This is a genomic window from Pantoea sp. DY-17 (assembly GCF_019795975.1).
Taxonomy (GTDB): domain Bacteria; phylum Pseudomonadota; class Gammaproteobacteria; order Enterobacterales; family Enterobacteriaceae; genus Pantoea; species Pantoea leporis.
Genome location: NZ_JAIMIG010000003.1, coordinates 519,045 through 576,122 on the forward strand (window position 1 = coordinate 519,045; position 57,078 = coordinate 576,122).

Annotated in this window: 57 protein-coding genes (2 of these 57 running past the window's edge); 19 read left to right on the forward strand and 38 right to left on the reverse strand. The window is 55.6% G+C overall.

Annotated features, from left to right (window positions below; genetic code table 11):
• A protein-coding gene (gene uvrA, locus K5Y33_RS16530; protein WP_101763058.1) for an excinuclease ABC subunit UvrA crosses the window boundary here: on the forward strand, positions 1-1,473 show its 3' portion. 1,356 nt of this gene lie to the left of the window's left edge; the window shows 1,473 of its 2,829 coding nt (coding positions 1,357-2,829); its start codon lies beyond the left edge, outside the window; it ends in the stop codon at positions 1,471-1,473.
• A 219-nt stretch (positions 1,474-1,692) separates the two neighbouring features.
• Positions 1,693-2,757 carry an NAD(P)-dependent alcohol dehydrogenase gene (locus K5Y33_RS16535; protein WP_110868156.1) on the forward strand — a complete coding sequence of 355 codons (1,065 nt, stop codon included), beginning with the start codon at positions 1,693-1,695 and terminating at the stop codon, positions 2,755-2,757.
• A 6-nt stretch (positions 2,758-2,763) separates the two neighbouring features.
• Here K5Y33_RS16535 and K5Y33_RS16540 read toward each other — a convergent pair whose 3' ends face one another.
• The 7 genes from K5Y33_RS16540 to dnaB form a co-directional block, all read right to left on the reverse strand.
• On the reverse strand, positions 2,764-3,114 hold the full coding sequence (locus K5Y33_RS16540; protein WP_101763060.1) for an MmcQ/YjbR family DNA-binding protein: 351 nt from the start codon (positions 3,112-3,114) through the stop codon (positions 2,764-2,766).
• 3 nt (positions 3,115-3,117) lie between these two features.
• Positions 3,118-3,534: a secondary thiamine-phosphate synthase enzyme YjbQ gene (locus tag K5Y33_RS16545; protein WP_061718371.1), complete on the reverse strand. Its 417-nt coding sequence runs from the start codon at positions 3,532-3,534 to the stop codon at positions 3,118-3,120.
• Between the two features lie 108 nt (positions 3,535-3,642).
• Entirely contained in the window at positions 3,643-5,142 is a 1,500-nt protein-coding gene (locus tag K5Y33_RS16550; protein ID WP_222234619.1) for a catalase, read from the reverse strand.
• A gap of 219 nt (positions 5,143-5,361) precedes the next feature.
• Entirely contained in the window at positions 5,362-6,555 is a 1,194-nt protein-coding gene (locus tag K5Y33_RS16555; protein ID WP_101763128.1) for an amino acid aminotransferase, read from the reverse strand.
• A gap of 48 nt (positions 6,556-6,603) precedes the next feature.
• A complete protein-coding gene (locus tag K5Y33_RS16560; RefSeq protein WP_008109953.1) occupies positions 6,604-7,218 on the reverse strand; it encodes a YitT family protein in 615 nt (204 codons plus the stop codon).
• Positions 7,219-7,446: 228 nt separating this feature from the next.
• Positions 7,447-7,938, reverse strand: a complete 492-nt coding sequence (locus tag K5Y33_RS16565) for an Lrp/AsnC family transcriptional regulator (protein ID WP_097095220.1) — start codon at positions 7,936-7,938, stop codon at positions 7,447-7,449.
• Between the two features lie 128 nt (positions 7,939-8,066).
• On the reverse strand, positions 8,067-9,473 hold the full coding sequence (gene dnaB / locus K5Y33_RS16570) for a replicative DNA helicase (protein WP_101763062.1): 1,407 nt from the start codon (positions 9,471-9,473) through the stop codon (positions 8,067-8,069).
• Between the two features lie 73 nt (positions 9,474-9,546).
• On the opposite strand from dnaB, the gene K5Y33_RS16575 reads away from it, so the two are divergent.
• On the forward strand, positions 9,547-10,530 hold the full coding sequence (locus K5Y33_RS16575; RefSeq protein WP_101763063.1) for a quinone oxidoreductase: 984 nt from the start codon (positions 9,547-9,549) through the stop codon (positions 10,528-10,530).
• A 195-nt stretch (positions 10,531-10,725) separates the two neighbouring features.
• Here K5Y33_RS16575 and pspG read toward each other — a convergent pair whose 3' ends face one another.
• From pspG to traF, 3 genes are all read right to left on the reverse strand, one after another.
• Positions 10,726-10,992 carry an envelope stress response protein PspG gene (gene pspG / locus K5Y33_RS16580; RefSeq protein WP_222234567.1) on the reverse strand — a complete coding sequence of 89 codons (267 nt, stop codon included), beginning with the start codon at positions 10,990-10,992 and terminating at the stop codon, positions 10,726-10,728.
• A gap of 234 nt (positions 10,993-11,226) precedes the next feature.
• Positions 11,227-12,225: a tRNA dihydrouridine(20/20a) synthase DusA gene (gene dusA / locus K5Y33_RS16585; RefSeq protein ID WP_110868152.1), complete on the reverse strand. Its 999-nt coding sequence runs from the start codon at positions 12,223-12,225 to the stop codon at positions 11,227-11,229.
• A 96-nt stretch (positions 12,226-12,321) separates the two neighbouring features.
• Positions 12,322-13,572 (reverse strand): conjugal transfer protein TraF, encoded by a 1,251-nt coding sequence (traF, locus tag K5Y33_RS16590; RefSeq protein ID WP_137384961.1) that lies wholly within the window; start codon positions 13,570-13,572, stop codon positions 12,322-12,324.
• Positions 13,573-14,023: 451 nt separating this feature from the next.
• On the opposite strand from traF, the gene zur reads away from it, so the two are divergent.
• Positions 14,024-14,542 carry a zinc uptake transcriptional repressor Zur gene (zur, locus tag K5Y33_RS16595; protein WP_101763067.1) on the forward strand — a complete coding sequence of 173 codons (519 nt, stop codon included), beginning with the start codon at positions 14,024-14,026 and terminating at the stop codon, positions 14,540-14,542.
• Positions 14,543-14,617: 75 nt separating this feature from the next.
• On the opposite strand, the gene K5Y33_RS16600 is transcribed toward zur, so the two are convergent.
• From K5Y33_RS16600 to K5Y33_RS16615, 4 genes are all read right to left on the reverse strand, one after another.
• Positions 14,618-14,830, reverse strand: coding sequence for a CsbD family protein (locus K5Y33_RS16600; protein WP_110868149.1), 213 nt, complete (start codon positions 14,828-14,830; stop codon positions 14,618-14,620).
• A gap of 164 nt (positions 14,831-14,994) precedes the next feature.
• Positions 14,995-16,317, reverse strand: coding sequence for an MATE family efflux transporter DinF (gene dinF / locus K5Y33_RS16605; protein ID WP_110868148.1), 1,323 nt, complete (start codon positions 16,315-16,317; stop codon positions 14,995-14,997).
• 136 nt (positions 16,318-16,453) lie between these two features.
• Complete coding sequence (lexA, locus tag K5Y33_RS16610) at positions 16,454-17,068, reverse strand: transcriptional repressor LexA (RefSeq protein WP_008109941.1); 615 nt, start codon at positions 17,066-17,068, stop codon at positions 16,454-16,456.
• A gap of 105 nt (positions 17,069-17,173) precedes the next feature.
• The gene (locus tag K5Y33_RS16615; protein WP_101763070.1) at positions 17,174-17,542 is read right to left on the reverse strand and encodes a diacylglycerol kinase; all 369 of its coding nucleotides are present in this window, start codon (positions 17,540-17,542) and stop codon (positions 17,174-17,176) included.
• A 127-nt stretch (positions 17,543-17,669) separates the two neighbouring features.
• On the opposite strand from K5Y33_RS16615, the gene plsB reads away from it, so the two are divergent.
• Positions 17,670-20,093: a glycerol-3-phosphate 1-O-acyltransferase PlsB gene (gene plsB / locus K5Y33_RS16620; RefSeq protein ID WP_101763071.1), complete on the forward strand. Its 2,424-nt coding sequence runs from the start codon at positions 17,670-17,672 to the stop codon at positions 20,091-20,093.
• 48 nt (positions 20,094-20,141) lie between these two features.
• On the opposite strand, the gene ubiA is transcribed toward plsB, so the two are convergent.
• From ubiA to K5Y33_RS16640, 4 genes are all read right to left on the reverse strand, one after another.
• Entirely contained in the window at positions 20,142-21,026 is an 885-nt protein-coding gene (ubiA, locus tag K5Y33_RS16625; RefSeq protein ID WP_110868146.1) for a 4-hydroxybenzoate octaprenyltransferase, read from the reverse strand.
• Positions 21,027-21,033: 7 nt separating this feature from the next.
• Positions 21,034-21,552: a chorismate lyase gene (ubiC, locus tag K5Y33_RS16630; RefSeq protein WP_101763073.1), complete on the reverse strand. Its 519-nt coding sequence runs from the start codon at positions 21,550-21,552 to the stop codon at positions 21,034-21,036.
• Between the two features lie 82 nt (positions 21,553-21,634).
• Entirely contained in the window at positions 21,635-22,045 is a 411-nt protein-coding gene (psiE, locus tag K5Y33_RS16635) for a phosphate-starvation-inducible protein PsiE (protein WP_061718383.1), read from the reverse strand.
• A 68-nt stretch (positions 22,046-22,113) separates the two neighbouring features.
• Positions 22,114-22,812, reverse strand: a complete 699-nt coding sequence (locus K5Y33_RS16640; protein WP_222234568.1) for a UTRA domain-containing protein — start codon at positions 22,810-22,812, stop codon at positions 22,114-22,116.
• Between the two features lie 223 nt (positions 22,813-23,035).
• Here K5Y33_RS16640 and K5Y33_RS16645 point away from each other — a divergent pair, with 223 nt between their 5' ends.
• The 6 genes from K5Y33_RS16645 (at position 23,036) to K5Y33_RS16670 (ending at position 29,287) form a co-directional block, all read left to right on the forward strand.
• Positions 23,036-24,097 carry an ABC transporter substrate-binding protein gene (locus K5Y33_RS16645; RefSeq protein WP_222234569.1) on the forward strand — a complete coding sequence of 354 codons (1,062 nt, stop codon included), beginning with the start codon at positions 23,036-23,038 and terminating at the stop codon, positions 24,095-24,097.
• Positions 24,098-24,107: 10 nt separating this feature from the next.
• On the forward strand, positions 24,108-24,917 hold the full coding sequence (locus tag K5Y33_RS16650; protein WP_192412697.1) for an alkaline phosphatase family protein: 810 nt from the start codon (positions 24,108-24,110) through the stop codon (positions 24,915-24,917).
• Positions 24,917-25,762, forward strand: coding sequence for an ABC transporter permease subunit (locus K5Y33_RS16655; protein WP_101763077.1), 846 nt, complete (start codon positions 24,917-24,919; stop codon positions 25,760-25,762). Before K5Y33_RS16650 ends, K5Y33_RS16655 begins: the two co-directional genes overlap by 1 nt.
• Positions 25,763-25,772: 10 nt before the next feature.
• Positions 25,773-26,558 (forward strand): ABC transporter permease, encoded by a 786-nt coding sequence (locus K5Y33_RS16660; RefSeq protein ID WP_101763078.1) that lies wholly within the window; start codon positions 25,773-25,775, stop codon positions 26,556-26,558.
• Between the two features lie 2 nt (positions 26,559-26,560).
• Complete coding sequence (locus K5Y33_RS16665) at positions 26,561-27,553, forward strand: ABC transporter ATP-binding protein (protein WP_222234570.1); 993 nt, start codon at positions 26,561-26,563, stop codon at positions 27,551-27,553.
• Positions 27,554-27,661: 108 nt separating this feature from the next.
• A complete protein-coding gene (locus K5Y33_RS16670; protein WP_222211738.1) occupies positions 27,662-29,287 on the forward strand; it encodes a Na/Pi cotransporter family protein in 1,626 nt (541 codons plus the stop codon).
• A 73-nt stretch (positions 29,288-29,360) separates the two neighbouring features.
• Here the strand turns inward: K5Y33_RS16670 and gntU are convergent, their stop codons facing one another.
• The 4 genes from gntU to K5Y33_RS16690 form a co-directional block, all read right to left on the reverse strand.
• Complete coding sequence (gene gntU / locus K5Y33_RS16675; protein ID WP_222234572.1) at positions 29,361-30,701, reverse strand: gluconate transporter; 1,341 nt, start codon at positions 30,699-30,701, stop codon at positions 29,361-29,363.
• A 2-nt stretch (positions 30,702-30,703) separates the two neighbouring features.
• Entirely contained in the window at positions 30,704-31,240 is a 537-nt protein-coding gene (gene gntK / locus K5Y33_RS16680) for a gluconokinase (protein WP_036621490.1), read from the reverse strand.
• Between the two features lie 142 nt (positions 31,241-31,382).
• Positions 31,383-32,378 (reverse strand): gluconate operon transcriptional repressor GntR, encoded by a 996-nt coding sequence (gntR, locus tag K5Y33_RS16685; RefSeq protein WP_101763082.1) that lies wholly within the window; start codon positions 32,376-32,378, stop codon positions 31,383-31,385.
• 138 nt (positions 32,379-32,516) lie between these two features.
• A complete protein-coding gene (locus tag K5Y33_RS16690) occupies positions 32,517-33,212 on the reverse strand; it encodes a pirin family protein (protein ID WP_222234574.1) in 696 nt (231 codons plus the stop codon).
• 217 nt (positions 33,213-33,429) lie between these two features.
• Between K5Y33_RS16690 and K5Y33_RS16695 the strand changes: the two genes are divergently transcribed.
• Together K5Y33_RS16695 and K5Y33_RS16700 are read left to right on the forward strand one after the other, a co-directional pair.
• Positions 33,430-35,001 (forward strand): AbgT family transporter, encoded by a 1,572-nt coding sequence (locus tag K5Y33_RS16695; RefSeq protein WP_222234575.1) that lies wholly within the window; start codon positions 33,430-33,432, stop codon positions 34,999-35,001.
• Between the two features lie 227 nt (positions 35,002-35,228).
• Positions 35,229-35,720: a GNAT family N-acetyltransferase gene (locus K5Y33_RS16700; RefSeq protein WP_137384955.1), complete on the forward strand. Its 492-nt coding sequence runs from the start codon at positions 35,229-35,231 to the stop codon at positions 35,718-35,720.
• A gap of 68 nt (positions 35,721-35,788) precedes the next feature.
• On the opposite strand, the gene ggt is transcribed toward K5Y33_RS16700, so the two are convergent.
• Positions 35,789-37,540, reverse strand: coding sequence for a gamma-glutamyltransferase (gene ggt, locus K5Y33_RS16705; RefSeq protein ID WP_222234577.1), 1,752 nt, complete (start codon positions 37,538-37,540; stop codon positions 35,789-35,791).
• Positions 37,541-37,868: 328 nt separating this feature from the next.
• Here ggt and K5Y33_RS16710 point away from each other — a divergent pair, with 328 nt between their 5' ends.
• Positions 37,869-38,147, forward strand: coding sequence for a DUF2756 domain-containing protein (locus tag K5Y33_RS16710; RefSeq protein WP_101763088.1), 279 nt, complete (start codon positions 37,869-37,871; stop codon positions 38,145-38,147).
• Here the strand turns inward: K5Y33_RS16710 and ugpQ are convergent.
• The 10 genes from ugpQ to K5Y33_RS16760 form a co-directional block, all read right to left on the reverse strand.
• On the reverse strand, positions 38,144-38,887 hold the full coding sequence (ugpQ, locus tag K5Y33_RS16715; protein ID WP_222234579.1) for a glycerophosphodiester phosphodiesterase: 744 nt from the start codon (positions 38,885-38,887) through the stop codon (positions 38,144-38,146). The two genes, K5Y33_RS16710 and ugpQ, sit on opposite strands and share 4 nt — an antisense overlap.
• Entirely contained in the window at positions 38,884-39,957 is a 1,074-nt protein-coding gene (locus K5Y33_RS16720) for a sn-glycerol-3-phosphate import ATP-binding protein UgpC (RefSeq protein ID WP_222234581.1), read from the reverse strand. The genes ugpQ and K5Y33_RS16720 overlap by 4 nt, the downstream gene beginning before the upstream one ends.
• Positions 39,958-40,803 (reverse strand): sn-glycerol-3-phosphate ABC transporter permease UgpE, encoded by an 846-nt coding sequence (gene ugpE, locus K5Y33_RS16725; RefSeq protein WP_101763091.1) that lies wholly within the window; start codon positions 40,801-40,803, stop codon positions 39,958-39,960.
• A complete protein-coding gene (gene ugpA, locus K5Y33_RS16730; RefSeq protein WP_222234583.1) occupies positions 40,800-41,687 on the reverse strand; it encodes a sn-glycerol-3-phosphate ABC transporter permease UgpA in 888 nt (295 codons plus the stop codon). Before ugpA ends, ugpE begins: the two co-directional genes overlap by 4 nt.
• A 63-nt stretch (positions 41,688-41,750) precedes the next feature.
• Positions 41,751-43,067 (reverse strand): sn-glycerol-3-phosphate ABC transporter substrate-binding protein UgpB, encoded by a 1,317-nt coding sequence (ugpB, locus tag K5Y33_RS16735; RefSeq protein WP_222234585.1) that lies wholly within the window; start codon positions 43,065-43,067, stop codon positions 41,751-41,753.
• 282 nt (positions 43,068-43,349) lie between these two features.
• Positions 43,350-44,063 carry a high-affinity branched-chain amino acid ABC transporter ATP-binding protein LivF gene (gene livF / locus K5Y33_RS16740; protein ID WP_101763094.1) on the reverse strand — a complete coding sequence of 238 codons (714 nt, stop codon included), beginning with the start codon at positions 44,061-44,063 and terminating at the stop codon, positions 43,350-43,352.
• Position 44,064: 1 nt separating this feature from the next.
• The gene (gene livG, locus K5Y33_RS16745) at positions 44,065-44,832 is read right to left on the reverse strand and encodes a high-affinity branched-chain amino acid ABC transporter ATP-binding protein LivG (protein ID WP_192412710.1); all 768 of its coding nucleotides are present in this window, start codon (positions 44,830-44,832) and stop codon (positions 44,065-44,067) included.
• Entirely contained in the window at positions 44,829-46,100 is a 1,272-nt protein-coding gene (locus K5Y33_RS16750) for a high-affinity branched-chain amino acid ABC transporter permease LivM (protein WP_110868130.1), read from the reverse strand. The genes livG and K5Y33_RS16750 overlap by 4 nt, the downstream gene beginning before the upstream one ends.
• Positions 46,097-47,023 (reverse strand): high-affinity branched-chain amino acid ABC transporter permease LivH, encoded by a 927-nt coding sequence (gene livH, locus K5Y33_RS16755; protein WP_101763097.1) that lies wholly within the window; start codon positions 47,021-47,023, stop codon positions 46,097-46,099. The genes K5Y33_RS16750 and livH overlap by 4 nt, the downstream gene beginning before the upstream one ends.
• A gap of 66 nt (positions 47,024-47,089) precedes the next feature.
• On the reverse strand, positions 47,090-48,217 hold the full coding sequence (locus K5Y33_RS16760) for a branched-chain amino acid ABC transporter substrate-binding protein (RefSeq protein ID WP_222234587.1): 1,128 nt from the start codon (positions 48,215-48,217) through the stop codon (positions 47,090-47,092).
• Positions 48,218-48,619: 402 nt separating this feature from the next.
• Between K5Y33_RS16760 and panM the strand changes: the two genes are divergently transcribed.
• On the forward strand, positions 48,620-49,006 hold the full coding sequence (gene panM, locus K5Y33_RS16765; protein WP_222234589.1) for an aspartate 1-decarboxylase autocleavage activator PanM: 387 nt from the start codon (positions 48,620-48,622) through the stop codon (positions 49,004-49,006).
• Positions 49,007-49,101: 95 nt separating this feature from the next.
• Here the strand turns inward: panM and rpoH are convergent, their stop codons facing one another.
• The 4 genes from rpoH to ftsY all read right to left on the reverse strand — a co-directional run bounded on the left by rpoH (position 49,102) and on the right by ftsY (position 53,291).
• Positions 49,102-49,959 (reverse strand): RNA polymerase sigma factor RpoH, encoded by an 858-nt coding sequence (rpoH, locus tag K5Y33_RS16770; RefSeq protein WP_064737937.1) that lies wholly within the window; start codon positions 49,957-49,959, stop codon positions 49,102-49,104.
• Positions 49,960-50,198: 239 nt separating this feature from the next.
• A complete protein-coding gene (ftsX, locus tag K5Y33_RS16775; protein ID WP_101763100.1) occupies positions 50,199-51,182 on the reverse strand; it encodes a permease-like cell division protein FtsX in 984 nt (327 codons plus the stop codon).
• The gene (gene ftsE / locus K5Y33_RS16780) at positions 51,172-51,840 is read right to left on the reverse strand and encodes a cell division ATP-binding protein FtsE (protein WP_008109888.1); all 669 of its coding nucleotides are present in this window, start codon (positions 51,838-51,840) and stop codon (positions 51,172-51,174) included. Before ftsE ends, ftsX begins: the two co-directional genes overlap by 11 nt.
• Before the next feature lie 5 nt (positions 51,841-51,845).
• Positions 51,846-53,291 carry a signal recognition particle-docking protein FtsY gene (gene ftsY / locus K5Y33_RS16785; protein ID WP_222234591.1) on the reverse strand — a complete coding sequence of 482 codons (1,446 nt, stop codon included), beginning with the start codon at positions 53,289-53,291 and terminating at the stop codon, positions 51,846-51,848.
• A 232-nt stretch (positions 53,292-53,523) separates the two neighbouring features.
• Here ftsY and rsmD point away from each other — a divergent pair, with 232 nt between their 5' ends.
• Positions 53,524-54,123 (forward strand): 16S rRNA (guanine(966)-N(2))-methyltransferase, encoded by a 600-nt coding sequence (gene rsmD / locus K5Y33_RS16790; RefSeq protein ID WP_222234593.1) that lies wholly within the window; start codon positions 53,524-53,526, stop codon positions 54,121-54,123.
• Positions 54,113-54,382 (forward strand): DUF1145 family protein, encoded by a 270-nt coding sequence (locus K5Y33_RS16795; RefSeq protein WP_008109883.1) that lies wholly within the window; start codon positions 54,113-54,115, stop codon positions 54,380-54,382. Before rsmD ends, K5Y33_RS16795 begins: the two co-directional genes overlap by 11 nt.
• Positions 54,383-54,422: 40 nt before the next feature.
• Here the strand turns inward: K5Y33_RS16795 and K5Y33_RS16800 are convergent, their stop codons facing one another.
• Positions 54,423-54,779 carry a DUF2500 domain-containing protein gene (locus tag K5Y33_RS16800; RefSeq protein WP_222234595.1) on the reverse strand — a complete coding sequence of 119 codons (357 nt, stop codon included), beginning with the start codon at positions 54,777-54,779 and terminating at the stop codon, positions 54,423-54,425.
• Between the two features lie 164 nt (positions 54,780-54,943).
• Between K5Y33_RS16800 and K5Y33_RS16805 the strand changes: the two genes are divergently transcribed.
• Together K5Y33_RS16805 and K5Y33_RS16810 are read left to right on the forward strand one after the other, a co-directional pair.
• Entirely contained in the window at positions 54,944-55,573 is a 630-nt protein-coding gene (locus tag K5Y33_RS16805) for a lysoplasmalogenase (protein WP_101763104.1), read from the forward strand.
• 92 nt (positions 55,574-55,665) lie between these two features.
• Positions 55,666-57,078, forward strand: the 5' portion of a protein-coding gene (locus tag K5Y33_RS16810; protein WP_222234597.1) for a zinc/cadmium/mercury/lead-transporting ATPase. Its footprint extends 864 nt past the window's final position; only the first 1,413 of its 2,277 coding nucleotides appear in the window; it begins with the start codon at positions 55,666-55,668; the stop codon falls past the right edge of the window.

Below are 57,078 nucleotides of genomic sequence, written 5' to 3' on the forward strand. Positions count from 1 at the left end.
GCGCAGATTGCGGAAAAAATCCTGAAGGAGATTGGCGATCGCCTGAGCTTCCTGGTGAACGTCGGCCTGAATTACCTGTCGATGTCACGCTCGGCGGAAACGCTCTCCGGCGGTGAAGCGCAGCGTATCCGTCTGGCCAGCCAGATTGGTGCCGGTTTGGTCGGCGTGATGTACGTGCTGGATGAACCCTCAATCGGCCTTCACCAGCGCGACAACGAACGCCTGCTTGGCACGCTGATTCACCTGCGCGATCTCGGTAACACGGTGATTGTGGTGGAGCACGATGAGGATGCGATTCGTGCCGCTGACCATGTGATCGATATCGGCCCAGGCGCGGGCGTGCACGGTGGTCAGGTGGTTGCCGAAGGTGATGTGCACGCGATCATGGCGAATGAAAATTCCCTGACCGGCCAGTTCCTTAGCGGCAAACGCGAGATTGCGATTCCCCAAGAGCGCGTCAAAGGCGATCCAGCCAAAGTGCTGAAACTCACCGGTGCGCGCGGTAACAACCTCAAAGATGTCACGCTGACGATTCCGGTCGGCTTATTTACCTGCATCACCGGCGTGTCCGGATCGGGTAAATCGACGCTGATCAACGATACGCTGTTCCCGATTGCGCAGCGCCAGCTCAACGGCGCGACCACCATCGAAGCCGCGCCTTATCGTGAGATCGCCGGTCTGGAACATTTCGATAAAGTGATCGATATCGATCAGAGCCCGATCGGTCGCACACCGCGTTCGAATCCCGCGACCTACACCGGCATTTTCACTCCGGTGCGTGAACTGTTCGCCGGCGTGCCGGAAGCGCGTTCACGCGGCTACAATCCGGGGCGCTTCAGCTTCAACGTGCGCGGCGGACGCTGCGAAGCCTGTCAGGGTGACGGCGTGATCAAGGTAGAGATGCACTTTCTGCCCGACATCTACGTGCCGTGCGACCAGTGCAAAGGCAAGCGCTATAACCGCGAAACGCTGGAGATTAAATACAAAGGCAAGAGCATCCACGAAGTGCTGGATATGACCATCGAAGAAGCCCGCGAATTTTTTGATGCGGTGCCGGCGCTGGCGCGTAAGCTGCAAACGCTGGTCGATGTCGGCCTGTCGTATATCCGTCTGGGCCAGTCAGCTACCACGCTTTCTGGTGGTGAAGCGCAGCGCGTCAAGCTGGCGCGTGAGCTGTCAAAACGCGGCACAGGCCAGACGCTCTATATCCTCGATGAGCCGACCACCGGCCTGCACTTTGCGGATATTCAGCAGTTACTGGAAGTGCTGCATCAGCTGCGCGATCAGGGCAACACCATCGTGGTGATTGAGCACAACCTCGACGTGGTGAAAACCGCAGACTGGATTGTCGATCTCGGCCCGGAAGGCGGCAGCGGCGGCGGTGAAATTCTGGTGTCCGGCACGCCAGAAACGGTGGCGGAGTGTGAAAAATCACACACGGCGCGTTTCCTTAAGCCAATGTTGAAGAAGTAAATTTCTCTCAGGCCCGCCATTGCGGGCCTGTTTTTTTCTGTCGGATTCCGCAACGAAATGCAGGAACAGGCAAGAATCAGACAACTTCAGGCATATACGCATTCCCCCCTGCTGACTATCCTTACAACGTTCCTTTTGGCGTCCCTTACGCCCTTTATCCCTTCAGTGTGCTGAACGGGATCCCGCATAGAAATCACGACACATCCTACTGGAGACACCATGAATATTACGCATGCCTATGCCGCACAGGACGCGAAAGCAAAACTCGCCCCGTTCGATTTTAAGCCACGCGAACTGCGCGCTCATGATGTGCAGATTGAAGTGTTGTACTGCGGCGTCTGCCACTCGGACCTGCATACCGCACGCAACGAATGGCGCAACACCATTTTTCCTGTGGTGCCTGGCCATGAGATTGTCGGTCGCGTGACGGCCGTTGGCGCTCACACCCACAACTACAAAGTGGGCGATTTGGTCGGTGTTGGTTGTATGGTTGATTCCTGCCGCAGCTGTCCAAGCTGTCAGGAAGGGCTGGAGCAGTATTGCGAAAATGGCTTCGTTGGCACCTATAACGGCGAAGACCGTGAAACCGGCGCAATCACTTACGGCGGTTACTCCACCAGCATGGTAGTAGATGAAAGCTTCGTGCTGCGCGTACCAGAAAATCTCGATCTGGCGGGCGTTGCGCCACTGCTGTGTGCCGGTATCACCACTTACTCACCGCTGCGCCACTGGAATGTCGGTCCGGGTAAAAAAGTCGGTATCGTCGGTTTGGGCGGCCTTGGTCACATGGGCGTGAAGCTAGCTCATGCGATGGGCGCACATGTGGTGCTGTTCACCACGTCACCGTCAAAAATTGAAGATGGTAAACGTCTGGGCGCTGATGAAGTGGTGATCTCGAAAGATGCCGACCAAATGGCCGCACACACCAACAGCTTCGACTTCATCCTGAACACCGTTGCAGCGCAGCACGATCTCAACCCGTTCATTGCCCTGCTGAAGCGTGATGGCAACATGACGCTGGTCGGCGCGCCGGAGCACGATCACCCGGCACCGCAGGTCTTTAACCTGATCTTGAAACGTCGCAGCATCGCCGGTTCACTGATTGGCGGCATCGCGGAAACCCAGGAAATGCTGGATTTCTGCGGCAAGCACGGTATCACTTCAGATATCGAACTGATCGCGATGAATCAAATCAACGAAGCCTACGAACGTATGCTGAAAAGCGACGTGAAATACCGCTTCGTGATTGATATCAATACTCTGCGCGAGGAATCTGCGGCTTAATTTGCCTCAGTGTTCATCATGGTTGACGCCCGCCGCGCGCGTGGCGTCAGCCTGTTGCCAGGAAGCATCCACCAGATAATAAATCTGCGAATCTTTTAGCGAACCATCCAGCCACAGCGTGCTCCAGTGCGACTTATTTAAATGTTCGCTGGGAAACACATCGTTGTGCTCCTCACGTAACAATTCCGCTAGCGCAGGCGTAGCTTTCAGCGACAAGGCCGGACGCCCTTTTACCTCATAAAGCATGGCAAACAGCACACCTTCACTTTTAATCTGCGTCGCCTGCCAGCACTCTTTAAAGCTTTGCTCCGCGCCCGGCTTGCTCATGCAGTACGTCAGTAAATCCGAAGTATTCATCTTTTATTCCCCTTGTAAGGTCGCCACGATACGCCGCGCACCGCCCTGCACCCGATGTTCACCCAACCAGATTCCCTGCCACGTACCTAACATCAGGCGACCGCGGTTGACCGGAATCAGCAGCGAAACGCCGAGTAGTGACGATTTGATGTGTGCCGGCATGTCGTCAGCCCCTTCGTAATCGTGCTGATAAGGCGCACTTTCTGGAACATGGCGTAAGAAATGCTGCTCCATATCGCTGCGCACGGTGGGATCGCAATTCTCATTGAGCGTTAACGACGCCGATGTATGTTGCAGCAGCAGATGCAGTTGGCCGACGCGCACATCGGATAAGCCATGAAGCTGGCCGACAATCTCGTCGGTGATCAGATGAAAGCCGCGCGCTTTGGCGCCAAGCGTAAGCGTTTGTTGATGCCACATGCCAGAATCCTAAAAGTAATTACACCGTTTAAGTGTGCAGCATGTCGGCGAAAGGTAAACCCTGAAGAGAGGAAAAAGCGGCAGAGCGTGAACTCTGCCGACTGAAGGTTAGTCGCTCAGCTTAGCGGCCATGGTTTTGATGCTGCCCACATCGTCTTTAGTAATTGCAGCCAGACGCTCGCCGTACTCTTTATCAGCCTTGTAGAAGTACGACAACATAATGGCGCGGCTCTGCACATCCACACCTTTCAGCGCGCCGCCCAGAGAATTGATCAGATCGGTTTTCTCTTTGTCATTGAAGGAACGATACAGATCGCCCGCCTGCTTAAAGTTCTGCGTTTTAGCAATCATCGCCTGCTGCGTGGTGCCGCTCAGCGGGCTGTGGCTGTATCGGGCGCTCTGCAGCTCTTCGCGTGGATAGACACGGCTTGGCTGATAGTTGACGCCATGATCGTCAGCCTTGCCGCTGTTCATTGCGCCGTCCTGATTACCGTTGCTCACCGGCACGCGCGGCGCGTTGACCGGCAACGTCAGGCCATTGGCGCCCAAACGGTGCATCTGGGTATCGGCGTAAGAGAACAAACGACCTTGCAGCAAGCGATCTTCCGATGGCTCAATGCCCGGAACCAGATTCGATGGCGCCATCGCCACCTGCTCGGTTTCCTGGAAGAAGTTATCCACGTTGCGGTTCAATTCCATCTGGCCGACTTTCACTTCTGCGATACCCGGCCAGATTTTGGTGGCGTCCAGCGGGTTGAAGTCGAATTTATCCAGATCGCTGGCTTTAATGGTTTGAATATAGAGATCCCATTTCGGGAAGTCTTTGTTGTTGATCGATGCCACTAAATCTTCGGTCATGTGGCTGAAGGTGCCGCTCTGAATAGCCGCCACTTCGCCCGGATCGAGATTTTTCTCGCCCTGCAGGGTTTTCCAGTGGAATTTCACGTAGTGCACTTCGCCTTTGGCGTTAACGAACTTATAGGCGTGCACGCTGTTGCCATCCATCTGGCGATAGTTTGCTGGCGTCCCCATGTTGGAGAACAGCATGGTCAGGCCGTGCGTGGCTTCCGGTACGTGAGAGAAGAAATCAAAGGTGCGCGCGTCGTTGCCAAGATTGGTGCGTGGATCAGGCTTAAAGGCATGCACCATGTCCGGGAATTTAATCGCGTCGCGGATGAAGAATACCGGCAGGTTGTTACCCACTAAATCCCAGTTGCCTTGGCTGGTGTAAAACTTGGTGGCAAAACCGCGCGGATCGCGCAGCGTTTCCGGTGAATGTTTGCTGTGCACCACGGATGAGAAGCGCACAAATACCGGCGTCACGCTGCCTGGTTTAAAGACTTCGGCAATGGTTAAGTCGCTGATATCTTTGCTGGCGCGGAACTCGCCGTGCGCGCCGGTACCGCGTGCATGTACCACGCGCTCTGGAATGCGTTCTCGGTCAAAGCGTTGCAGCTTTTGGATCAGCTGCACATCTTGCAGTAACACTGCGCCATTTTCGCCTGCGGTTTGTGAGTTCTGGTTATCGCCGACGGGTGCGCCGTTATCACGCGTCAGTTCGGTACTGTAAGCTGGAACGGTGAAGGCTAACGCAAGCGCAATAGCCATAGGTTTGAGTAAATAAGAACGGGTTGTCAGGGTCATGGGCATGCTTCCTTATACATAAAGATTCGCGATTAAGTTGTCGCGCTCGGCCATTTTTTGGCTGGAGAATCTTTACATTCAAGGAGTTAAGCCCTAACAAGACCAGTCTCGTTTATCCTTAACAAATAAGTTAAAAAAAACCGCCAGCCTGCGCCGACGGTTTTTTAATCATCGAATCCTGGCTTACATCACCGCAGCAAACGCCTCAGCAACCTGGTTGACGTTACGGCTGTTCAGGCCGGCAACGCACATGCGGCCGCTGGCGATCAGATACACGCCGAACTCATCACGCAGACGGTCAACCTGCTGCGCGCTCAAGCCGGTATAGCTGAACATGCCACGCTGTTTCAGCAGGTAATCAAAGTTTTGTCCCGGCAGTTTGGTACTCAATACTTCAACCAATGCCTGACGCATGTCGATGATGCGCAGACGCATCGCTTCGACTTCTGCCAGCCAATTGTTGAGCAGCGCTTCGTCGTTCAGTACGCAGGAAACCACCTGCGCACCGAAGTTTGGCGGGCTGGAGTAATTGCGGCGCACGGTGGCTTTCAGCTGGCCCAGCACACGAGCAGACTCTTCCGCGCTATCGCAGACAATAGACAGGCCGCCAACGCGCTCGCCGTATAGCGAGAAAATCTTGGAGAACGAGTTGCTAACCAGCGCAGGCAGACCCGCGGCCGCAATCGCGCGAATCGCATAAGCATCCGCTTCCATGCCCGCGCCAAAGCCCTGATAAGCGATATCGAGGAACGGAATCAGCTCCTGCGCTTTCAGTACTTCGGTGGTTTCATCCCACTGTGCGTTGGTGAGATCGGCGCCGGTTGGGTTATGGCAGCACGGGTGCAGCAGCACGATGGATTGCTTCGGCAAGGTTTTCAGTTTGGCGATGAACGCATCAAACTTCACGCCGTTGGTTTCCGCGTCATACCACGGATAGGTATTCACCTCGAAACCGGCACCGTTGAAGATCGCGACGTGGTTTTCCCACGTCGGATCACTCACCCACACGTTGGACGCCGGGAAGTAACGCTTAAGGAAATCAGCACCGACTTTCAGCGCGCCTGAGCCGCCCAACGTCTGGATGGACGCAATGCGGCCCGCTTGCAGCATCGGATGTTGTTTACCGAACAGCAGCGGTGCAATGGCGTTACGGTAAGCGTTCAGACCTTCCATCGGCAGATACAGCGACGCCTGATGCGGCTGCGCCTGCAGGCGCTCTTCTGCTGCGGCGACCGCCTGCAGCTGAGGAATGATGCCCGCTTCGTTGTAATAGAGACCAATGCTCAGGTTTACTTTGTTATCGCGCGGATCTTGTTTGAAGGTTTCCATCAACGACAGAATCGGATCGCCGGCATAGGCATCAACGTTTTGAAACACGGTGCAGATCTCCATGATTGGTCATAAATAAGAGGTAAAGATGCGTCATCAAACCATGTAACGGCCGGGACGATGATTCATTGCGATGATGAGATTGAGGATCACCGCGCCCGCGATTGAAGCAAACAGCATCGGTAACGACACCACAAACAGCGACGCTAATACCACGCAAGTGTCGACCGCCATTTGCAGTTTTCCGGCACGCAGACCGATGCGGTCCTGCAGCCAGAGCGCCAAAATATTAATACCGCCGAGGCTGGCTTTGTGGCGGAACAACACTATAAACCCAATGCCCATCACCACGTTACCGAACAGTGTCGCATAAAACGGATTTAGCGCAGAAAAATGCACAAACAGTGGATGCAGATGGGTGAACAGCGACACCAGGCCAACCGCGCAGAAGGTTTTCAGGGTAAATTCCCAGCCCATGCGCCGCACGGCCAGCCAGTAAAATGGCAGGTTGATCAGGAAGAAGGCGCTACCGAAGGAGAGCGGTGACAAATAGCTGATTAAGAAGGCAATACCGGCAGAACTGCCGGTGAGTGCACCCGCCTGTTTCAGCATAATGACGCCGAAAGAGACCATTAGCGTGCCGAGGACTATCGCCAGCGCATCTTCAATCAGCGAATGGGGAACTTTAGTGGGTTGAACAACGTTATCCATGGGTTAATCTCATTGCAAATGATGCGGTTCAAATGCAAAAAACGCACCACATCGGCGGCGTATGCTCGCCGCCGATGGGTGCCAGTGATTATCCAATTGATAACTAAGGCGCTTTATTGCAGGTTTTTGTGCATCAGTTGCGACTTAAACCATCAACCCATGCACAAATCTGTTTTCTGGTGCGCGTTTTTTGCATTATTAAGGCAATAATTGCACCAGATTAGCACGTCACGCACTTTTTTGGCGCGTTTTGTGCTGCGGGATGATCATCAAACCGTTCTCTTTCAAACGGCTCAATACCACGGAAGTTTTCACGTGCGCCACGCTTTGATGGCCAGCCACTAACTGGCTGATCAGCGCGCTCAGTGAAGCCAGATCGGCTACCGCCACTTTCAGCAGATAATCGGCATCGCCGGTGGTTTTGAACGCATCAACAATCGCGGCTTCTTCTTCCACCATGCGATGGAAACTCTCTTCATAATCCGGCGTATGGTTTTTCAATCGCACTTCAATCAATCCCACCATGCCAAGGCCCACCGCGTCGGGCGAGAGGCGTGCGTGATAGCCGAGAATGAGATTGGCCTGCTCAAGATTGATGCGGCGGCGTGAACATTGCGACGCCGAAAGTCCGACTAAATCACTGAGTTCCTGGTTGGTGAGGCGTCCGTTAGATTGTAATAATGTCAATATCTTAAGGTCGTGATCGTCTACCTGAGTCATTCTGTTTCCACAGCGTAATAAGGGGCGCTTTGCTACAGATAACCTGATTAAAGCCGGGGTTGTCCAACACTATTTTCTGATGACGTGAAATGCATGCACAAAACGTGCATGCATCCGGTTTGGAAGGGTTATTCGTCGTCGTATTGCGGGCCAGCATAGTTATCAAAGCGCGACCACTGGCCATTAAAGGTCAAGCGTACCGTACCGATCGGGCCGTTACGCTGCTTACCCAGGATGATCTCGGCGATGCCTTTGAGATCGCTGTTTTCGTGATACACCTCGTCACGGTAGATAAACATGATCAAGTCGGCATCCTGCTCGATCGAGCCTGATTCACGCAGATCCGAGTTCACCGGACGCTTATCCGCACGTTGTTCCAGTGAGCGGTTCAGCTGCGACAGCGCCACCACCGGCACATTCAGCTCTTTCGCCAGCGCTTTGAGCGAGCGCGAGATCTCGGCGATCTCCAGCGTACGGTTGTCCGACAGCGCAGGCACGCGCATCAGCTGCAGGTAGTCGATCATGATCAGGCTCAACCCGCCGTTTTCACGGAAGATGCGGCGCGCGCGTGAGCGCACTTCGGTGGGCGTCAGGCCAGAAGAGTCATCGATAAACATGTTCTTCTTCTCAAGCAAAATCCCCATAGTGGCGGAAATGCGCGCCCAATCTTCATCTTCCAGCTGACCGGTACGAATGCGCGTCTGATCCACGCGCGACAGCGACGCCAGCATACGCATCATCAGCTGCTCGCTGGGCATCTCCAGGCTGAAAATCAACACCGGCTTGTCCTGCAACATCGCGGCGTTTTCGCACAAATTCATGGCGAAGGTGGTTTTACCCATCGAAGGACGCGCCGCGACGATGATCAGATCCGAGCCCTGTAAACCGGCGGTTTTTTTGTTCAAATCCTGATAGCCGGTATCGACGCCGGTGACGCCGTCGTGCGGCGTTGAGACCAGCGACTCAATGCGCGATACCGTGGCTTCCAGAATCTGCTCGATATTCTGCGGGCCCTGATCTTTATTAGCGCGCTGTTCAGCAATTTTGAAAACATTCGATTCAGCAAAGTCGAGCAGATCTTCACTGCTCCGTCCTTGCGGATCGTAACCGGCATCGGCGATTTGGTTCGCCACAGAAATCATTTCGCGCACTACCGCACGTTCACGCACGATATCGGCATAAGCACCAATGTTCGCGGCACTTGGCGTATTTTTTGCCAGTTCGGCCAGATAGGCGAAGCCGCCGGCCATCTCTAATTCACCCAGCGTTTCCAGCGATTCAGAGAGCGTAATCAGGTCGATCGGTTGGCCAGCTTCCAGCAAACGCTGCATTTCCGTGAAAATCAGACGGTGCGAGCGGTTGAAGAAATCACTGGCGACGACGCGTTCAGAAACGTTGTCCCAGCGCTGGTTATCCAGCATCAACCCACCGAGCACCGACTGCTCCGCTTCTATGGAATGCGGCGGCATTTTCACGCCTTCCAGCTGCCGATCGCGGGGTTCGTTCGATTTGTTGGTGGGTTTATTTCCTGCCATAGTGAATGCATTACCGATCGTGAAAGGGACGCGCAAGTATACCGTCCCAGGATGAACAATCACAGGAGTCAGAATGGCAAAGCGTATTCAGTTCAACCAACACGGCGGCCCAGATGTACTGCAATGGGTCGATTTCGAACTGGCCGATCCCGCCGAACATGAAGTGCAGGTGGAAAACAAGGCGATTGGCATTAACTACATTGATACCTACGTGCGCAGCGGCTTGTATCCGCAAAGCAGCTTCCCTTCCGGCCTGGGTACCGAAGCCGCCGGCGTGGTGAAGCGCGTCGGATCGGCGGTGACGCGGTTTAAGGCGGGCGATCGCGTGGTCTATTGCCAGGCCGCGCTGGGCGCCTACAGCGAAGTGCACAATGTGGCGGAAGATCGTCTGGTGATCCTGCCGGACAGCATCTCCTTTGAGCAAGGTGCGGCCTCTTTCCTCAAAGGTTTAACCGTGCAGTATCTGCTGCGCCAAACCTATAAAGTGAAAGCTGATGAAATCTTCCTGTTCCACGCCGCTGCGGGTGGCGTGGGATTGATCGCCTGCCAATGGGCCAAAGCGCTCGGCGCACATCTGATTGGCACGGTGGGTTCGGCTGAGAAAGCGAAGATAGCTAAAGATGCCGGTGCCTGGGCGACAATTAACTATCGTGAAGAGAATATCGCGAAGCGCGTCAGCGAGTTGACCCATGGCGAGAAAGTGGCCGTGGTGTATGACTCGGTGGGAAAAGATACCTGGGAACCATCGCTGGATAGCCTGCGTCGCCACGGATTAATGGTCAGCTTTGGTAATGCGTCGGGTCCGGTTACCGGCATTGATCTCGGCATTCTCAACAAGAAAGGCTCACTGTTCGTCACCCGACCTTCGCTGTTCGGTTACATCACCAACCGTGAAGAACTGGATGCCGCCAGCAATGAGTTGTTCTCATTGATCGCCAGCCGCGCGATTCAGCTTAACGTGCCCGAGCAGCAGAAATTTGCCTTGAGTGACGCGGTGCGCGCGCATCAGGTGCTGGAGAGTCGCGCGACTCAGGGTTCCAGCCTGCTGATTCCCTGATCGCTAAATGCAAACGGGGCTTCCCGTAGGAAGCCCCTTTTTTTCTTTCTTTTTATAGTTCGCGCTGGTGTAGGGACAGCGGCGATGAATTCGTTTGAAACAACGCCAATCATCCTGACAGAAAACATAAGTAAAAAATATGTTTAAATGCGGAATAATGCTAAGCAATATCCGAGTCTGTGATCGTCACCGCAATTAGCGCCAGTCCCTTCTATCTAAGTCGCTGATTTTTCTTTTCAGCCTGCGCAATTTTGCCTCACCTGAAGGCGTGGTAAATGCCCGATAAAGCCAGACAACGACAACCGCCAATACCAGCCATGGCAACACTTTAATAACAATTGCCAGCAATCCGCCAAAGAACATCAAAGCGGTCGCCACCACCAATGCTGCAATAACGCCCAGCAACGAAACGCCGGTGAACAGCAGCATCAGAAAAAAGCCGATAACAAATAGAATTTCCACTAAGGCTCTCCTGTGTAAGTAACATCAGGAACATTACAAGATACGTGCCAGGTTATAAAAATAGCTAACTGCTTGAAAGCAATGGACAAGAGTTGAATGAAGAAATAATGAGGTGATGAAAAAAACTAATTCTCGGCGTAGAAATAACCATCTATAAAATTATGGTACTGGCTTTACGGTGCGCATGAAGGCGCACCGTATCAAACCGGAAGGTTCCGGCATGCTAAACAGTGATTACATCACTTCCTGTGGGATCTTATCCGCTACCAGCGCTAACGCCGCTTCCAGCACGCGCACATCGGCGCCGGGTTTGTGGGCGTTTTCACTTAAATAGCGACGCCACTGGCGCGCACCCGGAATGCCCTGGAACAGGCCAAGCATATGGCGCGTCACATGGCCGAGGTACATGCCTTTGGATAGTTCAGCTTCAATGTAAGGATACATCGAGCGCACCACCGCTACCGGATCGACGCGCGGCGTATCGCGACCAAACAGCTCGCGGTCAACCTGCGCCAGAATCCCCGGATTCTGATAGGCTTCGCGCCCCATCATCACGCCATCCATATGCTGCAGATGCAGTTTGGCCTCTTCCAGCGTTTTGATGCCGCCATTAATCGCCATGGTCAGCGCCGGGAAATCGCGCTTCAGCTGGTAAACGCGGGGATAATCGAGCGGCGGAATCTCGCGATTCTCTTTCGGACTTAAACCCGATAGCCACGCTTTGCGCGCGTGGATAATAAAAGTATCGCAGCCGCCCTGTTGCGCCACGGTGCCAATAAAATCACACAGGAATTCGTAGCTGTCCTGCTCATCAATACCGATGCGGGTTTTAACCGTCACCGGAATGCTCACCACATCACGCATCGCTTTAATGCAGTCGGCAACCAGCGCCGCATCGCCCATCAGGCAGGCGCCAAAACGGCCGTTCTGGACGCGATCGGATGGACAACCCACGTTGAGGTTGATCTCATCGTAGCCACGCTCTTCTGCCAGCTTAGCGCACTGCGCCAGCGCGGCGGGATCGCTGCCACCCAGCTGCAGCGCCAGCGGATGCTCTTCCTCGCTGTAGGCCAGATAGTCGCCTTTACCGTGAATGATCGCGCCGGTCGTAACCATTTCGGTGTACAGCAGCGTATCACCGCTCAGCTTACGGTGAAAATAACGACAGTGACGATCGGTCCAGTCGAGCATTGGGGCGATGGAAAAACGTTGCGAGGAGAAAGTATCGGTCATGAAACGCAGTAAATCCGCAGTAAGTAAGTGATGAGAAACTGCGCAATCATATCACAGCAAAACGAGCGGCACAGCCGCCCGTTATCAGACGGGTAATTAGAAGTTGAATCCGAGCTGCAGCATGGCACCTACGGTGTTGTCTTTACCTACAGAACCGGCCAGGTCCAGATGGACAGCATTGTTGAACGGTGACACCCCCAAACCGGCGGTGAACACGTCAGTATCGGTCGACTTCAGATCGGCGCGATAGCCGGCACGCAGCGCCAGCCAATCCAGCACACGATATTCCGCACCTACGCCAGCATATTGGCTGGTGTCTTCCGACTTGAAGCGCTTGGTTTCAGTCAGATCAACATCCCCCGCCAGCGTGAATGGCCCGTTATTCCAGGAAAGCCCTGTAGTGACCAGCGGACGAATTTGATAAGTATCGCGGTAACCGTTCACCTCTTTGGTATCGAGATCGCGCGAGATCAGGTTTTGTCCGGTCACGCCAAAGGTCCAGTTCTCACCGAAATCTGTTGCGACACCTGCATCCATGTTGAAACCGGTATCGCTGCTGCGGTAGCGGCTGCTGTTGATGTCGCTCTTGTCGTAGTTGTAGATACTCGCGGTGTAGTTATACAGCCAGGTTTTCTGCAGCTTTGGCGTCACGCCGACAGAAACCGGATGGCCGGCAATCGAGAACTCATGCGCGACTGACACACCATAATCGGTGACTAATGCCGCCAGGCCATTGGCACTGGAGCGTAAGTTATTTTCATCACCCGGCACAGGCACTCTCGTGCCATTGGCAACCGCGCGCAGGTAGGCAATATCGCTATCTGCCACGTTGGCGCGCACAATCGCAGTGCCGTAAGCCTTGGTGATAAAGGCAAAAGGTAAGGTTTCATTCGGAACGGTGACGGCCACGGCCACGCCGGCTGTTGCGTGAGCTTTATTACCACGCAGGTCGCTGAGCTGGTTAGCCATATCGCCCGCGGCGGCCTTCAGCTGCGGGTAACCATTGAGGTAATCCTGAAAGGTCAGGTTATCGATCACGTCCTGATAACGATCAACGGTATCGGTAATGTCGTCAACGCGATCGATCAATTTGTCTTTATCGGTAACCTGTGCGCCGGCTGATGGAAGAATGATGCTGACGTTATCTTCAGGCTGCGCCTTGGTCATCAATGCTGGGTTAGCCAGCACCGCTGAACTCCAGGTGGAAGAGGCTACGCCGGTACCGCCCATTGCGTCGTTACGCGCGTCGTACCATGTACCTGCTGCCAGAGCTGAGGAAGAGAGAAATACTGCATTCAAACCAACAAGATAAGCTACTTTTTTGTGCCTGAATAATGTCTTCGCCATGAGCCTGCCATCACCTTTGAAATGTCGCTGAATCACTCACCGACTGAAAGTTTAGTTAGCCGCTATTCTGAACCCTGGCTAACGCTTCATTGCTGTGAATTAAAAGGAAATAGCACTGCTATTCGCAGAATTGGACGCTTCCACGCCATTCCGCTGTGTTTTTATGCAGAAAAATTAACAGTGAGTAAATTGAGACCAGAAATTACTTAAGACCTTTTGAACCATAGCCGCTAACCCGGTGAGTTGCAAAGCAAAATCCGTGCAGACGTTGCGCTGCCTGGCCGGACGCATTTTACAGACATAAGGGTTGCAGCAATATTGACGGAAAAATGGCGAAGTTAATCTATTGATTGGGGAGAATTTTCTTAGGGATTTTAAGGACAATAAGCAATCACAGCAGCGTAAAAATTTGTGTGATAAAATAACATCACCTGCAACCCGGAGAATGCTTATGTCAAACCTCACGCCAGAACAACTTCTTACCCAGGCTGAATCACTTTGCCTTGATCGCGGCGTGCGCCTGACCACTCAACGCGCCGAAGTGTTGCGCTTAATGGCAGAGCAGAACGGTTCGATAAGCGCTTACGATTTGCTGGATCAACTGCGTGTCAGTGAACCGCAAGCAAAACCGCCCACCATCTATCGCGCGCTGGATTTCCTGCTGGAACAGGGATTTATTCATCGCGTAGAGTCAAATAACAGTTACGTGGTTTGCCATCATTTTGATGAGCCAGCACATACTTCTGTGATGTTGGTGTGTGACGGTTGTGCGGCAGTTAGCGAAAAACATGCTCATGGCGTGGAAAAAACCATCGCTGCATTAGCGGATCAGGCGGGATTTTCTCTGCGACATACCGTGATTGAGGCACATGGCCTGTGTGAAAATTGCGCAGAAGTGGCGGCTTGTACGCACCATGAAAGCTGCGAGCATGACCATCAGGTCGAGGGTAAAAAGCGGGTAAGAAAATAGGGAGGCACATCCCTGTGCCGGGCCAATCACTACGCTAAATGATTGGCGGGTAGGAGCATCATCCGTGAAGTGAGATTACCAGCGGTAATCTTTGTTGGTTGTTTCCCAGTCTTTCACTTCTTTCTCGGCCTGGTCTTTACCATAACCGTAGCGTTCCTGGATTTTACCAACCAGCTGATCGCGTTTACCTTCGATCACAGTGAAGTCGTCATCGGTCAGCTTGCCCCACTTCTCTTTAAACTTGCCTTTGAACTGCTTCCAGTTTCCGCTCGCTTCGTCTTTGTTCATAATATTCCTCCACTACATCCTGAGTGAGATAGATATATTGCCTGCTTAGCTGGCGATATACCCAGACAACGCGCTACTCATATGCGCCGTATGAGGTAATTGTAGTAGCCGCTTCGCAGTTTGCAGGGAAATACAGATTAATCTGTAGGTTACGCTTCGCTTATTCAGGCGTTAAACCAGCTATCGCGCCGCCAGTGACCACGCCAAATGAGCCACAGCGTGAGTCCGCGTAACGCGAGGAATACCGTCACCGCCAGCCATAAACCGTGATTACCGAGCCACGGCAGCGTGAGCAGCGAGACACCGTAGCCGATCGCCGCCATCACCATGCTGTTGCGCATCTCACGCCCGCGCGTCGCGCCGATAAACATGCCGTCCAGCAGATAGCACCAGACGCCAACCAGCGGCAGAATCACTTGCCAAATCAGATAGCGGTCGGCCATCTCTCGTAGCGCTTCCAGTGACGTCAGCATCGCCACAATCTCCGGACCGGTGAATGCATAAATCAGCGCAAAGATCGCGGCGACGAAGCATGCCTGGCGACAAGCCGCATGCCAAATCAGCAATAGTCGGCTGCGATCTTTGGCCCCAACCGCTTCACCCGAACAGGCTTCAACCGCGTAGGCAAATCCATCAAGCGCGTATGCGGTGAAAGTGAGGAACATCAGAAGCACCGCATTGACTGCCACTACATCCGGCCCAATGCGTGCGCCAAGGATGGTGAGCGACGCGAAGCAGATTTGCAGCATCAAAGACCGCAGCATAATGTCGCGATTGAGGCGGAATAGCCGCGCCGCATCGCCGCGCCAGCTGCTTTTGAGTAAAGCAAAATGGATACCGCGCATCTTTAGCACCCGCGCCACCATCCACAAACCCACGCCCAGCGTGACATATTCTGCCAGCGCGGTAGCCGCCGCCGCTCCGGCGACACCCCAATGCAGTTTGAGCACGAACAGCAGATCCAGCAGGATATTCACCAGGTTGCCGATGATTAGCAGCACCATCGGTGCCCGCGCATACTGCACGCCCAGCAGCCAGCCAAGAATCACCAAATTGGCCAAGGTTGCGGGCGCACTTAGCCAGCGAATCTCAATAAATATTTTCGCCTGTTGCTGCACTTCCGGGCTGCCACCCATTAACGCTGCCGCCAGGCTGCTGACCGGCGTTCGCAGCACCATAAACAGCGCACCAAAAACCAGCGCAATCAGTAGCGGCTGTGTTAAGGCGCGCGCCAGCGCCGTTTTGTCATTGGCGCCAAATGCCTGAGCGGTGAGTCCGGTGGTGCTCATGCGCAGGAACAGCAGGAGCATAAAGATGAAGCTGGTGGCGGTTGTGCCCACGGCGACGCCACCGAGGTAGATCGGGCTATCGAGATGACCAATAACGGCGGTATCCACTACACCCAGTAATGGGACGGTGATATTTGACAGGATCATCGGCAGCGCTAGCCGCCAGAGCGTTTTATCTGAAGAGGAAAACAGCTGCATTAGCCCATTCCGTTGTGTGCGGTAATCAGCGTAATGGCGCCAGAATGAGCCGCAGAAAGAGTCACAGAGAAGTAAAACAGCAGACTGCGGTCAGCGCAAACACGCACCGCCGCAGTTAAAGTGGATCAGAAACTGATCAGAGCCACTCGCCGTTGCGCACAATCCCGACAGCTAAACCTTCAACGGTTAGCGACTGCTCACGGGTATCCACGACAATCGGCTGAAAATCGGTGTTTTCCGGCAGCAGATGGACAATCGCACCCTGCTTTTTCCAGCGTTTCACTGTGACTTCATCATCAATGCGCGCCACGACAACCTGGCCGTTACGCACTTCCTGCGTTTTGTGTACCGCTAACAGATCGCCATCCATAATGCCGATATCTTTCATCGACATACCGCTCACGCGCAGCAGGAAATCGGCGCTCGGTTTAAAGAGGTTAGCATCCACCTGATAGTGGGCTTCGATGTGTTCTTGTGCCAGCAAAGGTTCACCGGCAGCGACGCGGCCAATCAGCGGCAGCCCTTCGCTCGGTTCTTCTTCCATCAGCAAACGAATTCCGCGCGATGCGCCGGAAACAATTTCAATTACGCCTTTACGCGCCAGCGCTTTCAGATGCTCTTCGGCAGCATTGGGCGAGCGGAAACCCAGTTGCGCAGCAATTTCCGCACGCGTTGGCGGCATGCCCGTCTGGTTAATATGGTCGCGAATCAGGTCATAGACCTGTTGCTGCCGTGCAGTTAACGCTTTCATCCCGCCCCCTGGTTGTTTATACAGTCGCTGTGAGTATATACAGGTATTCGCGAAATGAAAACCGTAACAGAGGGAAAAATCAGCGGTTTGATGAATCTGGAATCCCTATCTCAAATGCGTCCAGAGCAGCGCGATCCAGACGAACAGAGCCAGTAAGATAGTCAGCAATACGGCAGCCGATCCCATATCTTTAGCGCGGCCCGCGAGCGGATGTTGCTCCTGCCCGATGCGGTCGACCACCGCTTCGATAGCGCTATTAAGGATCTCAACGATGATAACCAGCACTACCGAGCCAATCATCAGGATGCGGGAAAGGGTATCTACATCCAGCCAGCAAGCCACGAGAATGGCCACCAGCGCGGCAATGGCTTCCTGCCGAAAAGCGGCTTCGTGCTGCCATGCGGCACGCAGGCCCTGCCAGGAATAACCGGCGGCTTTCACTATTCTTACTAAACCGGTGACGTTATTTGCCATGTCTATGGAACCCTTGAACTATTTTGACGTCAATGTGTGGGCAGTATGAGGCGGCAGAGCCACAGACCTTCGCTGCGCTTTCTGGTATGCTTGCCGCGCTTTGCTAACAAGAGGCTTAAAGTTGTCTATGTCAGGTTGGCGTAAACTCTATTACAAATTATTGAATTTACCACTCTCTATTTTGGTAAAAAGTAAGGTCATTCCGACCGATCCTATCTCTGAACATGGGATCGATCCGACACGTCCGGTGATGTATGTTTTGCCTTATGATTCAAAGGCTGACCTGCTCACACTGCGTGCTCAATGCCTGAAACATGATCTGCCCGATCCGCTGGCTCCGCTGGAGATCGATGGCACCCTGCTGCCGCGCCACGTGTTTATTCACGATGGCCCACGCGTAATTCCCTATTTCGTGGCCAATCCCGAATCGGTAAAGCTGTTCCACGATTATCTGGATTTGCACCGCAGCAACCCGCAACTCGATGTGCAAATGCTGCCGGTCGCGGTGATGTTTGGTCGTGCGCCGGGACGTGAAACCTCCGGTGAATCCACGCCACATCTGCGCGTGCTCAATGGCGTGCAGAAGTTCTTCGCCATTTTGTGGCACGGCCGCGACAGCTTTGTTCGCTTCTCGCAAACCGTTTCGTTGCGCCAGATGGCGACCGAGCACGGCACCGATAAGTCGATTGCCCAAAAGCTGGCTCGCGTGGCGCGCATTCATTTTGCCCGCCAACGTCTGGCCGCGGTCGGCCCGCGTCTGCCTGCACGTCAGGATCTCTTCAACAAGCTGTTACAATCCAAAGCGATCGAAAAAGCAGTAGAAGATGAAGCGCGCAGCAAAAAGATTTCGCATGAGAAAGCCCAGCAGAACGCCATCGAAATGATGGAAGAAGTGGCGGCGGACTTCTCTTATGAAGCGATTAAAGTCACTGACCGCGTGATGGGCTGGCTGTGGAGCCGCCTGTATCAGGGCATCAACGTGCATGGCGGTGAGCGCGTGCGTCAGCTGGCGCAGGATGGTCATGAGATTGTGTATGTGCCCTGCCACCGCAGCCACATGGATTACCTGCTGCTCTCCTACGTGCTTTATCATCAAGGCCTGGTGCCGCCGCACATTGCTGCCGGTATTAACCTGAACTTCTGGCCAGCCGGCCCGATTTTCCGTCGTCTGGGCGCCTTCTTTATTCGTCGTACCTTTAAGGGCAACAAACTCTATTCCACCGTGTTCCGTGAATATCTTGGCGAGCTGTTTAGCCGGGGTTACTCCGTGGAATACTTTGTGGAAGGCGGACGTTCGCGTACCGGTCGTTTGCTGGATCCAAAAACCGGCACCCTATCAATGACGCTGCAGGCGATGCTGCGCGGCGGCAGTCGTCCAATCACCTTCGTGCCGATTTACATTGGCTACGAGCATGTGATGGAAGTGGGCACCTACGCCAAAGAGCTGCGGGGTGCGGCCAAAGAGAAAGAGAGTTTCCTGCAGATGGTGCGCGGTTTACGTAAGCTGCGCAATCTCGGCCAGGGCTACGTTAACTTCGGTGAACCCCTGCCGTTGATGAACTATCTGAACAAAAACGTGCCCGAATGGCGTGATGCGATTGATCCTATCGAACCGCAACGCCCTGCCTGGATGACGCCCGCCGTGAATGACATTGCGGCGAAGCTGATGGTGCGCATCAACGAAGCCGGTGCAGCCAACGCCATGAACCTGTGCGTCACTGCACTGCTGGCGTCACGTCAGCGTTCACTGACCCGCGAACAGCTGATTGAGCAGTTAGAGTGCTACACCCAGCTGCTGCGCAATGTTCCCTATTCGCCAGAAGCCACGGTGCCTGACATGAGCGCCGAAGCGCTGCTTGATCACGCCATGGGCATGAACAAGTTCGAGACCGAGCAAGACAGCATTGGCGACATCATCATTCTGCCGCGCGAGCAGGCGGTGCTGATGACCTACTATCGCAACAACATTCATCACATGTTGGTGATGCCATCGTTGATTGCCGCCATCGTGCAACAACATCGGGAAATCAGCGAAGCAGAGCTGCTGCGTCAGGTTAGCCTGGTATATCCGATGCTAAAGAGCGAGTTGTTCTTGCGCTGGGACAAGACAGAGCTGCCTGCGCTACTTAACGCACTCTGTGCAGAGATGGCGCGTCAGGGCCTGATCACCTTGCAGGATGGTCAACTAAGAATGACGCCGGCACGTCACCGTTCGCTGCAACTGCTGGCGGCGGGTATTCGTGAGACGCTGCAGCGCTTCGCGATTACCTTCGCTATCCTCAGCGCGAAACCGGCCATCAACCGTGGCACGCTGGAGAAAGAGAGCCGCACGCTGGCTCAACGCCTGTCTGTGCTGCACGGTATCAACGCACCAGAGTTCTTTGATAAAGCAGTGTTTACTGCGCTGGTCCTCACGCTGCGTGATGAAGGATATATCAGTGACAAAGGCGATGCCGATGCCGAACGCAGTCATATGATGTGGCAGATGCTGGCGGAACTGGTGACCAGCGACGTGCGTCTGACGATTGAAAGCGCGGTCACCCACGATTAACGCGGCGACAAGCTAATAAAAAGGCGCACTTCAGTGCGCCTTTTTTGTTTATAACAGATCCGCGAACGGCACGGTGCTGAGCAGAATGCCGAGAAACAGCACCATGCCCACATAGTTGTTATTCAGAAACGCCTGGAAGCAGGGATCGCGCTCGCGCTGGGCAATTAGCTTCTGCTGATGCACAAACAAGCCTGCTGCCAGCAGCAGCGACCAGTAAAACGCCCCATTCAGATGAAGCATCATGCCCACCAGCGCCATCAAACCGAGCGTTGCCAGCTGCAGTAAACCGATAATCAGTTTGTCGTAACGGCCAAACAGAATCGCCGTCGATTTTACGCCAATCTTCAAATCGTCATCGCGATCGACCATCGCATACTGCGTGTCATAGGCCACCGTCCAGCAGATGTTCGCCAGGAAAACCAGCCAGCAGACTAAAGGTAAGGACTCACTAACTGCTGCCCATCCCATCGGAATCGCCCAACCAAACGCTGCGCCGAGCACCACCTGCGGCAGATGCGTGTAGCGCTTCATAAACGGATAAACCCACGCCAGCGCCAGGCCGCCAAACGACAGCAAAATGGTCATGGTGTTCATGGTCAACACCAGCATAAACGCCAGCAAACCGAGACCGGCAAACAGCAACTTCGCCTCTTTCCCGGATACCGCGCCGCTGGCCAGCGGACGTGACGCCGTGCGCTTGACGTGACCATCGATTTTGCGGTCTGCGTAATCATTGATGACGCAGCCGGCAGCACGCATCACGATAACGCCGAGCACAAACACCAGCAGCACCGGCAGCGGTGGAATCGCCATGCCGGAGAGCCACAGTGCCCACAGAGTTGGCCACAGCAGTAACACAGTGCCGATGGGTTTATCGATACGCATCAGGCGGCAGTAAGCCTGCCATTTGGTCATGGGTAAGGTGTTTTGCACAGTGGTTTTATCCTTGATCCAGCGCGCGATAGAGCGGCGACGCCGGTAAAAATAGTTCAGTTAACAGCAGCGGCTTGCCCGACAAACGCAGGCGGGAACGGCGTCCCCATAAATCGCCAACCTGACCGGGATTGATAAAATCGCGGCTCAGGGTAGATGAAGAGAACAGATAGCGGCCAAGCGGGCGCGTACCGAGCTGTTGCAGCATCTGCTCGGGGCCGTTCAGCGTGCTTTCTGGCACCACGGTGCGGCCAATCAGCCAGGGTTCGCCATCACCGCACAGCACAATTTCACGTAACCAGAAGCGCGGGTCGGCGGGCAAAAATTCCGCTTCTTCCGAGATCTCTTCAGCGCCAATAAACGCTTCGCGGATCAGTTTTACGGTCACTTGCTGGCAATGCTGCTCGAAGCGACGCGTCATGGAGTCTTCTTCCATTAACCAGTCAAGTAGCGGGGCAGAAAGCTGCGGTGAAGAGGCTGGCAGCCAGTGCAGTGCGCGTAACTGGCGCAGCGCGTCATGCGACATCAGGACATCTCCGGGAAAAAAGTTGCCCTAGTTTAGCGCAGAGGAGAATGCGTGGCACGGCTCGTTGTGCCACGCGATATTATTACTCGCGTTTCAGGCGGTTACTGTTCGCTAGCCACAGCGTCACCACCAGAATCAAAATCGCCGCCGAGTAGTAGAGCGTATCGAACGGATTTTTATGGTCGACGATGATCAGGCGGATAATCGCCGTGATGCCGATGTAGATGAAGTAGCGCAGCGGGAAGTGATAGCCCGACTGAAAGTACTTCACAATCAAGGCGATAAATTCGAAGTAGAGGAAATAGATAACGATGCCTTCAATCAGCAGATAGGAAGACGTCTGCTCACCGGTGCTCAACAGCACGTTGGCCAGATGAATGGTTTCTTTACCGAGGAACACCACCAGAATAATGGCCAGAATGATCAGACCAATATTCAGCACCCACTGCAATGCTAAAGAGATGTACTGCCCCACCCCTGTTTTTATTGTCATTTTTGCGCCTCACGCTCTCAATTACTCACTGGCGCTATCATGCTGTAGTGTGATCAAAATCACAATATTTATACTTCGACATCCACGCACAGCGCGTCATAGCGCCAGAACTCGCAGTCGCAATCAATCACGCGATTGTGCTGATCGCGATTGATGCGGGTAATCAACAATCCGGGCGTGCCGCTCGCCACGTTGAGCGCGGGCGCAGCGCGCACCGGCAGCGGTCCCGGCAAAATGGTAAAACGCGCGCCGCCGTAGCGAATGCCATAGCGCTGGTCATACAGATCGGTGAGTGAACGCGTCAGGTCTTCATCCAGCAATCCCGGAAAGAAGGCGGGATTGAGGTAATGCTCGACATACAACACGGCGCGGCCATCAATACGGCGCAAACGGCGAATGCGGTAAACCCGATCGCCCTCCAGCAGTTGCAGATGACGCGCGATGGCTAATTGCGCTGGCACTTCGCGCGCCTCCAGCACTTCAGTGCTGGCAATACGGCCTTGCTCAGCGGCCATGGCGTGAAAATGGCTATGATGAGAGGGGTTGTAGACCAACCGAGGCGGTGCGAGAAACCAGCCACGACGCAATTCACGATAGATAATGCCCTGCGCTTCCAGCAAGCCCAGCGCCTCACGCAGCGTAATGCGCGTGGTGGAATAGTGTTCGCTTAAGCTGCGTTCGGCGGGCAAACGACCGCCGGCAAATTCACCGCTTTCAATGCGTTCCCGCAGCCCTGCTGCAATCACATCCGCCGTTTTCGACATCATTTTCAGCCTCATTTTGGGGCAAATCTGCACTATGACAGTTCGATGACTACAATGTGACAGAGAACAACCCACGCTTTAGCGCGCTGTAACCGCATGTGGATCGTCGCGCCACACCCCGTTTCACCACCATGGTCATAAAACCTTCATCTATTCGGGCTACATTGGCTCGGTTCTTGCTGGACTAGTCCAAGAAGTCCCACAACATATACCGGGAGCAATCGAGATGAAAGCGTTTATCGCCTCTGTAGTAGCCAGTGCCGTACTGCTTGCGCTGCCCGCCGCGCAAGCCGCAGATAATGACCTCGCCGCGTTAGAAAAAGCCGCGCGCGCCGAAGGCCAGGTCAACAGCGTCGGCATGCCAGATAGCTGGGCCAACTGGAAAGATACCTGGAGTGACCTCAACAGCAAATATGGCCTGAAGCACAGCGACACCGACATGTCCTCGGCGCAGGAACTGGCAAAATTTGCTGCAGAGAAAAAGAACGCCAGCGCCGATATCGGTGATGTGGGCGCGGCTTTCGGTCCGATTGCCGTCGCTAAAGGCGTGGCGCAACCGTATAAGCCAACGCATTGGGAGCAAATCCCGAGCTGGGCAAAAGATCAGGATGGCAACTGGATGCTGGCGTATACCGGCACCATCGCGTTCCTGGTGGATAAGCAGCAGGTCAAAGATGTGCCGCACAGCTGGGCCGATCTGAAGAAAGGTAAGTATGTGGTCACTATCGGTGACGTTGGTACTGCGGCTCAGGCAGCGAACGGCGTGTTAGCGGCCAGTTATGCATTAGGCGGTGACGAGAAGAATGTGAAACCGGCGTTGAGCTTCTTCGGCGATCTGGCGAAAGAAGGCCGTCTTGGCGTGACCGATCCGGTGATTGCCAACATTGAAAAAGGCGAAATTCAGGTGGCGGTGGTGTGGGACTTTAACGGTCTGAACTACCGCGATCAGATCGACAAAAACCGCTACGAAGTGGTGATCCCTTCCGACGGTTCCGTCACTTCTGGCTACAGCACCATCATCAATAAATACGCCAAACATCCGAACGCCGCCAAGCTGGCGCGTGAATACATCTTGTCTGATGAAGGCCAGATCAACCTGGCGAAAGGCTATGCGCGCCCGATTCGTGCCGAGCATTTAACTCTGCCCGCCGACGTGCAGGCCAAGCTGCTGCCGCAGTCTGAGTATAAGAATGCCCGTCCAATCAAAGACCAGGCCGCGTGGGATAAAACCTCGAAAATGCTGCCGCGTCTGTGGCAAGAGAACGTCATCATTAATATGAAGCAGTAAGGAGCGAGGGATGAAAACGATCCTGGTGGTGTTGGATGGGCTGAGTAATCAGGTAGCGCAGCACGCAATGGGCTATCTGTTTGCTGAATGCGCGCAGGGCAACGGCCAATATTATACGCTGACTTGCGAACTGCCTTCGCTGTCGCGCCCGCTGTACGAATGCATTCTCACCGGCATTCCACCCGTGCGCAGCGGCATTATTCATAACGGCGTCAGCCGCTTAAGTAATCAGCGCAGCATCTTCCATTACGCGCGTGCCGCCGGTCTCACCACTGCAGCGGCCGCCTACCACTGGGTGAGTGAGCTCTACAATCAATCCCCGTTCAACGCGGCGCGCGACCGCCACACGGTCGCGCCCGATCTGCCGATTCAGTATGGGCATTTTTACTGGGACGACGGTTATCCGGATTCCCACCTGTTTGAAGACGCAGAAAGCCTGCGTTTGCGGCACGATCCCGACTTCCTGCTGATCCACCCGATGAACATTGACGATGCCGGACACAAGCACAGCCTGTCATCGCCGCAGTATCGCAACCGCGCGCGCATGGCCGATGGTTATCTGTCGCAGTGGATGCCGGACTGGCTGGCGGCTGGTTATCAGGTGATTGTCACCGCCGATCACGGCATGAACGATGACCGCTCGCACGGCGGCATTTTGCCAGAGGAGACGCAGGTGCCGCTGTTCGTGTTTGGCAAAGGTTTCTCGCTGCAGCCGGATCTCCAGCCGCAGCAGACCGAACTGTGCGGCATCGTGTGCACCTTGCTCGGCGTCGAACATGACAAACCGCTATGTCGCGCGTTACTGGCGGAGCCGCAGTAATGAAAGGCAAAACGCTCGCCGCGCTATTGCTGCTGCCGTTTGCGCTGTTCTGGGTGGCATTCCAGCTCGCGCCGCTGCTGTGGATTGCCATCAACAGCTTCTGGAGCGACATCAATGAGCGTTGGGGCTTCGACAACTACAGCGATATCCTCACCTCGCCGTTCTATTTGCAGGCGTTTCGCCTGTCGCTCGACATCTCCATCTGGTCGAGCATTTACGGCCTGCTGATCTCACTGGTTGCCGGATATTCGCTGCATCAGCTCGGCAGCGGCCGCTTTCAGCGCTTTTTGATGTCATTTACCAACATGACCAGCAACTTCGCCGGTGTACCGCTGGCGTTTGCCTTTGTCATTCTGCTCGGTCTGAACGGTTGTCTGACGCTGCTGCTGCGCCATTACGGCGTGCTGGAAGGCTTCAAACTGTTCTCGCGTGACGGCATGGTGCTGGTGTACACCTGGTTCCAAATCCCGCTCGGCATTTTGCTGCTCTATCCGGCGTTTGATGGCTTGCGACAGGATTGGCAAGAGTCCGCCGCGCTGCTGGGTGCAGGCCGCTGGCGCTATTGGTGGCACATCGGTTTGCCGATTCTGTTCCCGGCGCTGCTCGGTACTTTCGTGATTTTGCTGGCGAACGCGCTCGGCGCTTACGCCACCATTTACGCGCTCACTACCGGCAACTTTAACGTGGTGCCGGTACGCATTGCCGCGCTGGTCTCTGGCGATATCTCGCTTGATCCCAACACCGGCGGCGCGCTGGCGATGTTGCTGGTGCTGATTATGGCGCTGATTACCGTGGTGCAGCAGTATCTGGTGCGCCGCAGCTATCTCAACGCCAAACCTTCCTGAGGAGCTACACGTGTCGCGCGCGGAAAAATTTTATCATCGCCTGATTGTCTGGCTGCTGCTGGCCATTTTAGCCGCGCCGCTGCTGGCGACGTTACTGTACGGCATTTCCACCAGCTGGAGCGACACCATCCTGCCGCAGGGCTTTACGCTGAAGTGGCTCAGCGCGCTGTGGAGCGATGCGCGTTTCCTGACCGCGCTCGGTCATTCGCTACTGGTTTGCTGCGGTGCGCTGCTGTTTTCACTGGTGCTGGTACTGCCTGCCATGTTTGTGATCGCTTACTACTATCCGAAACTGGATGCGGTGATGAACGTGCTGATCCTGATGCCCTTCGCCGTACCGCCGGTGGTGTCGTCGGTCGGGCTGCTGCAACTCTATTCGTCGTCGCCGCTGATGCTGACCGGCACGCCGTGGATTTTGATCGGCTGCTACTTCACCATCGCCTTGCCGTTTATCTATCGCGCCATCTCCAACAATATGCAGGCCATCAACCTGAAAGAGCTGATTGATGCCGCGCAGCTGCTCGGTGCCAGCACCTGGCAGGCGGCGCTGTTTGTGGTGTTGCCGAACCTGCGCAAAGGGGTATTTATCGCGGTGCTGCTCTCCTTCTCCTTCCTGATTGGTGAGTTTGTCTTCGCCAATATGCTGGTCGGCACCCGTTATGAAACCTTGCAGGTTTATCTGTTTAACATGCGCAACGGCAGCGGCCATTTCACCAGCGCGCTGGTGATCTCCTATTTTGCCGTCGTCCTGCTGGTTACCTGGCTGGCGAATGCCCTCAATCCTGAACGAGGCTGACCATGAGTTATCTGAGCGTCACCCAGCTGAACAAAAGCTACGGTCCGACCACCATTTTTGAAAACATCGATTTCAGTGCCGAAGAAGGCGAGTTTGTTACGCTGCTCGGCCCCAGCGGCTGCGGCAAATCGACGCTGCTGCGCTGTATCGCCGGGTTAACCGAAGTGGATAGCGGCAACGTGTTGCTGCAAGGACAGGATATCGTGCCGCTGCCGCCGCAAAAGCGCACCATCGGCATGGTGTTTCAGAGCTACGCGCTGTTCCCCAATATGACGGTTGAGAAGAACGTGGCGTTTGGCCTGAAGATGCAGAAACTGGCGAGCAGCGAGATTCAGAAACGCGTGATGGAAGTGCTGGCGCTGGTGGAACTCACCGACTTCGCGCGGCGTTATCCGCATCAGCTCTCTGGCGGACAGTGTCAGCGCGTGGCGCTGGCGCGTTCGCTGGTGACGCGTCCACGCTTGCTGTTGCTGGATGAACCGCTGTCGGCGCTGGATGCGCGCATTCGTCGCCATCTGCGTGAACAGATCCGCAATATTCAGCGCGAGCTGAAACTCACTACCTTGTTTGTTACCCACGATCAGGAAGAGGCGCTGACCATGTCCGATCGCATCGTGCTGATGAATCGGGGAAAGATCGTGCAGAACGGCAACGCGGAAATGCTCTATACCCAACCGGCCGATCTGTTTGCCGCCGGGTTTATCGGCAACTACAACCTGCTGAGCGCCGAGCAGGCAACGCAGCTGACCGGACAGGCGTTTAGCGGCCAGGTAGCGATTCGCCCGGAGTCGATCCAGCTGTGCGCGCCGCAGGCGGGCATTCCCGCCACCATCCTCAGCCACAGCTTGCTTGGCAACGTGATTCGCTATCGGGTGCGTGCGCAAAACGTGGAACTCTCGATAGATGTACTCAACCGCAGCGTGGCAGATTTGCATCCCGCTGGTATGCAGATTGGGCTACAGTTAGAGATGTCGACGTTGCGCCAGGTTGCTTAATTTAAACGAAAAAAGGCGACACAACGCGGCGAAGGTTTTACCGGTTGTGCTCACCGTCAGGCTGGCAATCGGTGTGGTTTGAGCCTGACGGATGAGGAGCCTCTATACGTGTTAACTCTGCTTAATTTACTTTCTGCCGTTGCGCTGCTGGTGTGGGGCACACACATTGTGCGCACCGGCATCATGCGCGTTTACGGTGCCGATCTGCGTCGCGTACTCAGCCGCAGCGTCGAAAAAAAACCGATGGCGTTTCTTGCCGGTATTGGCGTCACGGCGCTGGTGCAGAGCAGTAACGCCACCACGCTGCTGGTTACCTCCTTTGTTGCACAGAATCTGGTCAGCCTGACGCCTGCGCTGGTGGTGGTGCTGGGCGCGGATGTCGGGACCGCGATCATGGCGCGCATCCTGACTTTTGATTTGTCGTGGCTGTCGCCGCTGTTTATCTTCTTTGGCGTGGTGTTCTTTCTCAGCCGCAAGCAAACGCGCATTGGGCAGTTAGGCCGCGCCAGTATTGGGCTTGGCCTGATTCTGCTGGCGCTGCAGCTGATTGTCGCGGCCGCCAAACCGATCACCCAGGCGGCGGGCGTTCAGGTACTGTTCTCAACACTGACCGGCGATGTGATGCTTGATGCACTGATTGGCGCGGTGTTCGCCATCATCAGTTACTCCAGCCTCGCGGCGGTCCTGATTACCGCCACGCTGACCGCCACCGGTGTCATCTCCTTCAAGGTCGCACTATGTCTGGTGATTGGTGCCAACCTCGGCAGCGGCTTGCTGGCAATGATCAACGCCAGCGGCTCCAATGCAGCGGGCAAACGCGTCGCGCTCGGCAGCCTGCTGTTTAAGCTGATTGGCAGCATCGCCATTTTGCCGTTCGTCAATGTTGTCGCCGATGTGCTGGATAAGCTGCCGGTCAATGACGAAGAGCTGGTGATCTTCTTCCACGTCTTCTACAACCTGATTCGCTGCTTAGTCATGGTGCCGTTTGCCGATCCAATGGCGCGCCTTTGCCGCCGTATGATTGCCGATGATCCCGAAAACGAAGCCCATCTCAAACCCAAACACCTCGACAGCAGCGCGCTGGATACGCCAGCGTTAGCGCTGGCTAACGCCTCACGCGAAACACTGCGCATCGGTGATGTGGTCGAGCAGATGATTGAGTCATTCAATAAGGTGGTGCATGGCGACCTGCGCGAAGAGCGCGCGGTGCGGCGGCTGGATGATGATGTTGATGTGCTTTACACCGCGATCAAACTCTATCTGGCGCGTATGCCAAAAGAGGATTTGCCGGAGGATGATTCGCGCCGCTGGGCGGAGATCATTGAGATGGCGCTCAACCTGGAGCAGGCGGGCGACATTATCGAACGCATGTGCGCCGACGTAGCGGATAAGTCACTGACCGCGCGCCGCGCCTTCTCTGCCGAAGGGCTGGAGGAGCTGCAAACCTTGCAGGAACAGGTGCTGTATAACCTGCGTCTGAGTTTGTCGGTGTTTTTGTCGCACGATGTCACCAGCGCCAAACGCCTGCGCCGATCCAAGCACCGCTTCCGCATCCTGATTCGCCGTTTCTCCCACGCGCACGTCGAGCGCTTGCATCTGCAGAACGTACAAAGCATTGAAACCAGCTCGTTGCACCTTGGCTTGCTGGGCGATTTGAAGCGTTTAAATTCGCTGTTCTGCGCCGTGGCGTACACGGTTTTAGATCAGCCGGATGATGAGCGGGAAGAGGATTAACAAGGTCAGAATCGCGCCGCTACAAATCCGCGTAATGGTCCGTAGCGGCGCAATGTATTGCGCTGGTTTTACATCACGACAGCAAACTGAACGCAATCATGCCAACAATCGCGCCGGTGGTGCCCAAAATGGTTTCCATCAGCGTCCATGTCTTCAGCGTTTCGGCTTCGGTGGCGCCGGTGAAGCGGCCAAACAGCCAGAAACCCGCATCATTCACATGACTGATAATGATCGAGCCGCCGCCGATACAGATCGACAGCGCGGCCAGCTGCGCGCCGCTGTAGTGCAGCGGTTCAATCACCGGCATCACTAAACCGACGGTGGTTAAACACGCCACGGTGGCCGAACCCTGAATAACGCGAATCGCGCCAGAAAGGATGAAGCACGCCAGCGCAATCGGCATGCCTGCGCCGGTCAACGCATGCCCTAAAACCGGGCCAACGCCCGAATCCACCAGCACCTGCTTAAACACGCCGCCCGCACCAATCACCAGCAGAATAATGCCCGCCGGTTGCAGCGCGCTGCCGCACACCTGCATCACCTTCTCTTTATCCATGCCCTGACGATAAGCCAGGCCATAAATCGCCACCAGACAGGCCAGCAAAATCGCGGTGAACGGATGGCCGATAAACTCCAGCCACTCATACAGTTGGGAACCCGGCGTAGTGAAGCGTGCGCCGATGGTTTTCAGGCCAACCAGCAGCAGCGGGAACAGAATCAGCGCCAGACTAAAGCCAAACGACGGCAGTTTGCCCTCTTCCACTTCCGGCTGATGATCTTCCGGCGGTGCACTAAAGCTGACATGTCGGGCAATAAAGCTGCCAAACAGCGGGCCCGCAATCAGCATGCCCGGAATCGCGGCGCACAGGCCCAGCAGAATCATCCAGCCAAAATCAGCGTGCATCTGCGCGGCCAGCAGCATCGGCGCGGGACCCGGCAGCAGAAACGCGGCGGACGCCGCAACACCGGCAAACAGCGGGATCACCAGCTTAACTAAATTGCCTTGGGTGCGACGCGCCACGGCGAACGCAATGCTGATCAGCAACACCACCGCCACTTCAAAGAACAGCGGCAACGCACAGATCAAGCCAGCGACGCCCATCGCATAGTGCGCGCGGCTTTCCCCAAAGGTTTTCAACATGCGAATGGCGATCTGATCGACGGCGCCGGTTTCATGCAGGATCTTGCCGAACATCGCGCCTAACGCCACCACAATGGCGAGAAAGCCGAGCGTTCCGCCCATGCCCTTTTCCATAGTTTCAGCGATTTTATCGAGCGGCATGCCGGAGAACAGACCGGCACCAATGGAGACTAACATCAGGGCAACAAAGGCGTGCATACGCGCTTTCATCACCAAAAACAGCAGCAGCAGGACAGAGCCTGCTGCGGTTAACACTAGCGTTGCGGTACTCATGACTAACCCTTGTTGATTGCACCCTCAATGGTCGCAACCGTGGCCGCAACTACCTCATCCAGTGAATGATTGATATCAACCACTAGTACATCGGGCTCATCCGCGCCGGGTTCCTGCAGCGTGGCGAACTGCGTCACCAGCATCTGCGGTTTGAAGAAGTGACCTTTACGCGCTTTCAGGCGGGATTCAATGGTTTCGAAGTCGCCCTGCAGATAGATGAATTTCAGGTTCTCGTTGCCCTGACGCAGGATATCGCGATAGGACTTTTTCAGCGCCGAACAGACGATGATGGAGATCTCCTGCGTGCGCTGCATGGCAAATGCCGCATCATTCAGCGCCTGCAGCCACGGCTGGCGATCGTTGTCGTCCAGCGGATGGCCATCCGCCATTTTCATGATGTTGCTGCGCGGATGGAGGAAATCCCCATCGAGGAACGCAGTGTTTAACTGATGAGAAACCTGATTGGCGACGGCAGATTTTCCGCTGCCGGAAACGCCCATCAGGATAAAGACGTGGTGCGATGGAGATGGCGTTGTCATTGTTTTGCGCTCCGGCAGTGAATTCTGCCCAATGTTACCGATAACAAATTGAGCTGCCATTGTCAGAGCCCACTGAAAGGCTGGCAACCCTTCTCAGGTGGAAAAGCACGAAAATGTGAACTGACTCAAATAATCGCCAAAATCAGATGCTGTCACCTTCGGAGATTTCAAAGCCAACATCCAGCGGTTGCGTTAGCGTGCGATCGCCGCCAATTCGCGCCAGCAGCATCGCTGCCGATTCCCGTCCCATACGCTCGCGCGGCGTTAACACCGTGGCGAGGCGCGGATTCACCACTTGCGTAATGTCGTGGCCGTGGAAACCGGCAATCGCCATCTGCTGCGGCACGCGTAATCCCTGACGCTGGCACTCAAACATCGCGCCTACCGCGAGGTCATCGTTGGTACAAAACAGGCTGTCAGTTTCCGGATAACGCTTTTGCGCTTCGCACAGCAGTTGCGCGCCGGCGCTGAAAGAGGAGGCATCCTCCATCATCACGCTGTGTGGCGTGAGCCCCGCTTCGCGCATCGCTTTTTCGTAGCCCTGTTGCTTCTGCAAGGTACGTTCATCAAGGCGCGCGCCGAGGTAAACCGTATGGCGATGGCCTTTTTTCAGAATAGCATGCGTCATCTGCCGTGCTGCTTCGACGTTATCAAAGCCCACCGCCATATCGAGGCACGGCGTGACCGAATCCATCATCTCAATCACTGGAATGCCCGCTACTTCCAGCATGCGCAGCGTGCCCGGCGTATGGGTACGCTCGGTGAGGATCACGCCGTCGATGTTCCAGCCGAGCAGCGATCGCAGCTGTAACTCCTCTTTCTGCGCGTTGTAGCCAAAATGCGCCACCAGCGTTTGGTAACCCGCTTCGTCGGTGACGGCCTCAATGCCGCGCAATACGTCGGCGAAAACCTGGTTGGTTAAGGAAGGCAGCAGCACGCCGATAGCGCGGCTGGTGGCGTTGGAGAGCATATCGGGGGCGCGATTGGGGATGTAACCGAGTTCGTCCAGCGCCACGGCGATCTTATCGCGCAGCGCCGCAGAAACCTGATCGGGATTGCGCAGGTAGCGACTGACGGTCATTTTTGTGATGCCGACACGATCGGCAACGTCCTGTAATACCGGTCTTTTCTTCTTCATCGTATGCGCCTGAAATCAGAGATACGACGAGTTTATCATTTTTTTGTCATGCACTGCCTTTGAGGAAAACCTGCGCGATCAATCGCGCCGCTACCAATACGTGCAGATATTGCAGCGGCGCCGTTCATTGCGCGACCTTTAAACCGGTGGCAAATCAAACAGCAGAATCTCTGCACCGCTGTCAGCTTTGATGCTCAGCGCGCTTTCATCCCAAATCGCCAGCGCATCGCTGCTGCCAACCTGTTCGCCATTCACGCTCACCAGCCCTTTCACCACCTGAATCCACACGCGACGACCGGCTTCAACTGTCACTTTATCGCTTTCGCCCTCAGCAAAGACCCAGCGCGACAACGTCATGTCCTGAAACACCTTGAGCGATCCGTCACGTTCATCCGGCGTCAGCACAAACTGGCGGCCTTTAACATCATCGAAACGGCGTTGCGCGTAACGCGGCTCAATGCCTTTGCGCTCTGGAATGACCCAGATCTGATACAGGTGCAGCGGATCGGTGGCGCTGGCGTTGTACTCCGAATGTCGCACGCCGGTACCGGCGCTCATGATTTGGAACTCACCGCTCGGAATCTGCTCTTTATTGCCCATGCTGTCTTGATGTTCAACGGTGCCAGACAGCACATAGGTCAGGATTTCCATGTCTTTATGCGGATGGGTGCCGAAGCCCTGACCACCATCGATAACATCTTCGTTAATCACGCGCAGTGCCGAGAAGCCCATAAAGTTGGCATCGTGATAATCGGCGAAAGAAAAGGTGTGCCAGCTATCCAGCCAACCGTGATTAGCGTGACCGCGTTCTTCAGCTTTACGTACATAAATCATGTTCAATTCTCCTCAATGTTTTTTACAGTTTGGTACTGCGAAGGATTGATTGATAGCTGAAAAACTTCATCCCTCTGTTCAAAAAAAGTGAATGAAAACGAAAAAACGACCCAGGTTTTACTGATGAGGAAGTGCGAACGAGATTGGTCTTGTAGATAACCCACTACATAACAATGAGCATCACGGACCCTGCAAGCAGGAATAACAAGGAAAAATTATGTCAGAACACATCACTCCACCCGCTAAGCGCCCGATTGAGCGCTTTTTGAATACCGTTGAATGGCTGGGTAATTTATTACCGCATCCGATTACTCTATTTGCCCTGTTTTCACTGTTTATCATTGTTGCGTCTGCCGTTGCCGCAGCGTTTGGCGTCAACGTGATCGATCCCCGCCCAGTTGGCGCGGCAGGACGCGCACCAGACGGTGTGATTCACGTGGTTAGCCTGATGAGTGCCGAAGGTTTGCAACGCATCGTCAGCCATCTGGTCACCAACTTTACCGGCTTTGCGCCGCTCGGCACCGTGTTGGTTGCGCTGCTCGGTGTGGGGATTGCCGAACATTCAGGGCTGCTCTCGGCGGCGATGCGCGCGCTGGTGTTTAACGCACCGAAAAAGCTCATCACCTTCACCATCGTCTTCGCTGGCATTATCTCCAACACCGCTTCTGAGCTGGGCTATGTGGTGCTGATTCCGCTGGCCGCGATGATTTTCCACTCATTGGGCCGTCATCCCCTGGCGGGCCTGGCCGCGGCGTTTGCCGGGGTTTCTGGCGGCTACAGCGCCAACTTACTGCTTGGCACCATCGATCCGCTGCTCTCGGGCATTACCCAAAGCGCCGCGCAGATTATCGATCCTGACTACCATGTTGGCCCGGAAGTGAACTGGTACTTTATGTTTGTCAGTACCTTCGTGATTGCCATTCTTGGCACCTGGATCACCAACAGCATCGTCGAACCTAAACTGGGCAAATATCACGACAGCGAAGGTGATGCGGTGCGAGGCGATATGGGCGCGCTGACGACGCAAGAACGTCGGGCGTTGAAAGGCGCGGGCTGGGCGGTTCTTGGCGTTACGCTGCTGCTGATCCTGACCGTGATTCCGGGCTACGGCGTGTTACTCAACCCGAAAACCGGCACGCTGGCGGGTTCACCGTTCCTGAAGGGCATCGTGGTGTTTATCTTTGTCTTCTTCGCTATTCCCGGCATGGTATATGGCCGCCTGATCGGCAATATGCGCAACGATCGCGACGTCATTAACGCCATGTCCGCCAGTATGAGCAGCATGGGCATGTATATCGTGCTGGTGTTCTTTGCTGCGCAGTTCGTGGCGTTTTTTAACTGGAGCAATTTCGGCACCGTGGTGGCAGTGAAAGGCGCTAATCTGCTGGCATCAATCGATATGGGCGCGCCGCTGCTGTTTGTCTGCTTCATCATGATCTGCGGCTTTATCAACCTGATGATTGGCTCCGCCTCGGCGCAATGGGCGGTGACCGCACCGATCTTTGTCCCGATGCTGATGCTGGTCGGCTTTGCGCCCGAAGTGATTCAGGCGGCATATCGCATCGGCGATTCGGTGACCAACGTGATTACACCCATGATGAGTTACTTTGGCCTGATTATGGCGGTGGCGGCGCGTTATCGACGCGATATGGGTATCGGTACGCTGGTGGCGATGATGTTGCCGTATTCGGTGGTGTTTATGATTGGCTGGACGCTGCTGTTTGTGCTTTGGGTGTTTGTCTTCAATCTGCCGGTCGGGCCCGGTGCGGCAACCTGGTACACGCTGTAAAGGCAAAAAAAAAGCCAGCACCCGAGCTGGCTAAATAATACCTGGAAGCAATGTGAGCAATGTCGTGCTTACCCGGTTGTCAGGAGACGTTTCCGAGCTCGCATGGCAATAATAATCATTATCATTCGCGTCTGTAAAGCCCTTTTGCGAATTATTTTGCATTGACGAAGAGCGAGAATTCCTTGATGTTAAAGGGGATTTTATCCATTTTGCACAAGGAGTCGCTCATGAGTCAGATCGTTGTTCGTCACGCTATTCCCGAAGATGCTGCTGCTTTAACGCGCATGTACAGTCAGCCTGAACCGCAGGCCAACACGCTGCATCTGCCGTATCAATCGCCGACGCTGTGGCAGGACCGCCTCAGTAATCTGCGTCCGGGTGTGCATATGCTAGTGGCGTGCATTGACGATCAGATTGCCGGGCAACTCACGGTGGAAGTGCTATCGGTGGCGCGCCGTCGCCATACCGCGACCTTTGGCATGGGCGTCGATTCTGCTTTTCATCGGCGCGGCGTCGGTAAAGCGCTGATGTCAGCGATGATTGATTTGTGCGACAACTGGCTGCAGGTGACGCGCATTGAGCTGACGGTGTTCGCCGATAATCATAAAGCGCTTGGCTTGTATCAGCAGTTTGGCTTTGAGATCGAAGGCACCGCACGTCGTCACGCCATGCGCGACGGCGAAATGGTGGATACGCACTATATGGCGCGCTTGAAATAACCTGTTAAATCGCGCCGCTACAAATGCGTGCACATACCGTAGCGGCGCAATTTATTGCGCATTAGCGATCAATAACCTGCGCTTAAATCATCCACTGAACGCGGATCCGATGCGCCATAACGCGTGCCGTCCGGCCCAATCATAATGCTCTGCGTGCTGCCCATCGCGGGCATCACTTTCACATGCTGGCCTTTGGCTTCCAGCAGGCGCAACGTATCCGGGCTGAAGCCTTTTTCCACGCGCAGCTGATCGGGCAACCATTGATGATGGAAGCGCGGTGCGTTGGTCGCTTCCGCTACGTTCATGCCGAAATCGATGCTGTTCACCACCATTTGCAGCACGGTGGTGATAATACGGCTGCCGCCTGGGCTACCGGTAACCAGCCAGGTTTTACCGTCTTTTGCCACAATAGTAGGCGACATTGATGACAGCGGACGTTTAGCCGGTTGCACCGCATTCGCCTCGCCACCGACTAAGCCGTAGACGTTTGGCGTACCCGGTTTGGCCGAGAAATCATCCATTTCATTGTTCATCAAGATGCCGCTTTGTCCGGCGACAATGCCGCTGCCGAAGTAAGTATTCAGCGTGTAAGTCACCGCGACCGCGTTGCCATCTTTATCCACCACCGAGAAATGCGTGGTTTGATTGCTTTCATACGGCGCCAGTTTACCGGGTTTGATCTCGCTGGATGGACGCGCTTTATTGACGTCAATCTGCTGCGCCAGGGTTTTGGCGTAGGCTTTGCTGGTTAGCGCCTGCTGCGGCACTTTGACGAAATCAGGATCGCCAAGGTATTCGGAACGGTCGGCGTAAGCGTATTTTTCCGCTTCCGCCATCACCTGCATCGCATCCGCGCTACCAAAGCCGAATTTTGCCAAGTCGAAGTTTTCCAGGATATTGAGGATCTGCACGATGTGAATCCCGCCGGACGATGGCGGCGGCATGGAGAACACTTCATAGCCGCGATAGGTGCCGCTCACCGGTTTACGTTCCACCGCGCGATAGGCCGCCAGATCCTGCTTGCCGATCAGGCCGCCGTGCTGCGCCATTTCACCGGCAATTTCCTCAGCGATTTTGCCTTTATAGAACGCATCCGGCCCTTGCTGGGCGATCAGCTGCAGGCTACGCGCGAGGTTTTTCTGCACCAGACGTTCGCCCTTCTGATACGGCTTACCGTCGGCTTTGTAGAAAATCGCGCGGCTGTTGTCGTGGTTGATCAGCGTCTCTTTGCCGTAGGTGGCGAGATCGTCGGCCAGCGCATCGTTCACTACGATACCGTCACGCGCCAGTTTGATAGCAGGCGCCAGTAATGTGCTCAGCGGCAAGGTGCCGTATTTCTGCGCCGCGAGCGCAAAACCAGCCACGGTGCCCGGCGTACCTGAGGCTAAATGAGAAGTGAGTGACAACTTACTATCAGCGTTGCCCTGCTTATCAAGGAACATATCGCGTGACGCGCGCGCCGGTGCCATTTCGCGGAAGTCGATGGCGGTGGTGCGGCCCGATGCGGTGCGTAGCAGCATAAAGCCCCCGCCGCCGAGATTACCGGCCTGCGGATGCGTCACCGCCAGCGCGAAACCCACCGCAACCGCCGCATCCACCGCGTTACCGCCCTGCTTAAGAATATCGACGCCGACTTCTGTCGCCATCGCATCCACCGATGCCACCATGCCATGTTTGGCTTTTACCGGGTGAAAGGTATCACTATCAACGCCATACGAAACCGGCGGCGCGTTGGCGGGCGCAGCGTGTGCGCCTTGCACCACGGTAAAACTCATCAATAATGCCCAGCCGAACTGACGCACGTTGCCCTGTATCCTCATCTGCCACCATCCTTTTAAAGTTATTTATACCCTTCATACTTCAAGGTGCAGATGCGTTGGCTGCTCTCGTTCACCCGAATCACTTACTTATGTAAGCTCATCGGGACTCTCTCGTTTGCCGCCTTCCTGCGCCTCGAATTATTTTGGGTATCCATTTGTTATTTATTTATGCAAGTGTTTGCAAACACGGTAAAAAGCGTAGCAGTAAGCTAAATTCGGCGCACTCCTGGATCATAGGTTTGTGATATCGCATAAACTTATGACTGCAGCGCGTGTTGCCACCTTGGCAGCATCAGCACACAGCAGGCTGCATGAATGGAGGAAGACCATGAACAAATGGCTAATTGTGATCGCAGCATTGCTGCCGTTAAGCAGCATGGCAAATACGTTGAACAGCACCAACGATCCGAACAAACCCGGCTTCAACCCGAGCCAGCAGCGGATGCAGTCGCAGATGCAGAATCAGCAGCAACAGCAGAAGCTCAGGTTGCAGCAGAATCAGCAGCAGCAAAGTCAGGATGTCCAGCGCAAGGTGCAGGAACAGCGGGATAGCGCCCAGCAGCGGGTGATTCAGTCGCAGCCGGGCCAGAAACAGCAGCAGAACTAGCGGAAGTCGGGACCGATAATATCGATGCGGTCGGTGCAGATAGCATCGACGCCCCAACTCAACAGCTCGCGCGCCCGCGCGGGCTGATTCACGGTATACACCAGAATATGCAGACCGGCCGCTTTCAGCTGCGCGGTGCGTTTGGCGTCGAGTAATTTGTGGTTGAGATGGATCGACACGCAATCCAGACGCGCCGTCAGCGCCTGCCAATCGTCGTGCCACTCATCCAGCAGCAACCCGCGCGGCAGTTCAGGTGCTGCCTCCATCGCCGCCTCCAGCGCTGCGTAAGAGAAGGAGGAGAGCAGCGGCGCGGTTTGTCCTTGCCACAGTTCGCGTGCGGCCAGCGCCACATTGCGGCCAGTTTCCACCTCCTGCCCGGTGGTGGGTTTGATCTCGATGTTCGCCATCATCTGATGCTGGCGACAACGCTCGGCCACTTCGCTCACCAGCGCCAGCGGTTCGCCTTCGTAATCGCGGCTAAACCAGCCGCCGGCATCCAGCTGTGACAGCTTATGCCACGACAGCGCGCCCGCCACGCCCCAACCGTTGCTGGTGCGATCCAGCGTATCGTCGTGCAGCAGGAAAATTTGCTTATCTTGCGACAGCTTGGCATCAAACTCGATCATGGTGTGACCGTGCTGCGCGCCGACATCAATCGCCGCGAGGGTATTTTCCGGGGCCAGTTTGCCGCCGCCGCGATGCGCGACAATGTGCGGATAAGGCCAGTTGTGTTGACTCATTCCAGACGCTTTCCATAGGTTGAATCGAAGAAGTGTAACGCATCTGACGGCAGATGCAGCCACAAGGTGCTGCCCGCCAGCGGGCGCTCGCTGTGTGGCAAACGGACCACCATGCGTGCGTTACCGATGCGGCCGTGCGCCAGATTGTCCGCGCCGAGCATCTCCAGCGTTTCAACCACCAGCGGAATGCCGCCCGCATCGCGGCTGCTGAGTTTGATGTGTTCGGGACGAATGCCGAGCGTCAGCAGGCGATTGGCCCATTTGGCTCTGCTCTCGCCCAGCAGCAAGCTGTTAAGCGCATCCAGCGTGAAACGCGTGCCGTCGCTGCTGATTTGCCCTGGCAGCAAATTCATGGCGGGCGCGCCGATAAACGAGGCAACAAACTGGCTGGCCGGACGCTCGTACACTTCCACCGGCGTGCCCACCTGCTCCACCACGCCTTTGTTCATGACCATCACGCGTTGCGCCAGCGTCATCGCTTCTACCTGGTCGTGCGTCACGTAGATGCTGGTGGTTTTCAGGCGGCGATGCAGCTGTTGCAGCTCAAGACGCATCTGCACGCGCAGGCGCGCATCCAGATTCGACAGCGGCTCATCAAACAGGAAAACCGCCGGTTCACGCACGATAGCGCGCCCCATCGCCACGCGCTGACGCTGTCCGCCCGACAGCTCACGCGGGCGGCGATGCAGCAGATGATCCAGCTCGAGGCTGCGCGCGGCTTCCATCACGCGCTGATCAATCTGCACTTTGCCCATGCCGCGAATTTTCAGGCCATACGCCATGTTTTCGCCCACCGTCATGTGCGGATAGAGCGCGTAGTTCTGGAACACCATGGCGATGCCGCGGTCTTTCGGCTCCATGTGGGTGACGCGTTTGTCGTCGATGTAGATGTCGCCCGACGATACGCGCTCAAGGCCCGCCACCATGCGCAGCAGCGTCGATTTACCGCAGCCGGAAGGGCCGACCATCACCATAAATTCGCCATCGTTAATGGTGATGTTCAATGGTTGAATGATTTGATTTTTGCCGTCGTACGATTTGGTAACGGTCTGAAGGGTTACGCCTGCCATTTATTTATCACTCTCTACCAGGCCACGCACAAACGCACGTTGCATCACGAGTACCACCACCACCGGTGGAATCAGGGTTAATAACATTGCCGCCATCACTTCATTCCACTGCGTAGGCCCGCCGCTGCTGTTGATCATACTTTTCACTCCGGCGACGGCGGTGCTGAGGCTGGCATCGTTGATGATCAGCAGCGGCCACAGATATTGGTTCCATCCGTAGATAAAGGTGATCACGAAGAGCGCGGCGAGATTGGTTTTGGACAGCGGTAACACAATGTCCCAGAAGAAGCGCATCGGGCTGGCACCGTCGATACGCGCCGCCTCAATCAGCTCGTCCGGCAGTGACATAAAGAACTGACGGAACAGGAAAGTGGCCGTCGCCGATGCCATCAGCGGCAGCGTTAGGCCGCTGTAGCTGTCGAGCATATTCAGCGTCGAAATCACTTCCACCGTCGGAAAAATACGCACTTCCACCGGCAGCATCAGGGTGATGAAAATCAGCCAGAAAAACAGCGAACGCAGCGGGAAGCGGAACCACACCAGCGCGAAGGCGGAGAGCATCGAGACGCTGATTTTGCCAATAGTGATACCGAGCGCCATCAGCAGGCTGTTGAGCATCATCATGCCAAACGCCGGACCGTTGCCATTCACGCCATGCGTCCAGATGCGTGCGATGTTCTCCCACAAATGCGTGCCCGGCAGCAGCGTCATCGGCACCTGATACACCGCCTCGTTATCCAGCGTCGCCGCGACAAAAGCGATGTAAAGCGGGAACAGAATGGTCAGCACGCCCAGCACCAGCAAGGTGTGGCTAAAGATGTCCAGCCCGCGTCGATTCTCAATCATTGGTATTGCACCTTACGCTCGACAAAGCGGAATTGCAGGATAGTCAGGCCAATCACCAGCAGCATCAACACCACCGATTGCGCGGCGGAGGAAGAGAGATCCAGCCCGGTGAAGCCTTCGCGATAGATTTTGTAGATCAGCGTGGTGGTGGCCTGTACTGGCCCGCCGCCGGTGGCGGCATCGATCACCGGGAAGGTATCGAAGAAGGCATACACCAGATTGACCACCAGCAGGAAAAAGCTCACCGGCGTAATCAGCGGCAGGGACAAATTGAAGAAGCGACGCACCGGACCGGCGCCATCGATCGCTGCCGCTTCCACCAGCGATTTGGGAATCGACTGCAGCGCGGCGAAGAAAAACAGGAAGTTATAGCTCATTTGCTGCCAGATCGACGCCAGCACAATCAGGAACATCGCCTGACCGCTGTTTTGCGCGTAGTTCCAGTTGGAGCCCATTTGGTTCAGCAGATGGCTGAACAAACCGAGGCCCGGATTAAACAGGAACATCCACAGCACCGCCGCTACCACCGGCGCCACCGCGTACGGCAGCAGCAGCAAGGTTTGGTAAAGCTTGCGCAGGCGAATCACGTAATCCACCAGCGCCGCCAGCAGCAGGGAAAAGGTCATACCGCAAATCGTGACCAGCGCACTGAATTCAATGGTGGTCCAAAAGGACGCCAGATAGTACTCGTCGCTGAACAGGCGTTTAAAGTTCGCCATTCCGACGAAGGTGCTGGAGATGCCAAAAGGATCAATGCTTTGCAGTGAATACCACAAGGCTTCACCGGCTGGCCACAGAAAGAAGATGGCCGTGATCACCAATTGCGGCAGCAGCAGCAAATAGGGCAGAAAACGGGAGCGAAATACCGGGCGCGATGAGGACATAGCAGGCTCAATCCAGGAGAAAAATCGGGGCGAACGCCTGGCGCCGGCCCCGAGATAACAGCGTTACTTCACTTGCTGCTCAAAACGGCGCAGCAGTTCGTTACCGCGTTTCACAGCGTTATCCAGCGCAGCTTGCGGTGCCTGTTTGCCGGTCCACACGCCTTCCAGCTCTTCATCCACGACAGTACGAATCTGTGGCATGTTGCCCAGACGCATGCCTTTGGTGAACGGCAGCGGATCTTTGTTCAGCATCTGACGCGTAGCGATGTCTGCGCCAGGGTTCTTGTCATAGAAGCCCTGTTGCTTAGTCAGTTCGTATGCGGCGGTGGTGATAGGCAGGTAACCGGTTTTCTGGTGCCATTCGGCAGCGATTTCCGGCTGTGCGAGGAACTTCATGAACTCCGCCGCGCCTTTGTAGGTGTTGGCATCTTTGCCTTTCATCACCCACAGGCTCGCGCCGCCTATGATGGCGTTTTGCGGTGCATTCGGAACGGTTTCATCGTACGGCATCATGCCAACGCCGAAGTTAAATTTGGCGTAGTGTTTGATGTCGGCCAGCGAACCGGACGACGCGGTGGTGATGCCGCAATCGCCGTTGTAGAACTTGGCGGTGGATTCATCTTTGCGACCGAAGTAGGTGAAATCCCCCTTCTTGTTCATCGCTTCCAGCATTTCGATATGGCGCACCTGCACCGGCTTGTTGAACTCCAGCACCGCATCGGTACCGTCAAAGCCGTTGTTTTTGGTGGCGACCGGCAACGCGTGCCAGGCGCTGAAGTTTTCAATCTGAATCCAGCCCTGCCAGCCGCTGGCGTAACCGCAGGTCAGGCCGGCTTTGCGCAGCGCTTCGGCGTCTTTCGCCAGCTCCTGCCAGGTTTTTGGTGGCTGATCCGGGTTCAGACCGGCTTTTTTGAACGCATCTTTGTTGTAATACAGTACCGGCGTGGAGCTGTTGAACGGCTGCGAGATCAGCTGGCCTTTGCTGTCGCTATAGTAACCGGCAACGGCTGGCACGAACTGCCTGGGATCCATTTGCACGCCGGCGTCTTTAAACACCTGGTTGACCGGCACGATAGCTTTCGACGCCATCATGGTCGCCGTACCGACTTCATACACCTGCAGCAGCGCAGGCGCTTTACCGGCGCGCACCGCCGCGATACCCGCTGCTAAGCTCTGCTCGTAGTTGCCTTTGTAAGTCGGAACGATTTTGTAATCGGGATGAGCCTGGTTAAAACGTTGTGCCAGAGAATCAACTTCTTTGCCTAACTCGCCTTCCATTGAGTGCCAGAAAGGGATCTCAGTTGCAGCCAGCGCATTACCGCTGAGCGCCAGGCCGAGCACGACACTCATCAGGCGGGGACGAAGCGTAAAAGCGGACATAAGGTTTTTCCTGTGCTGTTAAGTACGCGCGAATGCGCGCATTTTTTAGTTCGCGACGTAACATGACACGGGGAAATGACGGATTAATAACAGGTTTATGACGGGGATGTGACAGGTGGGTTAGGAGTGCTGGCTGGTACGTGCTGGCTGTCCCCCTCCTCGGTCCTCCCCCATTAATGGGGGAGGAAGATGCTGCTATATGTGAGTTGGGAGTGGCATGTGGCAGCGTCTCCTTCCCCCGCTTGCGGGGGAAGGCCGGGATGGGGGACAGCGAGCACTAACTTATGCGCCTAAATACGCACTCCGCACCGCTTCGTTGGACAGCAGCGCTTCGCCGCTGTCCTCCAGCACCACGTGGCCGTTCTCCAGCACATAGCCGCGATCTGCCAGCTTCAGCGCCTGATTGGCGTTCTGCTCGACGAGGAAGATGGTCATGCCCTCTTTACGCAGCTGCTCAATGGTGTCGAAGATCTGCTGAATGATAATCGGCGCCAAACCCAACGACGGCTCATCCAGCAGCAGCAAACGCGGCTGGCTCATCAACGCGCGACCAATCGCCAGCATCTGCTGCTCACCGCCAGACATGGTGCCCGCGCGCTGTGCTTTACGTTCTGCCAGCCGTGAAAACAGCTGATAAACGCGATCGATACGCTCCAGATACTGCTGACGCGTGGCGAAAAAACCGCCCATCGCCAGGTTCTCTTCCACCGTCATGCGCGAAAACACCCGACGGCCTTCCGGCACGATGGCAATCGCTTCACGCATGATTTTCGCGGTTTGCCAGTCGGTGATTGTTTTACCATCAAAGGTGATGGTGCCGCTGGTGGCGCGTGGTTCGCCACACAAAGTGCCGAGCAACGTGGTTTTACCCGCGCCGTTGGCACCGATCAGCGTGACGATTTCACCCTGATTGATGTGCAGATTAATGTTGTGCAGCGCCTGAATCGGACCGTAATGGGCGCTGACATTCTGCAAAGTTAAAATCGGGTTTGCCATGTTACGCCTCACCTAAATAAGCACGGATCACATCCGGATTGTTACGCACCTGTTCCGGCGTGCCGTTAGCCAGCGGCGTTCCCTGATTCACCACGTAAATGCGGTCAGAAATGCCCATCACCAGCTTCATATCGTGTTCAATTAGCAGCACGGAAACCTTGTGCTCACCACGCAGTTCGGCGATCAGCTCATCGAGTTCGTGCGTTTCACGCGGGTTAAGACCCGCCGCCGGTTCATCCAGCATCAGGATTTCCGGACGCGTCACCATGCAGCGCGCAATCTCCAGACGACGCTGCTGACCATAAGCAAGGTTTCCCGCCTGACGGTTAGCCAGATCCAGCAAACCGATGCGTTCAAGCCAGGTTGCCGCGCGATCCAGCGCTTCGCTCTCACCGCGACGGAAAGCCGGGGTTTTGAACAAGCCGGAGAACACGCCGCTTTTCAGGTGCTGATGCTGTGCCACCAGCAGGTTCTCAATCACCGTCATTTCACGGAACAGACGCACATGCTGGAAGGTACGCACAATGCCCATACGCGCAATCTTCTGGCCCGGCAAACCTTGCAGCGGCTGATCGCGCAGTTTGATGGTACCGCCGGTCGGTTTGTAGAAACCGGTCAGGCAGTTGAACACCGTGGTTTTACCGGCACCGTTCGGACCGATCAGCGAAACAATTTCTTGTGGATGCAGCTCAAGCGCCACGTTGTTGACGGCTAACAGGCCGCCGAAGCGCATCATCAGGCCTTCAACGGCTAATAAAGGCTGACTCATGCCTGCTCTCCTTGTTTACTGCTTTTCATCTTCAGATGCGGACGTTTCATCGGCAGCAGACCTTGCGGACGCCAGATCATCATCAGCACCATCAAACCGCCGAGCACCAGCATGCTGTACTCGTTCAAATCACGCATCAGCTCGCGCGATACCACCAGCAGAATCGCTGCAAGGATCACTGCCAGCTGCGAACCCATGCCGCCCAACACCACAATCGCCAGCACAAAGGCCGATTCGACGAAGGTGAAGGATTCCGGGCTGACGAAGCCCTGACGTGCAGCGAACAGCGTCCCCGCGAAGCCGGCGAACACGGCGCTGATGGTGAAAGCCGTCAGCTTGATGCGCGTTGGGCTCAGGCCGAGCGAACGGCAGGCGATCTCATCTTCACGCAACGCTTCCCACGCGCGGCCCAGCGGCATACGCAGCAAACGGTTGATCACAAACAGCGTCAGCACCACCAGCAGCAGCGCCACCAGATAGAGGAAAATCACGCGGTCGCTGGGATCGTATTTCAGGCCGAAGAAATCATGGAAAGTGCTCCAGCCGCCTTCACTGACGCGGCGGCCAAACTCCAGACCAAACAGACTTGGCTTGGGAATCTGCGCGATGCCGTTCGGGCCGCCGGTGATCGCGGTATTATTCAGCAGCAGAATACGCACGATTTCACCGAAGCCGAGCGTGACGATCGCCAGATAGTCACCGCGCAGGCGCAGCACCGGGAAGCCGAGCATCAGGCCAAACGCACCGGCGACTAAACCGGCCAGCGGCAGACTTTCCCAAAAACCAAAACCGTAATAGTGATTTAGCAACGCGAAGGTGTAAGCGCCGATGGCGTAGAAACCGCCGTAGCCCAGCACCAGCAAACCAGATAAACCCACCACCACGTTCAACCCGAGACCGAGCATCACGTAGATCAGCGTCAGCGTGGCGATATCGACGCTGCCGCGCGAGACCAGAAACGGCCAGATAACGGCGGCGGCAATCACCAGCGCCATCAACAGCTTCTGCTTTGGCGTTGATCCATCAAAACCCGGCAGGACAAAACCTTTGCCGCTGCGTTTGAATTTGCCCTGCACCAGCGGACGCAGCAGCTGGAAGACAAACACCACCGCACAACCCATGAAGATCCAGTTCCAGCGCACCGCGCCCGCATTGGCGACCACCAGTTTGGTGCCGTCCAGATCGAGGCGCACGCCCATAAAGAAGGTAGCGAGAATCAGCAACATCACCGTGGAGATCACGGCGTTGACCAAACCGAGGCGTTTCATACTTTCTCCACCTCCGGACGGCCAAGAATCCCGGTTGGCATCACCAGCAGCACCACAATCAGCAGCGCGAAGGAGACCACATCTTTATATTCGGTCGACAGATACGCCGAGGTCAGCGCTTCTGCGATACCCAGCACCAGGCCGCCAATCATCGCGCCTGGAATACTGCCGATACCGCCTAATACCGCGGCGGTGAAGGCTTTCATCCCGGCCATAAAGCCGATGAATGGGTTAATGGAGCCGTAGAATTGACCGAGCAATACGCCCGCCACCGCGGCCATCGCCGCACCAATGATAAAGGTGAGAGAGATAACGCGATCGGTGTTGATACCCAGCAGGCTGGCCATTTTCAGGTCTTCTGCACAGGCGCGGCAGGCGCGGCCCATGCGCGAATAACGGATAAACAGCGTCAGCGCCAGCATCGACAGGAAGGTCACCACCCAAATCACCAGTTGCATGGTGGAAAGCGTGGCCGCAAAGCCGTTGCTTTCGCCCAACGTCCACTGGCCGGTGATCAGGCTTGGCAGCGCGAGATCGCGCGAGCCTTGCGTCAGGCTGACGTAGTTTTGCAGGAAGATCGACATCCCGATCGCTGAGATCAGCGCGATCAGGCGCTTGGACGATCGCACTGGCCGGTACGCCACGCGTTCGATGCTCCAGCCATAGGCGCTGGAGATGATCACCGCCATCACGAAACCGGCGGCGATCATCAGCCACGAGGTATCGATGCCCATCATCATCAGGGCGGCAATCACGATAAAGGAGACATAGCTACCGATCATGTACACCTCGCCGTGGGCGAAGTTGATCATGCCGATAATGCCGTAAACCATGGTGTAACCGATGGCGATCAGCGCGTAGGTGCTCCCGAGGGTCACCCCGTTGAACATCTGCTGAATAAAATAGAGAAACTGCTCGGACATAGTGAGGACCTGCTCTGGAGCTGAATAATTCCCTCTCCCGCGTGCGGGAAAGGGAATTTTGGGGGATTACTTAACTGCGGTAGAAGAGCCGTCTTTGTGCCATTTGAAGACACCAAATTCGAAGCCCTTCAGGTCACCTTTCTCATCCCAGTTCAGGTTGCCCATCACGGTTGGAACGGCAGCGCCCTCTTTCAGGTTCTTCGCAATCGCATCAGGCTCATCGCTCTTGCTGCGTTCGATTCCGGCCACCAGCGACTGAATCGCCGCGTAGGTGGTCCAGACGAATGGACCGGTTGGATCTTTGCGGTTAGACACGGTGTTGGCTTTAATCGCATCAACAATCGCCTTGTTCTCTGGCAGCTGGTCATAACGTTTCGGCAGGGTCACGAACAGGCCTTCAGACGCATCGCCGGCGATGTTAGACAGGGAAGCGTTGCCCACGCCTTCCGGGCCCATGAAACCGGCATTCAGGCCAGCGGATTTTGCCTGACGCAGAATCTGGCCCAGCTCCGGGTAATAGCCACCGTAGTAAACGAAATCGACGTTTTCTTTCTTCAGACGCGCAATCAGCGTGGAGAAGTCTTTATCACCGGCGGTGATACCTTCAAACAGCACCACGTTGCCGCCTTTGGCTTTCAGGGTTTTCTGCACCGATTCCGCCAGGCCCTGACCATATTGCTGTTTGTCATGCACCACAGCGATACGTTTTGGTTTGATGTGGTCGAGGATGTAGGTCGCCGCCGTTGGGCCCTGATCGGAATCCAGGCCAGTAGTACGCAGCACGTCAGCATAGCCACGCGCAGTCAGTTCAGGCGCGGTAGCGGCTGGGGTGATCATCAGCACGCCTTCATCGTTATAGATGTCTGAAGCTGGCTGAGTAGAGGAGGAGCACAGATGACCGATAACGTATTTGATGCCGTCATTAACCACTTTGTTGGCAACCGCAACCGCTTGTTTCGGGTCACAGGCATCGTCATATTCCACGCCAACCAGTTTGTCACCGTTAACGCCGCCTTTGGCGTTGATGTCCTTAATCGCCTGCGCGGCACCGGTAAACTGCATGTCACCGTACTGCGCGACCGGACCGGTTGATGCGCCTACGATGGCAATTTTGATGTCTTTAGCCAGCGCCGCATGGCTCATCGCCAGGGCAACGCAGCCCGCCAGTAATGCGCGTCCTTTACTCATTTTCATGCGAACTTCCCCATCTGTTGTGTCGTGTTTGTTGTGATTGTTTATTTTCTGCCAGTCAAAGAGGAAAACTCATTCTGCAATAATGGGTTAGCACGCTTTTCTGGCGTTTATAGGTAATAAGGCTTTATTTTTCAGGTTATTAAACAGGAACTTTCTTCTGTAAATCAACTGACATATTCAGAATTGACTGAGTGGATCAGCAGAATCGTCTGGTTGTTATGGCCGTTTTTTCAGCAGGATACCAGCGCGTTATGCTGGCTTTTTCAACTATCGTTGATGGCTTACTCCACAATCCTGGCAAACTGACTGGCATTTGACCTATTTTCATCAGAAAAAAGTGACAGCGCTCTGACTGTCTAAATTCGCTACACTATCGCCTTTGCACTAGTACAGGTATTAGGTATGAAGCTGACAATCCAGCGCTTAGCATCGTTAACCGCTCAGGATCGTATCGATTTAGCTAAAGTCTGGCCGGAAATCGATATTGTGCAACTGGAAGCACAACTCAGCGACACGCAGCGTTTGTATGCGGCGCGTTTTAACGACCGATTACTGGCGGCGCTGCAGCTGACCCTCAGCGGCACGCAGGGGAAAATCATCCACCTCAACGTTCGCGAAGTCACGCGTCGACGTGGCGTGGGGCAATACTTGCTGGAAGAGACAATCGCGCAGAATAGCGCGTTAGCAGATTGGTGGATTGCCGATGACGGCGACGCCGATCAGGGCGTGCGTGCGGCGTTTATGCAGGCTTGTGGTTTTCGTGCGAAGGCTGAGGGTTGGGTACGTTGAAAGGATGTCGCGCGGAATGCCTGAACGTGATGCGTAGCGACCAGGTAATAAAAAGGGCGACTTAAAAGTCGCCCCGTTTTTCCACCCGATCACTATCAGGCTTCAATCGCCACACGCAGTTTCTTCATGGCATTTTTTTCCAGCTGACGCACGCGCTCCGCAGAGACGCCGTATTTGTCGGCCAACTCCTGCAGCGTGGTTTTGTTGTCATCGTCCAGCCAGCGGGCACGGATAATGTCCTGACTACGCTCGTCGAGGCTCAGCATCGCATCGCTCAGCTTGTCAGCCGCATGTGCATCCCAGTTGTCCTCTTCGATGCCATCGGCAAAGTCAGAGGTTTTATCCTGCAGATACAGCACCGGCGCCATCGCTTTGCCTTCGCCTGCTTCGTCATCAGATGACATGTCGAAAGTCATATCCTGCGCAGCCATGCGCGATTCCATTTCCAGCACGTCTTTGCTGCTCACGCCCAGCTCGCGTGCGACCATTTCTACTTCATCCTGGTTAAACCAACCGAGACGCTGTTTGCTTTTACGCAGGTTAAAGAACAGCTTGCGCTGCGCTTTGGTGGTCGCGACTTTCACGATACGCCAGTTACGCAGCACGTATTCGTGAATCTCTGCTTTAATCCAGTGCACGGCGAACGACACCAGACGCACGCCGACTTCAGGGTTGAAGCGACGCACCGCCTTCATCAGGCCGATGTTACCTTCCTGAATCAGGTCCGCCTGCGGCAAGCCGTAACCGGAGTAGTTACGAGCAATATGAACAACAAAGCGCAGGTGAGACAGGATCAGCGTCTTTGCTGCATCCAGATCGCCCTGGTAATGCAGCCGCTCAGCCAATGCTTTTTCCTCTTCTGCCGTCAGCACCGGCCAGTTGTTGGCAGCCCGAACGTAAGATTCCAGGTTACCCAGAGGAGCAATCGCTAAAGTTTGCATTTCTTTGGTCATTCAAACCCTCACAAATTCAATGGACTTGCTGCACAGTTCCTTGCGCAGACGCTACATTATGTCAACGTCGCGAAAAAACCAGAAGCAATCTGTGCTACTTGGACGACAAAGTTATCCACAAGTTCAATTATAGCAGTGAATATTTTACACACAGATGACGGCGGGGGATATAGGAGAATTCCTCTGCTCCCAGGTCGTCGGCAGCAGAGGAAGAGTATAGCAAAAAACGTTGCTTTTGGTTACTGCGGCGTAAAACGGCGTAAATGTTGCACTGTTGCCAGCCAGGCGGCAATCCAGCCGATGATGGCGGCGATCAGCAGTAACAGCAACCCTTCATCCCAGGAAAAACCTTCCAGCACAAAGGTGGTACCGAATACGGTTGCTACTTGCGCCACCACCGATTGCAGGCGCAACACCAGCACTTCCGAGAGCAGCAGCGACAGCACCGCGCCGCCCAAACCTAACAGCGCACCGCCGTACAGGAATGGACGCAGGATAAAGCCGTCGGTGGCACCAATCAGCTTCTGCACGTTAATAGTATCGCGCCGCGCAAAGATGCTGAGCCGCACGCTGTTGCCGATCACCAGGAACACCGCAACCACCATCAGCAGGCCAATCATTGAGGCAATCTGCCCTACCAGCCCGGTTAGCGCCGCTAAACGCGCGAACCAGCTGTCATCCATACGCACTTCATCAACGCCCTGCACTTTAGATACGCGATCGCGCAGATTCGCCATGGTGTCCGAATTCTGGAAATTAAGTTTCGGCGTGATGATGGCCACCGCCGGCAGCGGATTCTGCTCCAGCATGTCCATCGAACCACCAAAACCAGACCAGTTGCGGAACTCATTCAACGCTTCTTCACGCGTCAGATAGTTGACGTTGTCCACGCCATCGAGCTGCTTGAGCTGCGCGGTGACATTCTCCGCTGCAGTGTCATCCAGCGCTTTATCCAGATAAACCGTTAGCTGCGGCGCGGGATACCACTGCGTCGCCGCCTGGCTGACGTTCTTCCACACCATGTAACACACGCTCGGCAGCGTCAGGGAAATGGCGATCACCATCACCGTCAGCAGCGTCGCCAGCGGCTGACGCCACATATCCGACAGCGTGCCGCGCAGCGCATAGCGCCACTGTTCCTGCCAGCCGCCTTTCAGCGCCTTGCTTTTAGAGGGCTGCTTCGCTTTCGGCGCTGGTGCGCGCTTGTTGCGTTTATTGACCATCGTGGCCTCCGTGCAGACGACCCTGATTGAGCGTCATCACGCGGTAATTCCGGCGTGCAATCAGCCCGACATCGTGCGTTGCCATTAACACCGTGACACCAACGCGGTTGAACTCTTCGAACAGGCGCAGGATGTCTTCCGACAGCGCATTGTCGAGGTTCCCGGTGGGTTCATCCGCCAGCAGCACCGCAGGCTTGTTCACCACCGCGCGGGCAATGCCGACGCGCTGCTGTTCACCGCCAGAGAGCTGAATCGGATAGCTTTTCGCTTTGTCGAGCAGGCCGACTTTATCCAGCGCGGCCGACACGCGCCGACGAATATCTTCGCCGCTGGCACCGGAAATGATCAGCGGGATCGCCACGTTGTCGTAGACCGAACGATCCATCAACAAATGGTGATCCTGGAAAATCATGCCGATTTGACGTCGCAGGAAAGGCACTTCGCTGTGACGCAGACGCGAAATATCGTGGCCGCTAAACCAGATCTGCCCAGCGCTCGGGCGCTCAATGCCACAAATCAGCTTTAGTAAGGTACTTTTCCCCGCACCGGAATGGCCGGTCAGGAACGCCATTTCGCCGGGACGCAGATGGAAATCCACTCCCTGCAGCGCCTGACGTCCTCCCAGGTAAGCTTTACTGACCTCTTCAAAGCGAATCATCCCAATCATTCCTCTCGGGCAAACAGTGCCTCAATAAAGTCTGCGGCCTTAAACGGCCGTAAATCCTCGATGCCTTCCCCAACACCGATATAACGAATCGGAATGCCGAACTGATCGGCAACCGAGAAGATCACACCACCTTTGGCGGTTCCATCCAGTTTCGTCAGGGTGATGCCGGTCAGGCCCACCGCTTCATGGAACAGTTTGGCCTGGCTGATAGCGTTTTGCCCGGTGCTGGCGTCGAGCGTCAGCATCACTTCATGTGGCGCATCTTCGTCCAGCTTCTTCATCACGCGGGTAATTTTCTTCAGCTCTTCCATCAGGTGCGATTTGTTCTGCAGACGACCCGCGGTATCGGCGATCAGTACATCCACATTGCGCGACTTGGCCGCCTGGATGGCGTCAAAAATCACCGAGGCAGAATCTGCGCCGGTATGCTGCGCCACCACAGGAATGTTGTTGCGCTGGCCCCAAACCTGTAGCTGCTCAACGGCGGCGGCACGGAAGGTATCGCCCGCTGCCAGCATCACCGATTTGCCCTGCGCCTGATACTGACGCGCCAGCTTACCGATGGTGGTGGTTTTACCCACGCCGTTGACGCCCACCATCAGGATGACGAATGGCGTTTTGCCACCCACTTCCAGCGGCTGATCCACTTTTTCCAGAATACCGGACATTTCCGCTTTCAGCAGGCCATACAGCGCTTCCGCATCGCGTAGCTGCTTGCGGTTGGCCTGTTGTGTCAGATTGGTGATGATGCGGCGGGTGGTTTCGACGCCAACGTCAGCAATCAGCAGCTGCTCTTCCAGCTCTTCAAACAGATCGTCATCGATTTTCTTGCCGCGGAACAGGCTGATAAAGCCCGAACCGAGGTTTTCGCGGGTTTTTACCAGGCTGCGTTTCAGTCGGGCGAAGAAGCCCTCTTTGGTCGGACGCTCCTGCTCCTGCGCGATGATTGGCGCAGCGGCCAGCGGCAGATCGCTCACGGTATCCTGCGTGGCTTCGGCTAGCTCAGCATCTTCCGCATAGGTTTCCGCTAACGCCAGCGCTTCCAGTTCTTCGTCAGTTAATGGCGCTTCTTCGTGCAGTTCAGGCTCATCAAGCGCCAGCTCTTCCAGCTGCGGCTCTTCTTCAATCGGTACCACATCCGGCGCTGCTATCTCTTCTGGCAGCACCTCTTCAACGATTGCGGTAACCGGCTCAGGTTCCTGCGGCTCGATAACCGGCTCTTCAATCAGTTCCGGTTCAACCTGCTGCTGTTCCGCCACCTGTTCGGTGACGGCGACGGTTTCAACAGCCTGCGCTTCGGCGCGATCGAGCGCACTCTCTTCAACGGCAGGCTCAGCGACCACCTCGGCAGTTTGCTGCTGCTCTTCAGCAGGTTGTTGCGTCTCTTCTTCTTTGCCAAAGCCTAACCAGGAAAAAAAGCCGCGTTTTTTCTCTTTTGCCATTGTGTGACCCTACTCCTCGATGGCTTATTCCCGGTAGCACGCTTGTTCCCAGGGGATAAAATATTCAATTTTAAGCGGGTGAGCGGCGTAAAAATCAGGTAATTACGCGCGCTATACCAACTCAGTAGTCTAACACTTTCCAGCCAGCGCACCACAGCACCCTTTTTTAACGTTTCTTCTGCCCGCTACGCCCGTTAAACTACGCAACAAAATATGACGAGTTGTGAGCGAAATGAGTAAATCCCCCCGCAGCAGCAGCGCTGGCCAGATCCGCATCATTGGCGGTCAGTGGCGCGGCCGTAAATTACCGGTGCCGGATAGCGCAGGTTTGCGCCCGACCACCGATCGTGTACGTGAAACCCTGTTTAACTGGCTGGCGCCGGATATTCAGGAAGCGCGCTGCCTCGATTGCTTCGCCGGCAGCGGCGCGTTAGGGCTGGAAGCGCTGTCTCGCTATGCAGCGTCGGCCACGCTGCTGGAGCTGGAGCGTTCGGTGGCGCAACAGCTGTCACAGAATCTGCAAACGCTGCGTGCTACGCAGGCAAAAGTGGTGCAAACCAACACGCTGCAGTGGTTAAGCCAGCCGGGCGAACCGTTTGACGTGGTGTTTGTTGACCCGCCTTTCCGTAAAGGGCTGTTACAGGAAACATTGTCGCTGCTGGAGCAAAATGGCTGGTTAGCGGCTGAAGCGCTGATTTATGTCGAGAGCGAAGTGGAAAATGGCACACCTGTCGCACCCGCAAATTGGGATTTGTACCGCGAGAAGATTGCCGGTCAGGTGGCGTATCGCTTATATCAACGCCAACAGCAGGAGACGCACGATGTGGCTTAATTTGGGACGTTTGCTGATGATTTGCGTCTGGGCCTTTTTATTGCTCAATCTGGTGCAACCTTTCCCAACGCCGCTGCGCTATTTCGTGCACGTGGCGCTGTTCTTTATGGTGATTATGCACGGCCTGCAGCTGGTGTTGCTGCGCGCCACCCAGCCAAAAGACGCCCCAAAACTGAGCGGCGTAACCCAGGCGAAGATCTTCTTTTTTGGCGTGTTTGAGCTGCTGGCGTGGCAGAAAAAGCATTATCCGAAGATGTAGTTTCGTGCGGTTTATAGTCAGGTCGCAATGAATGGCGGCCCTATTGGGCCGGAGTAAAACTCACAAAACGCGTGCCTTTCATCTTCAACTCGCCCTTAGCGCCCTTATCGATCTGGTGATACTGGTTCGCATTCACCATCACTTTAATATCGCTGGCACCGTTCAACGGATGGAACCAGGCTTCATATTTCATCTCTTCCGCCACAATCTCTTCGCGCTGACGTGAACGGCGATTGGGCGACGGAAATTCGCGTTTGGTTTTCACTTCCACGCTCAGCGAGCGCACCGGCGAGGCATCGTTCACCGCCGTTTCGCGGCGCTGTTTAATAAACTGACGGGTCGCCAAAACGGCAATAATGGCCAGTACGATGAAAAAGATTAGCGGTGGTTTGCTCATGATTTATCTCGTGCTTTGCGTTAATTCGGAACGGGTAAAGACGACAAAGCATACAACCAGAGTCGGCTGATTGTCACATTTGGCGCCGGTAACTTACACTGAGATCGTGATTTTGGGAAAATTCATCAAACTGGCGGACATTTCGTCCAGAAAAGGGAGAAAACATGCTTTGGTCTTTCCTTGCCGTACTTTTTTCCGGCTGGCTTTACGTCGATGCTTCATACCGCGGTCCGCAATGGCAACGCTGGCTATTTAAACCTGTCACCTTACTGTTGCTCGTTGCCTGGGCGTGGCAAGCGCCAACCTTCAACACCACCGATTACTTGATTCTGGCCGGGCTGGTCGCCACGCTGGTGGGTGACGCGTTAATGCTGTTACCGCGTCAGCAAATGCTCTATGCGCTGGGCGCATTCTTCCTGTCGCATCTGCTGTACACCATCAGTTTTGCCGCACACATGACCATGAGTTTCTTCTGGCCGATTCCCCTCACCTTCCTGATCATTGGCGTGATCGTTATCGGGATTCTGTGGAGCAAACTGGAAGATCTGCGCTGGCCTATCTGCACCTTGATCGGCATGACGCTAGTGATGAACTGGATGGCGGCGGAGAACTACTTCTTCCGTCCAACTGACTTCAGTTTCTCGCTGCTGGTGGGTGCCGCGTTGCTGCTGTTAGCCAATATTGTCTGGTTTATCTCGCATTATCGCCGCCGTTTCAGCGCCGATAGCGCGATTGTCGCCGCCTGCTACTTCGCCGGTCACTTCATGATTGTGCGTTCACTGTGGCTCTACTGAAGATAACCTTACCTTCCGCTTGACTCTGGAGTCCACTCCAGATTGTAGCATTAGGGCGCGGGCATCAGCCCGCCCCTGATTCCGGAGGTTACATGCATCAACATGCTCACCCTTGCCGCTGTGGCAAATCACACCGTCAGCCACAGCCGCTGTGCTCGATTCGCAGCGTAAAACCCGCAACATTGAACATCTCCGCGGCGCAGCCCATCACGCCAGACAGCGATTGCGGCTGCTGTGACAGCGACAGCGGCTCGCCAGGCGGCGAAAGCGACGCCGAAAGCGATAGGCCCGCCCTCTCTTCACATCAATTCCGCTGGCAGATTGCGGGCATGGATTGCCCCAGCTGCGCGCGTAAAATCGAAACCGCCGTGCAACGTATACCGCAGGTTCAAAAAGCACGCGTGATTTTTGCCAGTGAAAAACTGGTGGTCGATGCCGACCAGGATATCCGCGCCATCATTGAACAGGTGGTGAAAAATGCCGGCTTCGCGCTGAGCGCCAGTGATTCCCCATCGTCGCCACAACCCGAAAGCCGCTGGCAGGAAAACGCCGGTTTGCTGCTGCTTGCGGTACTGATGCTCGCCAGTTGGCTGCTGAGCCAGCTTTCGCCGGTTTGGGGCGATCGCCTGTTTATCGCCACCACGCTGGTAGGTTTAGCGCCGATCGCGCGCAGCGCCTGGAAGCTCCTGCGCAGTGGTTCGCCGTTCAGCATTGAGATGCTGATGACCATTGCCGCCGCCGGTGCGCTGGTGATTGGCGCGCACGCCGAAGCCGCGATGGTGCTGCTGCTGTTTCAACTGGGTGAACGCCTCGAAGCGTACGCCGCCACACGCGCACGCCGTGGCGTCACCGCGCTGATGGCGCTGCGTCCCGCTACCGCCACGCGCATCAACGGCACACAGCGGGAAAACGTCCGCTTAGAAGCACTGCAGCCCGGCGATGTGATTGAAGTGGCTGCCGGCGGACGTTTACCGGCCGATGGCGAACTGCTGCACGCCAGCGCCAGCTTTGATGAAAGCGCGCTGACCGGTGAATCGTTGCCGGTGGCGCGTGAGCCAGGCGAACAGATCATGGCCGGTGCCACCAGCCTTGATCGTCTGGTGACGCTGAAAGTCATTTCCCAGCCGGGCCAAAGTGCCATTGACCGCATCCTGCAACTGATTGAGGAAGCCGAAACCCATCGTGCGCCGGTTGAGCGCTTTATCGATCGCTTCAGCCGCATCTATACGCCCGCCATTATGCTGCTGGCGCTGCTGGTGATGGTGCTGCCGCCGCTACTGGGCTATGGCGCGTGGTTGCCGTGGATTTATAAGGGGCTGACGCTGTTGCTGATTGGTTGCCCCTGTGCGCTGGTGATCTCCACGCCCGCTGCCATCACTTCCGGCCTGGCTGCTGCCGCGCGTCAGGGCGCACTGATCAAAGGCGGTGCCGCGCTGGAGCGCCTCAGTCGCGTAAGTATGATGGCGTTCGACAAAACCGGCACGCTGACCGCCGGTAAACCGCAG

Coding starts and splice junctions, on each gene's coding strand:
- gntR (WP_101763082.1), bottom strand. CDS start 32,378: ATGAAGAAGAAAAGACCGGTATTACAGGACGTTGCCGATCGTGTCGGC.
- K5Y33_RS16560 (WP_008109953.1), bottom strand. CDS start 7,218: ATGGATAACGTTGTTCAACCCACTAAAGTTCCCCATTCGCTGATTGAA.
- rsmD (WP_222234593.1), top strand. CDS start 53,524: ATGAGTAAATCCCCCCGCAGCAGCAGCGCTGGCCAGATCCGCATCATT.
- dnaB (WP_101763062.1), bottom strand. CDS start 9,473: ATGGCAGGAAATAAACCCACCAACAAATCGAACGAACCCCGCGATCGG.
- traF (WP_137384961.1), bottom strand. CDS start 13,572: ATGGCGAAGACATTATTCAGGCACAAAAAAGTAGCTTATCTTGTTGGT.
- ugpB (WP_222234585.1), bottom strand. CDS start 43,067: ATGTCCGCTTTTACGCTTCGTCCCCGCCTGATGAGTGTCGTGCTCGGC.
- K5Y33_RS16655 (WP_101763077.1), top strand. CDS start 24,917: ATGAAAGGCAAAACGCTCGCCGCGCTATTGCTGCTGCCGTTTGCGCTG.
- zur (WP_101763067.1), top strand. CDS start 14,024: ATGTCAAACCTCACGCCAGAACAACTTCTTACCCAGGCTGAATCACTT.
- gntU (WP_222234572.1), bottom strand. CDS start 30,701: ATGAGTACCGCAACGCTAGTGTTAACCGCAGCAGGCTCTGTCCTGCTG.
- K5Y33_RS16545 (WP_061718371.1), bottom strand. CDS start 3,534: ATGTGGCATCAACAAACGCTTACGCTTGGCGCCAAAGCGCGCGGCTTT.
- K5Y33_RS16640 (WP_222234568.1), bottom strand. CDS start 22,812: ATGATGTCGAAAACGGCGGATGTGATTGCAGCAGGGCTGCGGGAACGC.
- K5Y33_RS16600 (WP_110868149.1), bottom strand. CDS start 14,830: ATGAACAAAGACGAAGCGAGCGGAAACTGGAAGCAGTTCAAAGGCAAG.
- ftsX (WP_101763100.1), bottom strand. CDS start 51,182: ATGGTCAATAAACGCAACAAGCGCGCACCAGCGCCGAAAGCGAAGCAG.
- K5Y33_RS16760 (WP_222234587.1), bottom strand. CDS start 48,217: ATGAAAATGAGTAAAGGACGCGCATTACTGGCGGGCTGCGTTGCCCTG.
- dinF (WP_110868148.1), bottom strand. CDS start 16,317: ATGCAGCTGTTTTCCTCTTCAGATAAAACGCTCTGGCGGCTAGCGCTG.
- K5Y33_RS16800 (WP_222234595.1), bottom strand. CDS start 54,779: ATGAGCAAACCACCGCTAATCTTTTTCATCGTACTGGCCATTATTGCC.
- dusA (WP_110868152.1), bottom strand. CDS start 12,225: ATGACCGATACTTTCTCCTCGCAACGTTTTTCCATCGCCCCAATGCTC.
- K5Y33_RS16650 (WP_192412697.1), top strand. CDS start 24,108: ATGAAAACGATCCTGGTGGTGTTGGATGGGCTGAGTAATCAGGTAGCG.
- ubiC (WP_101763073.1), bottom strand. CDS start 21,552: ATGTCGCATGACGCGCTGCGCCAGTTACGCGCACTGCACTGGCTGCCA.
- gntK (WP_036621490.1), bottom strand. CDS start 31,240: ATGACAACGCCATCTCCATCGCACCACGTCTTTATCCTGATGGGCGTT.
- K5Y33_RS16690 (WP_222234574.1), bottom strand. CDS start 33,212: ATGATTTATGTACGTAAAGCTGAAGAACGCGGTCACGCTAATCACGGT.
- K5Y33_RS16750 (WP_110868130.1), bottom strand. CDS start 46,100: ATGAAACGCCTCGGTTTGGTCAACGCCGTGATCTCCACGGTGATGTTG.
- K5Y33_RS16535 (WP_110868156.1), top strand. CDS start 1,693: ATGAATATTACGCATGCCTATGCCGCACAGGACGCGAAAGCAAAACTC.
- ugpE (WP_101763091.1), bottom strand. CDS start 40,803: ATGATTGAGAATCGACGCGGGCTGGACATCTTTAGCCACACCTTGCTG.
- K5Y33_RS16805 (WP_101763104.1), top strand. CDS start 54,944: ATGCTTTGGTCTTTCCTTGCCGTACTTTTTTCCGGCTGGCTTTACGTC.
- ugpA (WP_222234583.1), bottom strand. CDS start 41,687: ATGTCCTCATCGCGCCCGGTATTTCGCTCCCGTTTTCTGCCCTATTTG.
- ugpQ (WP_222234579.1), bottom strand. CDS start 38,887: ATGAGTCAACACAACTGGCCTTATCCGCACATTGTCGCGCATCGCGGC.
- K5Y33_RS16710 (WP_101763088.1), top strand. CDS start 37,869: ATGAACAAATGGCTAATTGTGATCGCAGCATTGCTGCCGTTAAGCAGC.
- lexA (WP_008109941.1), bottom strand. CDS start 17,068: ATGAAAGCGTTAACTGCACGGCAGCAACAGGTCTATGACCTGATTCGC.
- K5Y33_RS16695 (WP_222234575.1), top strand. CDS start 33,430: ATGTCAGAACACATCACTCCACCCGCTAAGCGCCCGATTGAGCGCTTT.
- rpoH (WP_064737937.1), bottom strand. CDS start 49,959: ATGACCAAAGAAATGCAAACTTTAGCGATTGCTCCTCTGGGTAACCTG.
- K5Y33_RS16795 (WP_008109883.1), top strand. CDS start 54,113: ATGTGGCTTAATTTGGGACGTTTGCTGATGATTTGCGTCTGGGCCTTT.
- ftsE (WP_008109888.1), bottom strand. CDS start 51,840: ATGATTCGCTTTGAAGAGGTCAGTAAAGCTTACCTGGGAGGACGTCAG.
- livG (WP_192412710.1), bottom strand. CDS start 44,832: ATGAGTCAGCCTTTATTAGCCGTTGAAGGCCTGATGATGCGCTTCGGC.
- ftsY (WP_222234591.1), bottom strand. CDS start 53,291: ATGGCAAAAGAGAAAAAACGCGGCTTTTTTTCCTGGTTAGGCTTTGGC.
- K5Y33_RS16700 (WP_137384955.1), top strand. CDS start 35,229: ATGAGTCAGATCGTTGTTCGTCACGCTATTCCCGAAGATGCTGCTGCT.
- K5Y33_RS16565 (WP_097095220.1), bottom strand. CDS start 7,938: ATGACTCAGGTAGACGATCACGACCTTAAGATATTGACATTATTACAA.
- K5Y33_RS16550 (WP_222234619.1), bottom strand. CDS start 5,142: ATGGCTATTGCGCTTGCGTTAGCCTTCACCGTTCCAGCTTACAGTACC.
- K5Y33_RS16645 (WP_222234569.1), top strand. CDS start 23,036: ATGAAAGCGTTTATCGCCTCTGTAGTAGCCAGTGCCGTACTGCTTGCG.
- panM (WP_222234589.1), top strand. CDS start 48,620: ATGAAGCTGACAATCCAGCGCTTAGCATCGTTAACCGCTCAGGATCGT.
- K5Y33_RS16665 (WP_222234570.1), top strand. CDS start 26,561: ATGAGTTATCTGAGCGTCACCCAGCTGAACAAAAGCTACGGTCCGACC.
- K5Y33_RS16720 (WP_222234581.1), bottom strand. CDS start 39,957: ATGGCAGGCGTAACCCTTCAGACCGTTACCAAATCGTACGACGGCAAA.
- livF (WP_101763094.1), bottom strand. CDS start 44,063: ATGGCAAACCCGATTTTAACTTTGCAGAATGTCAGCGCCCATTACGGT.
- K5Y33_RS16540 (WP_101763060.1), bottom strand. CDS start 3,114: ATGAATACTTCGGATTTACTGACGTACTGCATGAGCAAGCCGGGCGCG.
- livH (WP_101763097.1), bottom strand. CDS start 47,023: ATGTCCGAGCAGTTTCTCTATTTTATTCAGCAGATGTTCAACGGGGTG.
- K5Y33_RS16615 (WP_101763070.1), bottom strand. CDS start 17,542: ATGGCAAATAACGTCACCGGTTTAGTAAGAATAGTGAAAGCCGCCGGT.
- ggt (WP_222234577.1), bottom strand. CDS start 37,540: ATGAGGATACAGGGCAACGTGCGTCAGTTCGGCTGGGCATTATTGATG.
- K5Y33_RS16575 (WP_101763063.1), top strand. CDS start 9,547: ATGGCAAAGCGTATTCAGTTCAACCAACACGGCGGCCCAGATGTACTG.
- plsB (WP_101763071.1), top strand. CDS start 17,670: ATGTCAGGTTGGCGTAAACTCTATTACAAATTATTGAATTTACCACTC.
- psiE (WP_061718383.1), bottom strand. CDS start 22,045: ATGACAATAAAAACAGGGGTGGGGCAGTACATCTCTTTAGCATTGCAG.